The 54,597-nt window shown below is 62.8% G+C and carries 65 protein-coding genes and 1 tRNA gene (2 of these 66 cut by a window edge); 13 read left to right on the top strand and 53 right to left on the bottom strand.

From position 1 onward, the window contains the following. Together QU595_RS08035 and QU595_RS08030 are read right to left on the bottom strand one after the other, a co-directional pair. A protein-coding gene (locus QU595_RS08035; RefSeq protein ID WP_315920506.1) for an HlyD family secretion protein crosses the window boundary here: on the bottom strand, positions 1-366 show its 5' end (the start). The gene continues 849 nt to the left of window position 1, outside the view; only the first 366 of its 1,215 coding nucleotides appear in the window; it begins with the start codon at positions 364-366; its stop codon lies beyond the left edge, outside the window. Then, positions 363-842, bottom strand: coding sequence for a MarR family transcriptional regulator (locus QU595_RS08030; RefSeq protein ID WP_315920765.1), 480 nt, complete (start codon positions 840-842; stop codon positions 363-365). Before QU595_RS08030 ends, QU595_RS08035 begins: the two co-directional genes overlap by 4 nt. A gap of 334 nt (positions 843-1,176) precedes the next feature. On the opposite strand from QU595_RS08030, the gene groES reads away from it, so the two are divergent. The 3 genes from groES (at position 1,177) to QU595_RS08015 (ending at position 3,667) form a co-directional block, all read left to right on the top strand. Continuing rightward, positions 1,177-1,473 carry a co-chaperone GroES gene (gene groES / locus QU595_RS08025; RefSeq protein ID WP_315920504.1) on the top strand — a complete coding sequence of 99 codons (297 nt, stop codon included), beginning with the start codon at positions 1,177-1,179 and terminating at the stop codon, positions 1,471-1,473. Between the two features lie 61 nt (positions 1,474-1,534). After that, positions 1,535-3,178, top strand: a complete 1,644-nt coding sequence (gene groL, locus QU595_RS08020; RefSeq protein ID WP_315920502.1) for a chaperonin GroEL — start codon at positions 1,535-1,537, stop codon at positions 3,176-3,178. 309 nt (positions 3,179-3,487) lie between these two features. After that, entirely contained in the window at positions 3,488-3,667 is a 180-nt protein-coding gene (locus QU595_RS08015) for a CsbD family protein (protein ID WP_315920500.1), read from the top strand. A gap of 49 nt (positions 3,668-3,716) precedes the next feature. On the opposite strand, the gene QU595_RS08010 is transcribed toward QU595_RS08015, so the two are convergent. After that, on the bottom strand, positions 3,717-4,841 hold the full coding sequence (locus tag QU595_RS08010) for a metallophosphoesterase (RefSeq protein ID WP_315920498.1): 1,125 nt from the start codon (positions 4,839-4,841) through the stop codon (positions 3,717-3,719). Between the two features lie 153 nt (positions 4,842-4,994). Between QU595_RS08010 and fumC the strand changes: the two genes are divergently transcribed. Further along, positions 4,995-6,392 carry a class II fumarate hydratase gene (fumC, locus tag QU595_RS08005; RefSeq protein ID WP_315920496.1) on the top strand — a complete coding sequence of 466 codons (1,398 nt, stop codon included), beginning with the start codon at positions 4,995-4,997 and terminating at the stop codon, positions 6,390-6,392. A 100-nt stretch (positions 6,393-6,492) separates the two neighbouring features. Further along, entirely contained in the window at positions 6,493-6,915 is a 423-nt protein-coding gene (locus QU595_RS08000; RefSeq protein WP_315920494.1) for a DoxX family protein, read from the top strand. 69 nt (positions 6,916-6,984) lie between these two features. Here the strand turns inward: QU595_RS08000 and ppx are convergent, their stop codons facing one another. Together ppx and QU595_RS07990 are read right to left on the bottom strand one after the other, a co-directional pair. Further along, positions 6,985-8,517, bottom strand: a complete 1,533-nt coding sequence (ppx, locus tag QU595_RS07995) for an exopolyphosphatase (RefSeq protein WP_315920492.1) — start codon at positions 8,515-8,517, stop codon at positions 6,985-6,987. Continuing rightward, positions 8,517-10,718 (bottom strand): RNA degradosome polyphosphate kinase, encoded by a 2,202-nt coding sequence (locus QU595_RS07990; protein ID WP_315920490.1) that lies wholly within the window; start codon positions 10,716-10,718, stop codon positions 8,517-8,519. Before QU595_RS07990 ends, ppx begins: the two co-directional genes overlap by 1 nt. Before the next feature lie 152 nt (positions 10,719-10,870). Here QU595_RS07990 and QU595_RS07985 point away from each other — a divergent pair, with 152 nt between their 5' ends. Together QU595_RS07985 and QU595_RS07980 are read left to right on the top strand one after the other, a co-directional pair. Next, positions 10,871-11,116, top strand: a complete 246-nt coding sequence (locus QU595_RS07985) for a zinc-finger domain-containing protein (protein ID WP_315920488.1) — start codon at positions 10,871-10,873, stop codon at positions 11,114-11,116. A 26-nt stretch (positions 11,117-11,142) separates the two neighbouring features. Further along, positions 11,143-12,369, top strand: a complete 1,227-nt coding sequence (locus QU595_RS07980) for an FAD-dependent monooxygenase (RefSeq protein ID WP_315920486.1) — start codon at positions 11,143-11,145, stop codon at positions 12,367-12,369. A gap of 57 nt (positions 12,370-12,426) precedes the next feature. On the opposite strand, the gene QU595_RS07975 is transcribed toward QU595_RS07980, so the two are convergent. The 4 genes from QU595_RS07975 to QU595_RS07960 all read right to left on the bottom strand — a co-directional run bounded on the left by QU595_RS07975 (position 12,427) and on the right by QU595_RS07960 (position 16,695). Continuing rightward, the gene (locus QU595_RS07975) at positions 12,427-13,230 is read right to left on the bottom strand and encodes an amino acid ABC transporter ATP-binding protein (RefSeq protein ID WP_315920484.1); all 804 of its coding nucleotides are present in this window, start codon (positions 13,228-13,230) and stop codon (positions 12,427-12,429) included. Positions 13,231-13,248: 18 nt separating this feature from the next. Beyond that, the gene (locus QU595_RS07970) at positions 13,249-14,406 is read right to left on the bottom strand and encodes an amino acid ABC transporter permease (protein WP_315920482.1); all 1,158 of its coding nucleotides are present in this window, start codon (positions 14,404-14,406) and stop codon (positions 13,249-13,251) included. 9 nt (positions 14,407-14,415) lie between these two features. Further along, positions 14,416-15,603: an amino acid ABC transporter permease gene (locus QU595_RS07965; RefSeq protein WP_315920480.1), complete on the bottom strand. Its 1,188-nt coding sequence runs from the start codon at positions 15,601-15,603 to the stop codon at positions 14,416-14,418. A gap of 63 nt (positions 15,604-15,666) precedes the next feature. Next, a complete protein-coding gene (locus QU595_RS07960; protein ID WP_315920478.1) occupies positions 15,667-16,695 on the bottom strand; it encodes an amino acid ABC transporter substrate-binding protein in 1,029 nt (342 codons plus the stop codon). Between the two features lie 394 nt (positions 16,696-17,089). Between QU595_RS07960 and QU595_RS07955 the strand changes: the two genes are divergently transcribed. Further along, positions 17,090-18,259 (top strand): cystathionine beta-lyase, encoded by a 1,170-nt coding sequence (locus tag QU595_RS07955; RefSeq protein WP_315920476.1) that lies wholly within the window; start codon positions 17,090-17,092, stop codon positions 18,257-18,259. 129 nt (positions 18,260-18,388) lie between these two features. Here QU595_RS07955 and QU595_RS07950 read toward each other — a convergent pair. From QU595_RS07950 to QU595_RS07925, 6 genes are all read right to left on the bottom strand, one after another. Continuing rightward, positions 18,389-18,465, bottom strand: a tRNA-Arg gene (locus QU595_RS07950). Between the two features lie 26 nt (positions 18,466-18,491). Next, positions 18,492-18,797 carry an ETC complex I subunit gene (locus QU595_RS07945; protein WP_315920474.1) on the bottom strand — a complete coding sequence of 102 codons (306 nt, stop codon included), beginning with the start codon at positions 18,795-18,797 and terminating at the stop codon, positions 18,492-18,494. Between the two features lie 509 nt (positions 18,798-19,306). After that, positions 19,307-19,636: a hypothetical protein gene (locus tag QU595_RS07940; protein ID WP_315920472.1), complete on the bottom strand. Its 330-nt coding sequence runs from the start codon at positions 19,634-19,636 to the stop codon at positions 19,307-19,309. Positions 19,637-19,675: 39 nt separating this feature from the next. Next, entirely contained in the window at positions 19,676-19,846 is a 171-nt protein-coding gene (locus QU595_RS07935; RefSeq protein WP_315920470.1) for a hypothetical protein, read from the bottom strand. Between the two features lie 23 nt (positions 19,847-19,869). Continuing rightward, the gene (locus tag QU595_RS07930) at positions 19,870-20,169 is read right to left on the bottom strand and encodes a cell wall anchor protein (protein WP_315920468.1); all 300 of its coding nucleotides are present in this window, start codon (positions 20,167-20,169) and stop codon (positions 19,870-19,872) included. Positions 20,170-20,220: 51 nt separating this feature from the next. Beyond that, on the bottom strand, positions 20,221-20,943 hold the full coding sequence (locus QU595_RS07925) for a peptidoglycan-binding protein (protein ID WP_315920466.1): 723 nt from the start codon (positions 20,941-20,943) through the stop codon (positions 20,221-20,223). Between the two features lie 256 nt (positions 20,944-21,199). On the opposite strand from QU595_RS07925, the gene QU595_RS07920 reads away from it, so the two are divergent. The 4 genes from QU595_RS07920 (at position 21,200) to QU595_RS07905 (ending at position 25,416) form a co-directional block, all read left to right on the top strand. Continuing rightward, positions 21,200-22,480, top strand: coding sequence for a lipopolysaccharide biosynthesis protein (locus QU595_RS07920; protein WP_315920464.1), 1,281 nt, complete (start codon positions 21,200-21,202; stop codon positions 22,478-22,480). Further along, positions 22,467-23,696, top strand: coding sequence for an NAD(P)-binding protein (locus tag QU595_RS07915; RefSeq protein ID WP_315920462.1), 1,230 nt, complete (start codon positions 22,467-22,469; stop codon positions 23,694-23,696). The genes QU595_RS07920 and QU595_RS07915 overlap by 14 nt, the downstream gene beginning before the upstream one ends. A gap of 377 nt (positions 23,697-24,073) precedes the next feature. Further along, positions 24,074-25,003, top strand: coding sequence for a hypothetical protein (locus QU595_RS07910; protein ID WP_315920460.1), 930 nt, complete (start codon positions 24,074-24,076; stop codon positions 25,001-25,003). Further along, on the top strand, positions 25,003-25,416 hold the full coding sequence (locus QU595_RS07905) for a hypothetical protein (protein ID WP_315920458.1): 414 nt from the start codon (positions 25,003-25,005) through the stop codon (positions 25,414-25,416). Before QU595_RS07910 ends, QU595_RS07905 begins: the two co-directional genes overlap by 1 nt. Here QU595_RS07905 and QU595_RS07900 read toward each other — a convergent pair. The 6 genes from QU595_RS07900 to QU595_RS07875 are packed head-to-tail and all read right to left on the bottom strand — an operon-like array spanning position 25,373 to position 33,988. Next, positions 25,373-28,057, bottom strand: coding sequence for a hypothetical protein (locus QU595_RS07900; RefSeq protein ID WP_315920456.1), 2,685 nt, complete (start codon positions 28,055-28,057; stop codon positions 25,373-25,375). The genes QU595_RS07905 and QU595_RS07900 overlap by 44 nt on opposite strands. Positions 28,058-28,085: 28 nt before the next feature. After that, on the bottom strand, positions 28,086-30,221 hold the full coding sequence (locus QU595_RS07895; protein WP_315920454.1) for a phage tail protein: 2,136 nt from the start codon (positions 30,219-30,221) through the stop codon (positions 28,086-28,088). Positions 30,222-30,223: 2 nt separating this feature from the next. Next, positions 30,224-30,637 (bottom strand): DUF6950 family protein, encoded by a 414-nt coding sequence (locus QU595_RS07890; RefSeq protein ID WP_315920452.1) that lies wholly within the window; start codon positions 30,635-30,637, stop codon positions 30,224-30,226. After that, positions 30,637-31,212 (bottom strand): transcriptional regulator, encoded by a 576-nt coding sequence (locus QU595_RS07885; protein ID WP_315920450.1) that lies wholly within the window; start codon positions 31,210-31,212, stop codon positions 30,637-30,639. The genes QU595_RS07890 and QU595_RS07885 overlap by 1 nt, the downstream gene beginning before the upstream one ends. Before the next feature lie 2 nt (positions 31,213-31,214). Continuing rightward, positions 31,215-31,937, bottom strand: a complete 723-nt coding sequence (locus QU595_RS07880; protein WP_315920448.1) for a hypothetical protein — start codon at positions 31,935-31,937, stop codon at positions 31,215-31,217. Between the two features lie 2 nt (positions 31,938-31,939). Further along, on the bottom strand, positions 31,940-33,988 hold the full coding sequence (locus QU595_RS07875) for a hypothetical protein (protein WP_315920446.1): 2,049 nt from the start codon (positions 33,986-33,988) through the stop codon (positions 31,940-31,942). Here QU595_RS07875 and QU595_RS07870 point away from each other — a divergent pair. Then, entirely contained in the window at positions 33,987-34,454 is a 468-nt protein-coding gene (locus tag QU595_RS07870; protein WP_315920444.1) for a hypothetical protein, read from the top strand. The genes QU595_RS07875 and QU595_RS07870 overlap by 2 nt on opposite strands. 7 nt (positions 34,455-34,461) lie before the next feature. Here QU595_RS07870 and QU595_RS07865 read toward each other — a convergent pair whose 3' ends face one another. The 32 genes from QU595_RS07865 to QU595_RS07710 form a co-directional block, all read right to left on the bottom strand. After that, on the bottom strand, positions 34,462-34,707 hold the full coding sequence (locus QU595_RS07865) for a hypothetical protein (RefSeq protein WP_315920442.1): 246 nt from the start codon (positions 34,705-34,707) through the stop codon (positions 34,462-34,464). Positions 34,708-34,757: 50 nt separating this feature from the next. Next, a complete protein-coding gene (locus QU595_RS07860; protein WP_315920440.1) occupies positions 34,758-35,105 on the bottom strand; it encodes a hypothetical protein in 348 nt (115 codons plus the stop codon). A gap of 9 nt (positions 35,106-35,114) precedes the next feature. Further along, entirely contained in the window at positions 35,115-35,810 is a 696-nt protein-coding gene (locus tag QU595_RS07855) for a phage tail tube protein (RefSeq protein WP_315920438.1), read from the bottom strand. A gap of 2 nt (positions 35,811-35,812) precedes the next feature. After that, positions 35,813-36,181: a DUF3168 domain-containing protein gene (locus tag QU595_RS07850; protein ID WP_315920436.1), complete on the bottom strand. Its 369-nt coding sequence runs from the start codon at positions 36,179-36,181 to the stop codon at positions 35,813-35,815. A gap of 2 nt (positions 36,182-36,183) precedes the next feature. Next, positions 36,184-36,639 carry an HK97-gp10 family putative phage morphogenesis protein gene (locus QU595_RS07845; protein ID WP_315920435.1) on the bottom strand — a complete coding sequence of 152 codons (456 nt, stop codon included), beginning with the start codon at positions 36,637-36,639 and terminating at the stop codon, positions 36,184-36,186. Beyond that, positions 36,629-36,961, bottom strand: a complete 333-nt coding sequence (locus QU595_RS07840) for a phage head closure protein (RefSeq protein ID WP_315920434.1) — start codon at positions 36,959-36,961, stop codon at positions 36,629-36,631. The genes QU595_RS07845 and QU595_RS07840 overlap by 11 nt, the downstream gene beginning before the upstream one ends. After that, the gene (locus tag QU595_RS07835; protein ID WP_315920433.1) at positions 36,961-37,554 is read right to left on the bottom strand and encodes a head-tail connector protein; all 594 of its coding nucleotides are present in this window, start codon (positions 37,552-37,554) and stop codon (positions 36,961-36,963) included. The genes QU595_RS07840 and QU595_RS07835 overlap by 1 nt, the downstream gene beginning before the upstream one ends. Next, the gene (locus tag QU595_RS07830; RefSeq protein WP_315920431.1) at positions 37,554-37,715 is read right to left on the bottom strand and encodes a hypothetical protein; all 162 of its coding nucleotides are present in this window, start codon (positions 37,713-37,715) and stop codon (positions 37,554-37,556) included. Before QU595_RS07830 ends, QU595_RS07835 begins: the two co-directional genes overlap by 1 nt. 54 nt (positions 37,716-37,769) lie before the next feature. Next, positions 37,770-39,083 (bottom strand): phage major capsid protein, encoded by a 1,314-nt coding sequence (locus QU595_RS07825; RefSeq protein ID WP_315920429.1) that lies wholly within the window; start codon positions 39,081-39,083, stop codon positions 37,770-37,772. Between the two features lie 9 nt (positions 39,084-39,092). Beyond that, positions 39,093-39,947, bottom strand: coding sequence for a head maturation protease, ClpP-related (locus tag QU595_RS07820; protein WP_315920427.1), 855 nt, complete (start codon positions 39,945-39,947; stop codon positions 39,093-39,095). Further along, positions 39,944-41,203: a phage portal protein gene (locus tag QU595_RS07815; RefSeq protein ID WP_315920425.1), complete on the bottom strand. Its 1,260-nt coding sequence runs from the start codon at positions 41,201-41,203 to the stop codon at positions 39,944-39,946. The genes QU595_RS07820 and QU595_RS07815 overlap by 4 nt, the downstream gene beginning before the upstream one ends. A 13-nt stretch (positions 41,204-41,216) precedes the next feature. Further along, entirely contained in the window at positions 41,217-42,956 is a 1,740-nt protein-coding gene (locus tag QU595_RS07810; RefSeq protein ID WP_315920424.1) for a terminase large subunit, read from the bottom strand. Positions 42,957-42,959: 3 nt separating this feature from the next. Further along, positions 42,960-43,565: a phage terminase small subunit P27 family gene (locus tag QU595_RS07805; protein ID WP_315920422.1), complete on the bottom strand. Its 606-nt coding sequence runs from the start codon at positions 43,563-43,565 to the stop codon at positions 42,960-42,962. A 134-nt stretch (positions 43,566-43,699) separates the two neighbouring features. After that, on the bottom strand, positions 43,700-44,104 hold the full coding sequence (locus QU595_RS07800) for an HNH endonuclease (protein ID WP_315920420.1): 405 nt from the start codon (positions 44,102-44,104) through the stop codon (positions 43,700-43,702). A 125-nt stretch (positions 44,105-44,229) separates the two neighbouring features. Then, the gene (locus tag QU595_RS07795) at positions 44,230-44,853 is read right to left on the bottom strand and encodes a transcription termination/antitermination protein NusG (RefSeq protein ID WP_315920418.1); all 624 of its coding nucleotides are present in this window, start codon (positions 44,851-44,853) and stop codon (positions 44,230-44,232) included. Beyond that, entirely contained in the window at positions 44,850-46,064 is a 1,215-nt protein-coding gene (locus tag QU595_RS07790) for a helix-turn-helix domain-containing protein (RefSeq protein ID WP_315920416.1), read from the bottom strand. Before QU595_RS07790 ends, QU595_RS07795 begins: the two co-directional genes overlap by 4 nt. Continuing rightward, positions 46,061-46,534 carry a hypothetical protein gene (locus QU595_RS07785; RefSeq protein ID WP_315920414.1) on the bottom strand — a complete coding sequence of 158 codons (474 nt, stop codon included), beginning with the start codon at positions 46,532-46,534 and terminating at the stop codon, positions 46,061-46,063. Before QU595_RS07785 ends, QU595_RS07790 begins: the two co-directional genes overlap by 4 nt. Continuing rightward, the gene (locus QU595_RS07780) at positions 46,531-47,055 is read right to left on the bottom strand and encodes a hypothetical protein (protein ID WP_315920412.1); all 525 of its coding nucleotides are present in this window, start codon (positions 47,053-47,055) and stop codon (positions 46,531-46,533) included. Before QU595_RS07780 ends, QU595_RS07785 begins: the two co-directional genes overlap by 4 nt. Next, a complete protein-coding gene (locus QU595_RS07775; protein ID WP_315920410.1) occupies positions 47,052-47,672 on the bottom strand; it encodes a hypothetical protein in 621 nt (206 codons plus the stop codon). The genes QU595_RS07780 and QU595_RS07775 overlap by 4 nt, the downstream gene beginning before the upstream one ends. After that, a complete protein-coding gene (locus QU595_RS07770) occupies positions 47,669-48,250 on the bottom strand; it encodes a helix-turn-helix domain-containing protein (protein WP_315920408.1) in 582 nt (193 codons plus the stop codon). Before QU595_RS07770 ends, QU595_RS07775 begins: the two co-directional genes overlap by 4 nt. Continuing rightward, positions 48,247-48,492: a hypothetical protein gene (locus QU595_RS07765; protein ID WP_315920406.1), complete on the bottom strand. Its 246-nt coding sequence runs from the start codon at positions 48,490-48,492 to the stop codon at positions 48,247-48,249. The genes QU595_RS07770 and QU595_RS07765 overlap by 4 nt, the downstream gene beginning before the upstream one ends. Next, positions 48,489-48,977, bottom strand: a complete 489-nt coding sequence (locus tag QU595_RS07760) for a hypothetical protein (protein ID WP_315920404.1) — start codon at positions 48,975-48,977, stop codon at positions 48,489-48,491. Before QU595_RS07760 ends, QU595_RS07765 begins: the two co-directional genes overlap by 4 nt. Next, entirely contained in the window at positions 48,962-49,411 is a 450-nt protein-coding gene (locus tag QU595_RS07755; protein ID WP_315920402.1) for a hypothetical protein, read from the bottom strand. The genes QU595_RS07760 and QU595_RS07755 overlap by 16 nt, the downstream gene beginning before the upstream one ends. A gap of 8 nt (positions 49,412-49,419) precedes the next feature. After that, positions 49,420-50,538: a hypothetical protein gene (locus QU595_RS07750; protein WP_315920400.1), complete on the bottom strand. Its 1,119-nt coding sequence runs from the start codon at positions 50,536-50,538 to the stop codon at positions 49,420-49,422. After that, positions 50,535-51,692: an MT-A70 family methyltransferase gene (locus tag QU595_RS07745; RefSeq protein ID WP_315920398.1), complete on the bottom strand. Its 1,158-nt coding sequence runs from the start codon at positions 51,690-51,692 to the stop codon at positions 50,535-50,537. Before QU595_RS07745 ends, QU595_RS07750 begins: the two co-directional genes overlap by 4 nt. Then, positions 51,692-52,021 carry a DUF2312 domain-containing protein gene (locus QU595_RS07740; protein ID WP_315920396.1) on the bottom strand — a complete coding sequence of 110 codons (330 nt, stop codon included), beginning with the start codon at positions 52,019-52,021 and terminating at the stop codon, positions 51,692-51,694. The genes QU595_RS07745 and QU595_RS07740 overlap by 1 nt, the downstream gene beginning before the upstream one ends. Next, positions 52,021-52,824, bottom strand: coding sequence for a DUF6551 family protein (locus QU595_RS07735; RefSeq protein ID WP_315920394.1), 804 nt, complete (start codon positions 52,822-52,824; stop codon positions 52,021-52,023). Before QU595_RS07735 ends, QU595_RS07740 begins: the two co-directional genes overlap by 1 nt. Then, complete coding sequence (locus QU595_RS07730; RefSeq protein WP_315920392.1) at positions 52,821-53,168, bottom strand: winged helix-turn-helix domain-containing protein; 348 nt, start codon at positions 53,166-53,168, stop codon at positions 52,821-52,823. Before QU595_RS07730 ends, QU595_RS07735 begins: the two co-directional genes overlap by 4 nt. Then, entirely contained in the window at positions 53,168-53,410 is a 243-nt protein-coding gene (locus QU595_RS07725; protein WP_315920390.1) for a hypothetical protein, read from the bottom strand. Before QU595_RS07725 ends, QU595_RS07730 begins: the two co-directional genes overlap by 1 nt. Beyond that, positions 53,407-53,892, bottom strand: coding sequence for a hypothetical protein (locus QU595_RS07720; RefSeq protein WP_315920388.1), 486 nt, complete (start codon positions 53,890-53,892; stop codon positions 53,407-53,409). The genes QU595_RS07725 and QU595_RS07720 overlap by 4 nt, the downstream gene beginning before the upstream one ends. A 125-nt stretch (positions 53,893-54,017) precedes the next feature. Further along, positions 54,018-54,236, bottom strand: a complete 219-nt coding sequence (locus QU595_RS07715) for a hypothetical protein (protein ID WP_315920386.1) — start codon at positions 54,234-54,236, stop codon at positions 54,018-54,020. A gap of 326 nt (positions 54,237-54,562) precedes the next feature. Then, positions 54,563-54,597 carry the 3' end of a helix-turn-helix transcriptional regulator gene (locus QU595_RS07710; RefSeq protein ID WP_315920384.1) on the bottom strand. It continues 166 nt past the right edge of the window, so the window shows 35 of its 201 coding nt (coding positions 167-201); the start codon falls outside the window, past its right edge; it ends in the stop codon at positions 54,563-54,565.

Here is a 54,597-nt window from a genome sequence, read left to right as displayed (position 1 = left end):
CTCCGGATCGATCACGAAGAGCACGTCGCCCTTCTTGACGATCTGGTTGTCGTTGACATCCACCTGGACGATGCGGCCGGCCGTATCGGCCGCGATCGAGACCTTGGCCTGCCTCAGATTGGCGTTGTCCGTCTCTTCGTAGCGGCCGCCGGTGACCCAGAAATAGCCGCCGCCAACCACGAGCAGGAGCGGCAGCGCCAGCATCAGCGCGAAACGACCTTTCCGGCTCTTCTTCTTTTTGGGTTGCGGAGGAACGTCCTGGGGAGGCGCGGCAGCCGCCACCGGAGCGGGCGCAGGCTGCTGCGCGGGCGCCTCCATTTCGAGCTTTTCCGCCTTTTCCTCGTCTATCTTCGATACCGCATTCATGATGTTACGCCTTCAGGAACCTTTTGACGCTCGACCGGCTGCGTTTCGCAGTCAGAAAGATTGTCGATGACGGTGGACAGTCCCGCGACCAGCGCGAGGCGAGCTTCCATTGACATGCCGGCCAGCGCTTCCTCGTAGACCTCGCCCGCCAAGCTTTTGATGTGGGCGTAGGCCTCCCGCGCCTTCGCGGTCGGATAAATGGTGCGGACCCTGCGGTCCGTCGCGTCGGTGCGGCGCTCGATCCAGCCGCCCTCCTGCATGCGGTCGATCAGGCGCGAAACGCTGATCGGCTCGATTTCGAGGAGCTCGGCCAGCCGGGCCTGGGCCACCCCCTCCTCCTTCGCCACGCGAACCAGCAGGCGCCATTGCGCTGCGGAGAGGCCAAGCCCGCTGGCGCGCATCTCGAAGCGCTTGCGCATGAGCCGCGCCGCGTCGTGGATCAGAAATCCAAGCCTATCCAAACCATCGGAAACCATGAGCGACATATATAATAAGCGTGCTTATTATTCAATATGCCGACAAGAAAGGTGATCTGCCGAAAATGCATGGCAGCCATGCGGATACGGCAGACCTGCACCAAAAGCCGTTCTCGCAAATAAGCGTTTGGGAATATCGCCAGACGCTCCGGTCGCCCCGCCGGGGAAGCGTCAAAATGCGCGATAATGCGCGAACGCGTGCGCGCGCTTCTTGACACCAATGTGGGGTCGGACTATCTCACCGGCAACGTTGGCACTCACCCTCATAGAGTGCTAACGGGTCCGGTCACGCCGGACGGAGGAATTGTTTCTCATCATTGACCGAGGAAATCAAATGGCAAAGTCGAAGTTCCGCCCGCTTCATGACCGCGTGGTCGTTCGCCGGGTCGAATCCGAAGAGAAGACCGCCGGCGGGATCATCATCCCCGACACCGCCAAGGAGAAGCCGCAGGAAGGCGAGATCATCGCCGTCGGTTCCGGCGCCCGCGACGAGAGCGGCAAGCTGGTCCCGCTGGACGTCAAGGCCGGCGACCGCGTCCTCTTCGGCAAGTGGTCGGGCACGGAAGTCCGGCTCAATGGCGAAGACCTTCTGATCATGAAGGAATCCGACATCATGGGCGTCATCGGCTGATCGGCCGCCTGTTCCCATCATCTGATCCCTCGGGCCGCGCGCCCTTACCAGGAGCTTAAATATGGCTGCCAAAGAAGTAAAATTCTCCCGTGACGCACGCGAGCGCATGCTGCGCGGCGTCAACATCCTCGCCGACGCGGTGAAGGTGACGCTCGGCCCGAAGGGCCGCAACGTCGTCATCGACAAGTCGTTCGGCGCCCCGCGCATCACCAAGGACGGCGTCACCGTCGCCAAGGAGATCGAACTGGAAGACAAGTTCGAGAACATGGGCGCGCAGATGGTGCGTGAGGTCGCTTCCAAGACTAACGACATCGCCGGTGACGGCACCACCACCGCGACCGTGCTGGCCCAGGCCATCGTGCAGGAAGGCGCCAAGGCCGTCGCCGCCGGCATGAACCCGATGGACCTGAAGCGCGGCATCGACACCGCCGTGGCCGAAGTCGTCGCCGATCTCGGCAAGAAGGCCAAGAAGATCAAGACCTCCGAGGAAGTCGCGCAGGTCGGCACCATCTCGGCCAACGGCGACGAGTCGGTCGGCAAGATGATCGCCGAGGCGATGCAGAAGGTCGGCAACGAGGGCGTCATCACCGTCGAGGAAGCCAAGACCGCCGACACCGAGCTGGAAGTCGTCGAAGGCATGCAGTTCGATCGCGGCTACCTGTCGCCCTACTTCATCACCAACCCGGACAAGATGGTCGCCGAGCTTGAGGATGCCTACATCCTCCTCCACGAGAAGAAGCTCTCCAACCTCCAGGCGATGCTGCCCGTGCTCGAGGCCGTCGTGCAGACCTCCAAGCCGCTCCTCATCATCTCCGAGGACGTCGAGGGCGAGGCTCTGGCCACGCTGGTCGTCAACAAGCTGCGTGGCGGCCTGAAGATCGCCGCCGTCAAGGCTCCGGGCTTCGGCGACCGCCGCAAGGCCATGCTGGAGGACATCGCCATCCTCACCGGTGGCCAGGTCATCTCCGAAGATCTCGGCATCAAGCTCGAGAACGTGACGGTCAACATGCTCGGCAAGGCCAAGCGTGTCCGCATCGAGAAGGAGAACACCACGATCGTCGACGGCGCCGGCAAGAAGGCCGAGATCCAGGGCCGCGTTGCCCAGATCAAGCAGCAGATCGAGGAGACCACCTCCGACTACGACCGTGAGAAGCTGCAGGAGCGTCTCGCCAAGCTGGCCGGCGGCGTTGCCGTCATCCGCGTCGGTGGCGCGACCGAGATCGAGGTCAAGGAGAAGAAGGACCGCGTTGACGACGCCCTGAACGCGACCCGCGCGGCCGTCGAGGAAGGCATCGTTCCGGGCGGCGGCGTCGCCCTGCTGCGCGCCACCCAGGCGATCAAGGCCACCGGCGGCAATGCCGACCAGGCCGCCGGCATCAACATCGTGCGCCGCGCGCTGCAGGCTCCGGCCCGCCAGATCGCGACCAACGCCGGTGCCGAGGCTTCGATCGTTGCCGGCAAGATCCTCGAGAACAAGGCGCCGAACTACGGCTACAACGCCCAGACCGGCGAGTATGGCGACCTGATCCAGCTCGGCATCGTCGACCCGGTCAAGGTCGTTCGCGCCGCCCTGCAGGACGCCGCTTCGGTTGCCGGCCTGCTGGTCACCACCGAGGCCATGATCGCCGAGGCTCCGAAGAAGGACGCCCCGATGCCGGCAATGCCCGGCGGCGGCATGGGCGGCATGGGCGGCATGGACTTCTAAGTCCGGCCCAGCACCGAAATCGAGAAGGGCGGCAGCGATGCCGCCCTTTTTTCTGGCTCGTCACCGCAAGTATGACGCCATCCGGCGCAACCACCGCCTGAAGGTCACGTTTAAGGTCGGTCAGGCGATCTCCGGAGCAATCCAAGGAACGCTGCAATGCAAGGCGCCTCCCGAGCGATAAAGGCTCGGGAGGCGTTTTTTCTTCCTGAAAATAGACCGTTGGACCTGAAAATTGAACCTGTCCGACATCGGGAACCGTTTCGTCCCCGCCTCGTTTTCCTCTGCCAAGACAAACCCAGGAGATGCGCAATGGTGAACAAGGACCAGGTTTCCGGCGTTGCCAAACAGGTCAAGGGCTCCGTGAAGGAGGCTGTCGGAAAGGCCACCGGAAACAGAAGCACCGAAGCCAGGGGCAAGGTCGAGAAGGCCGCCGGGAAGGTGCAGAAGACCTACGGCGACGCGAAGGAAAAGATCAAGGACGCGCTCTGATCCGTGCCGTGAAATCGCGTTAGGAAAGGGCGGCTGGAGCCGCCCTTTTTCATGTGCGGATGGGTTTGCTGAAAGCGTTGGAGAACACGACGCCTCCGTTGTCGTCCACTGCCTCCCCCAGCACCACGTCCATCGCTTCCGACGTTACCCTTGCAAGCGCGAAGCCGCCCATAAAGGCGGCCTTCGGCTTGAAGAGGTCGAGCCCGTCGCGGTTGTAGATCATCGGCGTTTCGTGCTGATGCCCATGGAAGATGCCGACGACGTTGTAACCGCTCAGCGTCTCCAGCAAGGCCTCCCGGTCGGTCTCCGACCACCAATGCGGCTTGCCGGCGCCTTCGTCGTCGAAGGTGGATTTGGCCGGATCCCATTTTTCGATCGAAAAGACGTCCCAGCCATAGTGCTGGAACACCACGACCGGGCGGCCGTCGGACGCGAAGGCGGCAAGGTTCTGCTTCAGCCATGGCAGGCCGCTCGGAGCGTTATGGCCTGTGTCGCCGGCGAAACGATGCGTCTGGACAAGATGCAGCCCGCCCCAGTCCCAGGAATAGCAATCGGAATCGAGGTCATAGTCGCTGACCGGCACGGCCGGCTTGAAGAACACGCCGGGGCGGTGGTTGACCTCGACATAGTCGCGCATCTCGCGGCGATACCAATCGAGATGCGGCGCAGGGCCGTTCTGGTCGAGGTCGTGGTTTCCCAGCCCGACATAGACGGGGAAATGCACCCGGTCCGGCCCCATGCCCTGCTGGTAGCGCTGGCTGAACTGCAGAAGCTGCGTGCCTTCGCTGGGCTGGGTAACCTGCCCGCCGCCGTCGTCGGTCATGTCGCCGCCGACGACGATGCCGAGCGGGGTGCCGATGCGGCTGCCGGCGGACCGCAAGGTGGTGGAGACGCCGCCGATTTCCGCCGGCCATTGCTTGTCCGCGATGCCGTTGAGCGCGGCGACGTGGCGCAGGAGGTTCGCATCCGTCTTGCCTTGCTGCTGGCAGCGCGGACTAGGGCCGCTCCTCATCCGGCAGGCATGAATGTCGGACACGAACAGGAACGTCGCATCTATCGGCGGAACCGCAGCCCGCGCCGAAGTCGATCGCGGCAGGGCAAAGAGCGCCGCCATGCCGGCGGTCCGCGCCAGGACCGCGCGGCGTGAAAGGGGAATCTGCAAACGATCTTTCATGGCCTCCATTTGAGCACGGGCCGGCGCACAGCGTCCAGTTTCCACGTCCGTCGCGGAGCTGAACCGATTTGCATCCGCCCTGCCCTCAATCTTCGCTTGAAGCCCCTTGGGCAAAGCGATACGCCGTTGCCGAAATCAGGATGGAGACGGCTCGTGAGCGCGCAAAAGACCAGAACCGAAACGGACACGTTCGGCCCGATCGAGGTGCAGGCGGATCGCTATTGGGGCGCGCAGGCGCAGCGTTCGCTTGGCAACTTCAAGATCGGCTGGGAAAAGCAGCCGCTGTCGGTCGTTCGTGCGCTGGGCATCGTCAAGCGCGCGGCCGCGGAGGCCAATATGGAACTCGGCCGGCTCGACCCGAAGATCGGCGCGGCAATCGTGCAGGCCGCGCAGGAAGTCATCGACGGCAAGCTCGACGACCATTTCCCGCTGGTGGTGTGGCAGACCGGCTCGGGCACCCAGTCCAACATGAACGCCAACGAGGTGATCTCCAACCGCGCGATCGAGCTGCTCGGCGGCGAGATGGGCTCCAAGAAGCCGGTCCATCCCAACGATCACGTCAATATGAGCCAATCGTCGAACGACACTTATCCGACGGCCATGCACATCGCCTGCGCCGAGCGGATCGTGCACGACCTGTTGCCGGCGCTGAAGCATCTGCACGCCGCGCTTGACGCCAAGGCGAAGGCATTCGACCACATCGTCAAGATCGGCCGCACGCACACCCAGGACGCGACGCCGCTCACCCTCGGCCAGGAATTCTCGGGCTACACCGCGCAGGTCGCCTCCTCCATCAAGCGCATCGAGCTGACCCTGCCCGGCCTGTGCGAGCTGGCGCAGGGCGGCACCGCCGTCGGCACCGGCCTCAACGCCCCGGTCGGCTTTGCCGAAAAGGTGGCGGAGCGCATCGCCGCCATCACCGGCATCCCCTTCACTTCGGCGCCGAACAAGTTCGAGGCGCTGGCCGCGCACGACTCCATGGTGTTCTCGCACGGCGCCATCAACGCAACCGCTGCGGCGCTGTTCAAGATCGCCAACGACATCCGTTTCCTCGGCTCGGGGCCTCGTTCGGGCCTTGGGGAACTGGCGCTGCCGGAGAACGAACCCGGCTCCTCGATCATGCCGGGCAAGGTCAATCCTACCCAGTGCGAGGCGATGACGCAGGTCTGCGTGCAGGTGTTCGGCAACAACACGGCGCTGACCTTCGCCGGCAGCCAGGGCCACTTCGAGCTGAACGTCTACAATCCCCTGATGGCCTACAACTTCCTGCAATCGGTGCAGTTGCTGTCGGATGCTTCCGTATCGTTCACCGACAACTGCGTGGTCGGCATCGAGGCGCGCGAGGACAACATCAAGGCGGCGCTGGAGCGTTCGCTGATGCTGGTCACCGCGCTCGCGCCCACCATCGGCTACGACAACGCCGCCAAGATCGCCAAGACCGCGCATAAGAACGGCACCACGCTGCGCGAAGAAGCGGTGGGCGGCGGCTATGTCAGCGACGCCGATTTCGACCGTCTCGTGCGGCCGGAGGACATGACCCGTCCGGGTTGATCGACGCCATAAATGTGAACGATCCGTCGACTGATTTGCATCTTCGGTGAACGACGGGAACGGTGTATATAAGCGACATCGCAACTTCTGGAGAGAATGCATGTCCACTCCCGTTTCCGCCGGTTCCGGCGCAGCCACCAATGCCCCGGTCGTCGTGCTGGCCGGGCGCGTTCTTCTGTCGATCCTGTTCATCATCGCCGGCTTCGGCAAACTGACCTCCATCGGCGCCACCGCCGGCTTTTTCGGCAGCCTCGGGCTTCCGCTGCCGACAGTGACAGCGATCGTCGTCGGGCTCGTCGAGCTTCTGGGCGGCCTGGCCATCCTGGTCGGCTTCAAGACCCGCATCGCCGCGATCGTACTCGCCATCTTCACGGTCGGCGCCACCGCCGTTGCGCATCTCGACTTTTCGCAGGCCGGCAACGCCCTGATGCTGCAAAAGAACCTCGGCCTGATCGGCGGCTTCCTGCTGCTGGCCGTGCTGGGCGCCGGTCCGCTGTCCATCGACGGCCGTCTCGGCGACTGATCCTCCCAAGAACCGGAAAAGGGCGCGAACATCGCGCCCTTTTTCTTTTCCGGCCAGGGCAGGAACGTTCTACTTGGCCGATACGCTGGGGCCGCCCTCGACCGCCAGCACAAGGCGGCGCCCGGTTATCTTGGCCAGTTGCGACAATCGTCCTGCGGGCCTTTCCCCATAGAGTCCGGCGAGATCGGACGGGATGACCAGCGCCAGCCTGTCGGCGCCGAATTTTTCCCAACGCAGGCGCGGCATCACGCCGGGCATGGCCGCCGTCAGCAGATAGACGACGCGCATCATGGCGGCCAGTATGCGGGCCCGCTCGAGATTGCGCGGTCCCGCCAACGCCCTCAGTTCCGACACCGATTCGTTGAAGACGCCTTCGTGGCGAAACAGATTGGTGAGCGCCAGATAGGCGCGGCCCGGATGGTCGACCCCGATGAAGGAAGCGTGGGCAATGATGTTGAGCGACTGCGTGCCGCGATATTCAGGATGCGCGCGCCAGCCGATGTCGGCCAGAAGACAGGCCGCCTTGCGATAACGCGCCTCGTCTTCGGTTTCGTCGACACCGAGCGCGGCGAACGCCTTGCCCGTCCACTCGACGAGTTCCTGCGCATGGGTGACCGAACGCGAGCGCAGCCGGGCAAGCTCCTCCGCCGCGGAGATCAGCGGATCGGCCTTCTGCTGTTCGGAATCGAGGAGAGAATAAAGAAAGCCCTCGCGCACGCCGAAGCCGGAGACGATGATCCTGGACGGCCGCATGGCGCTGAGGATTTCCTGCAGCACGACGGCGCCGTAGGGCAGCAGCGAACGGCGGTTCTTCGATACGCCTTCGATGCCCTTGACCTTCTCCACCTCGCCTTTCGCCACCTGCTTCAGGAACGCGACGGCGCTTTCGATCCCGATCTCGTAATGGTGCATGACACCGAGCGGGTAGCCGGTCATTTCCATGTGAAGGCGCGCGAGATTTCGCCAGGTGCCGCCCACCGCATAGAAGGGCCGGCCCTTGCCGCGCTCCAGCAGCTTGGCGCGCGACACTTCCTTACGGGCGATGGCGGCGGCTTGGGCGAGCGAGTTCTTCGCCATATCCTGAAGCCGAAGGCCGCCGAGCGGCAGGGTGATGCCGTCGCCGATCGCACTGCCATCGACGTCGATCAGCTCCAGGCTGCCGCCGCCGAGGTCCCCCACAATGCCGTTGGCCGGGCAGAAAGACGAGATGACGCCGAGCGCGGAATAATGCGCTTCCTGCCGTCCCGACAGCACCTGGATGGGCGTCCGCAGCACCTTTTCGGCGCGATGGATGAAGTCCGGCCCGTTTTCGGCCTCGCGTGCCGCGGCGGTTGCCAGCACGTAGATCTGCTCCGCCCCCGCCTGGTCCGAGAGCGCGCGGAAGCGGCGGAATTCCTCCATCGAACGCGTGACGGCCTCGGAGTCGAGCCTGCCGGTGGAGACGATGCCGCGCCCCAGGCCGGCGAGCATCTTCTCGTTGAACAATACGGTCGGCGAGCGCACCAACCCTTCATAGACCACGAGACGGATCGAGTTGGAGCCGATGTCCACGATCGACAGCGGCTTGCGGTCCTGCAACCGCCCCTGGGAGCCTGCTGGCATCAACCGGCCGCTGCGCTGTGCTTCTTGCGACGCATGAACTGCGCGATGCGCTTCGGCGCGTGCGATTTCAGCGCATCACCCCGTCCGGACAGGCTCGGATTGGTCATGAAATATTCCTGCGCATTGAACGGCTCTTCCCCCTCCTCCAGCACTACCCGGCGCGAGGTCCCGTCCGCCAATACTTCGAAACTTTGCTGGTTGTCCACAATGTTGCCGAGCATGATCTGGTCGAGCACCTGCGCATGCACGGTCGGATTGGTGATCGGCACCATGGTTTCCACGCGGCGGTCGAGATTGCGCGGCATCATGTCGGCGGAGCTGATGTAGACGATAGCCTCGTCGGAAGGCAGGCCGTGACCGTTGCCGAAGCAATAGATGCGGCTGTGCTCGAGGAAGCGGCCGACGATCGATTTGACGCGGATGTTCTCCGACAGGCCCGGAACCTGCGGCCTCAGGCAGCATATGCCGCGCACCACCAGGTCGATGTCCACGCCGGCCCGGCTGGCCTCGTAAAGCGCATCGATCACGGTGGGATCGACCAGTGAATTCATCTTCATCCAGATGCGCGCCGGCCGACCGTTGCGCGCATGCTCGATCTCTTCGGCAATGTGGCCGAGAATGCGGCTGCGAAGCGTATAGGGCGAAAGCGCGATGCACATTTCGCCGGTCGGCTCGGCATAGCCGGTGATGAAGTTGAATATCTGCGAAACGTCGCGCGCGATGCGCGGATCGCAGGTGAAGAAGGACAGGTCCGTATAGATGCGGGCCGTGATCGGGTGGTAGTTGCCGGTGCCCAGGTGCACGTAGTTGCGCAGCCGGCCGTCTTCGCGCCGCACCACCAGCGACATCTTGGCGTGCGTCTTCAGTTCGAGGAAGCCGAACACCACCTGCACGCCGGCCCGTTCGAGGTCGCGCGCCCATCGTATATTGGCTTCCTCGTCGAAGCGGGCCTTCAGCTCCACCAATGCCGTCACCGACTTGCCGGCCTCGGCGGCATCCACCAGCGCGCGCACGATCGGGCTGTCGTTCGAGGTGCGGTAAAGCGTCTGCTTGATCGCCACGATCTCGGGATCGGCCGCGGCCTGGCGCAGGAACTGCACCACGACGTCGAACGACTCGTAAGGATGGTGGACGACAATGTCCTTCTCCCGGATCGCCGCGAAGCAATCGCCGTTGTGTTCGCGGATACGCTCTGGGAAACGCGGGTTGTAGGGCGTGAACTTGAGGTCGTCGCGCGCCACCGCCACGATCTCGGATATCTGGCTGAGCGCCAGCGGCCCCGACAGAACGCTGATGCGGCTGGAGGAAACACCCAGCTCGCCAGCCACGAAATCGCGCAGTTCTTCCGGCATCGACATGTCGAACTCGATGCGGATGACCGACCCCCTGCGGCGGCGCTTCAGCGCCGTCTCGAACAGCCGCACCAGGTCTTCCGATTCCTCCTCGACCTCGATATCGCTGTCGCGGATGATGCGGAAGGTACCCGAGCCCTTCACCTCATATCCGGGAAAGAGCTTGCCGATATAGAGGCCGACCACTTCCTCCAGCGGGATGAAGCGCACCGTGTCCTTGCGGTCCGGCAGGCGCACGAACCGCTTCAGCGCCTGCGGCAGGCGCAGCAGCGCGCTCATCATCTCTCCGTCCTTGCGATGGCGCAGTTGCAGCGCGATCGAAAAGCCGAGGTTCGGAATGAACGGGAACGGGTGCGCCGGATCGATCGACAAGGGCGTGAGGACCGGGAAGATCTGCTCCTGGAAATGCTCCTCCAGCCAGATCCGCTCGTCCTTGGTCAACTGATCGCCGGTGATGCTGGCGATGCCTTCGGCATTGAGCAGAACCCGCAGATCGACCAGGCTCTTCTGCTGGTCTTCCTGCAGCCGCTCCACCTCGCGCAGCAATTGTTCGAGCTGCTGTTCGGGCGTGCGGCCATCGGGGCTGCGTAGCTTGATGCCCTGCCGCACCTGCCCGGCAAGGCCGGCGACCCGCACCATGAAGAATTCGTCGAGATTGTCGGCCGAAATGGACAGGAAGCGCACCCGCTCCAGAAGCGGATGGTTGGGATTATGCGATTCTTCCAGCACGCGCCGGTTGAATTGAAGCCAGGAGAACTCCCTGTTCACGAAACGATCGGGATTGCCCGCCACAGAGCCCGCATCCTCGACGGCCGTGAATTCAGCCTGCACCGGCTTCAGTTCGGTCATGTCCTTCCTTCTCTCTCCGGTTTCGTGCCGTTTATCCGGCTCAACTTATCCTCTGGCACGGTTTTGCGACAGTTTCATTTCATCGATCTTGCAAAGCGGCGGCATATGCTTCAAACGCAAGCTACCGAACGAAAGCGAGACGGGAGACAGACATGGCCGGCGGGTCCATTCCCCATTTCCAGAACGACGCGGGTCATGCGGCGATCGACATCGGCGTGAAGGAATTCATGTGCGTGGGAGCCAACCCGCCGCAGGACCATCCGCATGTCTATTTGGACATGGGCTCGGAGGACGAAAAAGTCTGTCCGTATTGCTCCACGCTCTATCGCTATTCGCCGCAGCTCTCCGCAACGGAAACGGTTCCGGCAGGCTGCCTCTACATCGTCCGCGCAGCCTGAACGGCTGAGCCGATCCAAGCCGGAAGATGAACGCGCAGAACCATCCGGTGCTGGTCGCCGGCGCGGGCGTCGCCGGCCTCACGGCAGCCCTGGCTTTTGCCACGCGCGGATTTCCGGTGCGCGTGTTCGAGCAGGCGCCGCGCCTCGAAACCGTCGGCGCCGGGCTCCAGCTTTCGCCGAACGCCACCCATATCCTGCAACGGCTCGGCGTTCTCGAATCCTTGCGGCAAAGGGTGGTCCGGCCCGAGGCGGTGGTTTTGAAAAGCGCCGCCTCCCTGAAGGAACTGGCCCGCGTTCCTCTCGGTGCAGCAGCCGAGAAAAGGTGGCATGCGCCCTATCTGGTCGCGCACCGGGCGGACCTCCAGCGGTCCCTGCTGGAGCGTGTCGAGGCGCATCCGGCCATCGAACTTGCGCTCGATGCGAAGGTAAGCGGCGTCGGCACGGACGGACAAGGCGTCAGCCTGTCGGTAACGACCGGAGGCGAAACGCGGCAAGTGCCCGGATGGCTGCTGGTTGGCGCAGACGGGGTCTGGTCGACGGTCAGAAAGGCCGCCGACTTCAAGACAGGCAGCCGGTTCAGCGGCGAACTCGCATGGCGCACCACCGTGCCGTTGACGAAAACGTTCGGCGCTTCTTTCGGAGCGCTGGGCGCGCCGGACTGCGTCACCGCCTTCCTGCACGCCGGCTTCCATATGATCGCCTATCCCGTCAGCGGCGGCGAGGCGTTGAACCTCGTGGCCTTCACCAAAGGCGAACGTATCGCCGAGGGCTGGTCCGGAAATGCCGATCCCGAAATCCTGGCACGCGCGACGCGCGGCACGGCGCCGGCCCTCGGCCGTCTCATCGCCGGCGCGGAGTCCTGGCTGGCCTGGCCGCTGCATACGGTCGATCAGGAGCCGTCCTGGATCGCGCGAGGCCGCGTCGCCCTGATCGGTGACGCCGCACACGCCATGACGCCCTTCGCCGCCCAGGGTGCGGCCATGGCCATCGAGGATGCCGACACGCTGGCGCATTTCGCTGGCGCTTCGCCCGCCACCGATCCAGCGGCCGCACTTGCCGCATGGGAGCGGTCGCGCAAGCCCCGCGTGGCCAAGGTCGCGCGGCGCGGCGCGCTCAACCACCTCGCCTGGCATGCGGCCGGACCGGTTGCCCTGGCGCGCGATCTTTTCCTCAAGGTGCGGTCGCCCGCAAGCCTGGCTGCCGATCTCGACTGGCTCTATGGCTGGCGTGCGCCCGAAGACGGTAAGCGATAGAGCCGAGACGCGGCCCCTAGCCCGCATGGCTTGGGCGCTGCCGAACCCGCCAACCCGTCAGTGCAGGATCTGGCTCAGGAACAGCTTGGTCCGCTCGTGCCGCGGGTGATCGAAGAACTCGGCCGGCGTGTTCTGTTCCACGATCTGTCCCGCGTCCATGAAGATCACCCGGTTGGCCACCTTGCGGGCGAAGCCCATCTCGTGGGTCACGCACAGCATGGTCATGCCCTCCTCGGCAAGGCCGACCATGGTCTCCAGCACTTCCTTGATCATCTCCGGGTCGAGCGCGGAGGTGGGCTCGTCGAACAGCATGATGCGCGGGTTCATGCACAGCGAGCGCGCGATGGCCACGCGCTGTTGCTGGCCGCCGGACAATTGTCCCGGATATTTATTGGCTTGCTCGGGGATCTTGACGCGCTTGAGGAAGTGCATGGCGGTTTCCTCCGCCTGCTTCTTCGGGATCTTGCGCACCCAGATCGGGGCTAGCGTGCAGTTCTCCAGGATGGTCAGGTGCGGGAACAGGTTGAAGTGCTGGAACACCATGCCGACCTCGCGACGCACCTCGTCGATCTTCTTCAGGTCGTTGGTCAGTTCCTTGCCGTCGACGATGATCTTGCCCTTCTGGTGTTCCTCCAGCCGGTTGATGCATCGGATCATGGTCGATTTGCCGGATCCGGACGGTCCGCAGATGACGATGCGCTCGCCGCGCATCACCTTCAGATTGATGTCCTTCAGCACATGGAATTCGCCATACCATTTGTGCATGCCGATGATTTCGATGGCGACGTCCGTATCGGACACCTGCATCTTGCCGGTATTGACCTTGATCTCTTCGGCGCTGACGGCGTTTTCGGTGGCCATGAGCGTTTCCCCTTTTGCTTATCTTTTATAACCGGTGTCGAGCCGGCGTTCCATGAACATCGAGTAGCGGGACATGCCGAAGCAGAACAGCCAGAAGACGAGCGCCGCGAAGACGAGGCCGGAAGCCGGCGTCTGGGGCGAGGCCCATGCCGCGTCCGAAAAGTTCTGCCGCACCACGCCGAGCAGATCGAACATGGAAATGATGTAGACCAGGCTGGTGTCCTTGAACATGCCGATGAAGGTGTTGACGATGCCCGGGATCACCAGCTTCAGCGCCTGCGGCAGGATGATGAAATACATCATCTGCCAATAGCCGAGGCCGAGCGATTCCGCGCCCTCGTACTGCCCTTTCGGGATCGCCTGCAGGCCGCCGCGCACCACCTCCGCCATATACGCCGCGGCAAACAGCGACACCCCGATCAGCGCGCGCAGGAACTTGTCGAAGGTGACGCCGGCCGGCAGGAACAGGGGCAGCATGACGCTGGCCATGAACAGCACGGTGACCAGCGGGATGCCGCGGACCGTCTCGATGAAGATCACGCACAGCATCTTGATGATCGGCATCTTCGAGCGCCGGCCGAGCGCCAGGAGGATGCCGAGCGGCAACGACACGGCGATGCCGACGAAGGAGAGCGAAAGCGTCACCAGCAGGCCGCCCCAGAGCGCGGTCTCGACATGCGGCAGGCCGAACATGCCGCCGACCAGCAGAATGAAGGCCACCACCGGAAAGACGAGGAAGAACAGGACGGCGTTGAGGCCCTTGCGTGGCACCCTCGGGATCAGCAGCGGCACCAGGAGCGCGACGAACAGGACGGCGACGAGGATCGGCCGCCAACGCTCCTCGATCGGGTAGCGGCCGAACATGAACTGCCCGAACTTGGCCTGCACGAAGGCCCAGCAGGCGCCGGACCAGCCGTCCGGCTGCGTGCCGCCCTGCGCCACCGTGGCGCAGAAGGTGCGGTCGGTGCCCGTCCATTGCGCCTGCACGAAGGCCCAGTCGAACAGCGGCGGCACGATCAGGACGACCAGGACGATCCCGAGAATGGTGAGGATCGAGTCGCCGACCGACGCGAACATGTTCTTGCGCAACCATGCGCCGGCACCTGCTTCACTGCGCGGCGCCTGTTCGGCCAGGGCCATTTCGGTGCGGACCCAGGACATGTCGTGTTCCTGCATGACCGCCTCCTATCTCTCCACCAGCGCCATCTTGGCGTTGAACCAGTTCATGATCGCCGAGGTGATCAGGCTCAGGGCCAGGTAGACCAGCATCATGATGACGACGCATTCGATGGCCTGCCCGGTCTGGTTGAGCACGGTGCCGGTCGTCGCCGTCAGGTCCGGATAGCCGATGGCGATCGCCAGCGACGAGTTCTTGGTCAGGTTGAGATACTGGCTGGTCAGGGGCGGGATGACGATGCGCAACGCCTGCGGAACCACCACGAGCCGCAGGATCGGACCGGACCGCAATCCCAACGCTGCCGCGGCTTCCGTCTGGCCGCGGCTGACGCCGCGTATGCCTGCCCGCACGATCTCCGCGATGAAGGCGGCGGTGTAGAAGGACAGCGCCAGATAGAGCGACAGGAACTCGGGCTTGACCTGGAAGCCGCCCGTCAGGTTGAAGGTCGACTTTTTCGGCAAATCGAAGCTCAGCGGAAAACCGGCAGCCACGAAGGCCAGCAACGGCAGGCCGACGATCAGCGCCGCGCAGGTCCAGAACACCGGAAACTGCTGCCCGGTCGCCATCTGCCGCTGCCTGGCCCGCCGCGCGACAAACCAGGACATGGCGATGGCCAGCAGCAGCGCGACGCCGACCAGCCATATGCTGTCACCCCATACGGCGCGGGGGAAATAGAAGCCCCGGCTGTTCAGCCAGGATCCGAACGGCAGCGCTATGCTCTCGCGCGGCAGGGGCAGCACCGAAAGCACGCCGAAATACCAGAAGAAGATGACCAGCAGCGGCGGGATGTTGCGGAATATCTCGACATAGACCGTGCAGATCTTGGCGATGAGCCAGTTTCCGGACAGCCGTCCGATGCCGACGATGAAGCCGATGATGGTGGCGGTAACGATGCCGGCGATCGCGACGATCGCCGTGTTGAGCAGTCCGACGATTATGGCCCGGCCATAGGTGGAATCGGACGAATATTCGATCAGGCTCGTGCTGATGTCGAAGCCCGCGCGCCCTTTCAGGAAGCCGAAGCCCGAGGCGATGTGCAGGCGGTGCAGATTGTCGATTGCGTTATTGGCAATCCACCAGACGGCCGCCACGAGCGCGACGACGACCACGACCTGAACGGCGATGCCGCGAACCTTGGGGTCGTTCACGTAGGAACTGCGGCGGGTGTCCTCGCGAAGGATTTCCTGCGATGCCATGGAACCTCCCCTGATTGAGAAGACCGGAAGGCGGCAAACCCGCCTCCCGGCCGCAATTCTCTATCAGCGGATCGGCATCGCGTATTGGAGGCCGCCCTTCGTCCACAGTGCGTTCAGGCCGCGCGCGATCTTGAGCGGGCTGCCGGAGCCGACATTGCGCTCGAACATCTCGCCGTAATTACCGACGGCCTTGACGATGTTGACCACCCAATCGTTGGACACGCCGAGGTCGGTGCCGATCTTGGTATCGGCCTCGGTGCCGAGAACGCGCTTGATCTCCGGATTGGGCGAGTTCTTCATCTCCTCCACATTCGCCTGGGTGATGCCGAGTTCCTCGGCCTGCAGCAGGGCGTAGTAGGTCCAGCGCACGATGTGGAACCACTGGTCGTCACCCTGGCGCACGGCCGGGCCAAGCGGCTCCTTCGAGATGATCTCGGGCAGCACGACATGGTCGTTCGGCGAGGAAAGCGTCAGGCGGATGCCGTAAAGGCCGGACTGGTCGGTGGTGTAGACGTCGCAACGGCCGGAATCATAGGCCGCGTTGACCTCTTCCAGCTTCTCGAACACGACGGGATTGTACTCCATCTTGTTCGACTTGAAGTAGTCGGCGAGGTTCAGCTCGGTGGTCGTGCCGGACTGCACGCAAACCGCGGCGCCGGAAAGCTGGAGCGCGGAGTTCACGCCCGGCAGCTTCTTGGCGTTGATCATGAAGCCCTGGCCGTCATAATAGGTGACGCCCGCGAAATTCAGCCCGAGCGCGGTATCGCGGTTGATCGTCCAGGTGGTGTTGCGCGACAGGATGTCGATCTCGCCCGACTGAAGCGCGGTGAAGCGCTCCTTGGCGCTGAGCGGCGTGAACTTGACCTTGTTGCCGTCGCCGAACACCGCAGCCGCCACGGCGCGGCAGAAATCGGCATCGAGCCCCTTCCACTCACCCTTGTCGTCCGGTGCGGAAAAGCCGGCGAGGCCGGTCGAGACACCGCACTGGATGAAACCCTTGGCCTTGACGTCGGCGAGCGTGTTTGCCGACGCAGCCGAGGCCATCAAACCAAATGCCGCCGCCCCCAGAATACCAATGGCAATATTTTTCATGACCCACGGACCCTTTTCTGTTGTTCAGGCAAAATCCTGATTCTTTGTTCTCTCGTGAATGCAGCCCGTTCCAGCCCACTTCCGGAACGCGGCCCAATAGCCGCGGCGAGACTGCCTCCCATTCACGCTTTGCATCGAAGGCGATTATTCAAGTGAGGTCAAGGAAAATGACCCATCCGAAAGCCGTTTGAAACCAAAGCGCGGCAGGGGTCTGCTTTTATGGAAAGTCCATCCCGACAAACGTCGTACAGGGAGCACAAACCGGCGATACCGAGGAGGCTTGCGGGCCCGGTTCGGCGCTGGTCCAGCGCAACAGGTGGCGTTGGCGCCCCGCGCGCGATTGCACAGCCGCAACCGACGCACTATCCCATGGTCTCCCGAGGAGAGCGAGATTATGACGAAGAACGACAAACGGCAGGGCATCAACACGCAACTCGCGCATGCCGGGCACGACCCGCACGGCTATTTCGGTTTCGTGAACCCGCCGGTCGTGCACGCCTCGACGGTGCTCTATCCCGACGCGAATACCCTGAGCACGCGCGGGCAGAAATACACTTACGGCACGCGTGGTACGCCCACGACGGACGCTCTGGCTGAAGCCATCGACGCGCTCGAGGGCTCGGCCGGCACGATCTGCGTCCCGTCCGGCCTCGCCGCCGTAACGGTTCCCCTGCTCACCTTCGCTTCGGCCGGCGACCACATATTGATCACCGACTCCGTCTATCACCCGACCCGGCATTTCGCGGACACGATGCTCAGGCGCATGGGCGTCGAGGTCGAATATTACGATCCGCATATCGGCGGCGGCATTGCAGCCCTGATCAGGCCGAACACCAGCATCGTCTTCACCGAGTCGCCCGCTTCGAACACGTTCGAGGTGCAGGACATACCCGCCATCGCCAAGGCGGCCCATGCAGCCGGCGCGGTGGTCATGATGGACAACACCTGGGCGACGCCGCTCTACCTCAAGCCGCTCGACTTTGGCGTCGACATTTCCATCCACGCGGCGACCAAATATCCCGGCGGCCACTCTGACGTATTGCTGGGCACGGTTTCGGCCAACGAGGCCTATTGGGAAAGGCTGTATGAAGGGTTCGTCACGCTGGGCTGCTGCGCCGGTCCGGACGACGTCTACCAGGTGTTGCGCGGCCTGCGCACCATGGGCGTGCGGCTGGAGCACCACCGCAAGAGCGCGCTGGAAATCGCCGCGTGGCTGGAGGGCCAGCCGGGCGTGGCGCGGGTGCTGCACCCGGCCCTGCCCAGCCACCCGGACCATAATTTATGGAAGCGCGATTTCACCGGCTCCAGCGGCATCTTTTCCATCGTGCTGAACGGCGGCGGGCAGAAGCAGGCGCATGCCTTCCTCGACGCGCTGGAGATTTTCGGGCTCGGCTATTCCTGGGGCGGTTACGAAAGCCTTGCCGTTCCCGTTTTCCTGGGCGACCGCGTGATCGCGAAGGGCCCCTATGCCGGACCGCTGATCCGCCTGCAGATCGGCCTGGAAGACGTGGAGGACCTCAAGATCGATATCGCACATGGCCTAACGGCCGCCGCGGAAGCCTGAGCCGGCGGGTGGGTCCATTGCCTTTCGCCATTGCTGGATGGGTCCGGCAATGGCGGGTTCCGGGTTGGAACCGAAAGCGCTCGCCGGCTGGAACGCTTCTCAGGATTTTCCGCTAATTCCTTGAATTTATGGCGATCCCGGCAGGATTCGAACCTGCGACCATCGGCTTAGAAGGCCGGTGCTCTATCCAGCTGAGCTACGGGACCGTTTGGAAAAGGACTGTCGATACCGGTCAGTGCGTCCAGGGCGTGCGGCGGTCATAGCGGAAATTATCCGAATAGGAAATCTGAAGCCGCTTGACCGGCTTCGGTTCCTCGATCCGGTAGGCGATGCGGTGCTTTTCCGCATAGGCGACTGCTTCTTCGCGCGTGTCGAAGGTCAGTCGGATCTGGCTCTTCATGTCGCCCGACGACGTGTAGCCCATCAACGGGTCAATCTTGCGCGGCTGCTCGGGATCGAACTCCAGAACCCAATAGCCGGTCTTGGCCTTGCCGGATTGCATGGCCGTCTTGGCTGGGCTGAAAATTCGCGCGGACATATGGACCTCGTTCCTGCAAAGCGCGGTGGGCATCCACCGTTTCGCCTTGTGCTTACTGTGCAATGCAGCCGACGGCAAGACCGGCCGCTTTTGCACTTGCTTTGGCCCGGCGAACTCTCTAGGGCATGTTCCCGAAAGTCGAAACCGGTTTCGGGCAGCAACATGCCCCTGACCGATTGTTTGGCCGCATTTGTGCGACGCGGGGCGTTTCCACCTTGCCGCAAATGCTCCAGGCAACGGCACGGTCCGGAGTGTAGCGCAGCCTGGTAGCGCACCTGATTTGGGAAGAGACACGCCAGGCCGACAATCCCTTTAAGGATCAATTTGCTACAGGCATCACGTAACCTACCCGTGGCATTTTTCGTGGGATTTTTGGCAGCGGCTCCAGCACAGTGACGCAGGTCATGGGTCGAGAGCGATTGAAATACAAAAGCCCGCCCCATTTCTGGAGCGGGCTTGTTGCTGAGACACGCACGGCGACGTGCGCGAGCGACGGCTAGCACGATTCGCTACGAACTCGGCGCATCCCCTTTGACTCGCCGCACGATGGCGTCGAACAGAAGATCGCTCAGCCACATCGCTACCGTGCCGATCAGGAACGCCATCGCGTAGACGGCCGATCCGTCGTCTGGCATGGGCGGCCACTCATAAAAGCGCACGATATGGACGGCCCACGGCGTGAGATAGCCCGCGGCGAGCGTGCCACAGATCGGGGAAAGGAAAACCTCGCGCACCTTGAACCTCTTTCGAGAGAGTGATCGGAGGAGCCCGCCCGCTGCGCCGGCGCCCAGGATCGCGGGATCGAGGCCGATAGTGACGAAGAAGTCATGCAAGTTCATATCGGCCTCAAAGGCTGATGAAAGTGTTTGGCGGTGGCGTCAGCTCGGCTTGTTCGCCGGGAACGCGTATGTCGCGACGGCCGAGAGCAGCACGACGATGGCACCCTGGATTTCAGTCGTCGCCCATTCCTCCGGCAACAGTCCGCGCGCGACCAGAAGGCCGGCAACGCCGCCGACGATCGAGCCGATGAGTTTGCTGTAGTTGCCCATGATCAGGTCTCCTTTCGGGTTTGTCAGTGGGCCGCAGCCGAGATGGTGAGGTAGGCGGCGAAAGCTGCGGTGAGGATGCTCGAAGTGGTTTGCTTGTCCGGATCGGCGCAGACCGGATGCAGGGATGCCCAGGCGGCGTCAGCCCTTCGCTGCGTTTTCTCGGATACACGGTCGGCCGCGAGGGCGAGCACGTAGAGATCGTGGGCCTGCGTGGCCGCGCCGCAGATTGCCGGCAGGCTCTTTTGCAGGTCGGCATCGAGTTTGGTGGATTGGCAGCCGGCGAGCGCAAGCATCGCCGCCGCCACAAAGAGCAGCATGCGCATTGAGATATGTCCTTTCAGGGATAAACCGGCAGCCGGCCGGCGCGGGATTGGTCAGAGCAGCGCCTTTGTCGCGGCTCTAAATAGGTCGCCGCAGGCGGTTGCGCCGAGCACGGTTGGATCGAAGGCAAGTCGGGAAATGTCCCACTTGCCGCGCTGGGCTATCCCGAGCGTCCCCTGGACCTCGGCATGGGAAAGCACCGTCTTCGGTGTCACGACGATGCCATAGCGCTTGCAGAGCGCCGCCAACACCTTGGGCAGCGTTCCCCATTGCTTGCGCGTCATTGGAGCGCTGCCGACCGCGAATGGGTTTTCCACGGCGCTCGCCATGCAGCACAGCGAGACGCCGACCGAGCCGCTGTTGCAGTTCAGCGTATGCGCGGCGTAGCCCTTGCGCGTTGGCGCCTGATTTAGGTCGATTGACGGGGTGCCGCGCACCAGCTTGCCGTCATCCTCGATCATGATGTGGTAGTGCGAGCGGTCGAGGCCGGACGCCTTATGCGCACCGGCCGTCCAGTGAACGATGATGCGCTGCATCTTGGCCGCCGGCATCCAGTCGGCCGGCACAATGCCGCTGGGAGCCGCATCCTGTGGCGGCGTTGTCCCGAACAGTGCCGCCGATGTAATCGGCCCGACGATGCCATCAGCCGCAAGCCCGCGGGCGCGCTGAAACTGCTTGATCGCCTCGGCGGTCTTCGGGCCGGGAACGCCGTCGAGCGGGCCAGGCTGGAAGCCAAGCTCCGCAAGCCGGCGCTGGATTTCCAGCGTCGTTGCCATGGTAGTTCCTTTCGATCTCAGGTGAATCCGGCTACTCTGCCGCCATGAACCCAAGGCTCACAGCGCTGGCAGTCTGTATGGCCGTCATGGCCGTGGTGATATGGTTCGGGATCGTGCCGGCGGTTATGCCGGGACGGCGGGGTTAGATCTATGGCAACTGAGTTGGCCTCGCGCGGCGTGAGGCGGCGGACATCATTGGCCGTTGTCAGAGCCACATTGCATTGACTCTGTTCAATGGTCCAGCTACGCGCGCGCTATGAAATCTCTTATCGCTGGCATCCGCGCGAAGGTCACGGCGACGTCGTTCCGTCGCAACATCTTTTTGCTGGTTCGGGCGAATGCAGTTACGCAGATGGCGACTTTGCTTGCTACGCCGATACTGACTAGATTGCTGCCACCCGAGGCGTTCGGGATGGCGGGTATCTTTATCGCATACGGCGGATTGGTTTGTGCATTTGCTTCATTGCGTTTCGAGTGGAGTATCCCGAGTGCAAGGGATGAAGACGAAGTTCGTTCACTTGTGACCATGTCATTTTTATCTTCGATCTTTGTATCGACTGCATTGTTTGTTCTATTGATGGTCCCGGATCGGGTTAGGCCGTTCGCGTTCATCTATTCGAAGCCAATTCCGTTCGCCCCGCTCATTCCGTTTTTTGTATTCTGCACCAGTGCCACCGCAATACTGACGGCGGTTCATGTACGAAGCAGAAACATGAGTCCTGTCTCGCGATCAAGATACTGGCAGAGCGGCGTGCTGCTTGCCGGCAATTTAACTTCAGGAGTCGCGAATTTTAACGCTTTAGGCTTGATTTTGAGCAATATTCTTGCCTCTACCATTTCAGCAATATCTCTGTTTGAAAAAGCGCAGATTTCCGAGTTATTCGGAAAGGTTTCAAGATCAACAGCAAAGGCCTATCTGTCGGAGGCCTCTGCTTCGACAACGGTAAGCGTTGTCAACACAACCTTCACTAGTTGCCTCCCATTGCTTCTGGCGCTGCGATATTCTGCACAAGAAATTGGAATATACTTTGTTGCCATGCGGTTGATAAATTCACCGGCCGCTCTTTTATCTGGCGGCATATCGTCGAGCTTTTGGGGAGAAGCCGCAGAACTCGCAAAGAGTGACCCGACCAAACTGCGGAAACTCTACCTCAAAACCATCAAAACGCTTGCACTATTCTCATTACCTTTGTTTTCTGCAGCGTTAGCCGCGACGATCGTTCTGCCTCACATTTTGGGAAAGCGCGATTGGGCAGATGTCGGAGTAATAGCCGCGGCATGCATGCCTCAGGTAGCTGCCGGCTTTATATTTTCCTCAACTAATCACCTAATCGTCTACGGAAGGCAGGGATATCAGGTGTTTTCTGATCTGATTGCGATATGCGCAAGCATGCTAGCCTTCTATTTCGCTACCACCATGGATGCCTCTTTCCCTATGACTATTTTAGTCATGTCCGCGGCCAGCATACTTGGCTACACAATTCGTTTCTTGCTGCATTTGAAAGCTAATACAGAGGCCATTAATGTCAGAATTTGATTTCGACTGTGCAATCGTCGGATCGAGCCCACTACTTATGATGTTAGCCCTTAAACTTCAGAAAAGCGGTAAATCGGTGGTGCTCTTTGAGGCTGAGCAAAACTTTGGCGGCGCGTGGCAAAACGAGCACGTTGAAGGCATAGGTCTCGTAGAATGCGCCTGTCACCTTCTCGAATGGTATGCTGGTGGCTACGAATTGCTTGCTAGGCTTTCTGGCTGCAAATTTGTGGCCTCGGACCCACAGCCAGTCCGCATATATCGAGACGGAACCGTTGAACCATATACGTCGCGAAACAAGATCGCGGCCGCCCTATATCATGAACTTCGCGGCTTCGCGACATCGCTTGTCCGTCTGCTGTTTTCGAAGGGTCGGACATGGTCTGACCGGGTAAAGACGGTTGAGAGCAAACGTAACAGCCTATTGTTTTATCTACGCTTTCGACTTCGGGGCGCGAAGCAATTTGATGCGATTCAAAGGCCGGCCTTGGGTTTTACGCACTTCGTCGACAACCTGGCGAATAAAGTGTCCAGCAGCGGCATAAGGGTGATCAATGCAAAGGTTGACAGCGTGTCAGACGAAGAAGACTCGGCTGTTCTTGGCTATTCTGATCAGAAAGTTCGCGTCAAAAAGATTTTTCTAGGTGAGTCATCGATTATCGATGACATGCGCAATCAATCCGACGTGGCAAAAGAGCCATACCATCATCTAGTCGTCGGCGTACCCGCCAACAGTGTAGAGATACGAAGCGATTATATACATTTGCCTGATGACCAACTGTTCCATCGGATTACCTACCTTCGTGACATAGACAACGATGACAATAGAACGGAGGCTCTTTTCCTCGTGCAGCTAAGAGATCAAACGGCTGGTGAAAATCAAGATGCGATCAGAGATCTCTTTTTACGCTGTAGAATCATCATTTCAAATATGACCTATGTTCAGGTGCACAAAACTTTTACGAAATCCTATTTCGGCCGCGCCTCATCGGTTCTTTATTTGGATTCCTTACGGTCAGTCAGATATGTCCGAACTATTGGCGACTTGGCGCGAAATGTAGTGATCGAGCCAGAATTCCGCGAACATGCAGCAAAGCAGCCGCGGAAGCTGGTGCTAAGCCCCAAAACGGTAGGCCTTATGGTTGGATCCGCAATCATGGCCGGGGCAGCCTACATAATTGGCATCACGCCAGATCTCATTGCTGATATTTTACCTTAGCCTCAGGGCTTGCTTGTGACCTCGCAGGACGAAACGGACGTCCGGGCTTTCATTCTGGGTCGGCCGATGCTCTATTGCGAACCATGTCAGATTTCGAAGACAACGCGCCATCGCCCTCACCCGCTCAATGGGTTATCTTTGCCATGGTGCTGGGGGCGGTGCTGGCAGTGGCGCTATTCGGCTAAGCGTTGAAGATGCACTAGAACGCCGAGAGGATCCGAAAATGGATATGCTGCGGGGTATTTTGGACGCCGGCGTAGTATCCGTTCCCATCGCTGCGCCGACTGTCGGCTTATTGATTTATTTCCTGATCATTCTCCTGCGGGCCTCAAGGGACTGAGCTTGATTTCTGAACTGGCTGTGACTATTCGCTCCCAATGAGCCAGCGCGTCCAGAGCCCCCAGGCTGTCAATCACGACAGGTCAATTGCACCCTTCCGCTTTCTGCCGCTTATCTACGCTTCCGCTTGCATCTATGCCAGCGTGCAGGTCGTCGCCGCTGGTGATAACTCACTCTACAAGTACGCTCACGCCGCGTTTGTCGTCGCGTTTTTGATATTGTTTCCATTCAAGAGATTTTTTGACGGGCTGTGGCGGCCACTGGCTCGTTTCGGCTCATCAATATCAATATTTGTTTTCATTTTGTATTTTCTTTGCATGGCCTTGTTTTATCCAGATACGGAAGTTTCAAGCGACCAATTGGCGCAGATACTTACCAGAATTATCCCCGGATTAATGATCGGGTATGCGACGTTCGGAGGGTATGCAGATCGTAAGGCCGCGCCATATTGGCGACCGTCAATGCCTCGCAAGTCGGCAGACGGTCTTGCCATAATCATCTATTTAAGCGTCATTGCCTCCGCTTATTCGACTCTAGTCCCCATGCTTCGAGGGGATGTATTCCTTGTTCACGCCAAGCCCGAGAATCTGACGTATCAGATATTTGGGATTTACATTAACATCGCGCAAATTTGCTTCTTGGCTGCGATAGAACCATACACCGCAGCAAATAATAGAAAGCGTGTCGCAGCCATATGGACAATAGCGCTATGTGCCTCAACAGCCGCGTCGTTCTTCTTGGCGCAGATGGTCGGTTCGAACGGCGGCGCGGTTCTTTCGGTGGCGATTGGCGCGATGCTCGTCATTTATCGCGCCTTCGCCACCCTCCGCATCAGACGCGCTAAAGGCGCTGCTTTTGTGATGGTGGTGATAGCAACTGCAACTATCTGGCTGTGCTGGGAGACCATACAGAGGGTTCCGCCGATGCGCTTACTCGGATATCACGAAATAGACCTCGGGGATGGATAGTGGCTGACCAGGACACAGGCGTTGCGGCGAAGAGCATTTTCTCGAGACTAGACATCCTCGTCTCGGACGGGATAGATCAATTGAGTGTCAACCCAGTCTGGGGCGACTTGGGAGTTGATCGGGTAACCGATCATCCGGGTAAATATATTCATTCGATAATTGCGGTGCAGACCCATTTGGGGATGATCGGCTCCTTTCTTCTTTTTGGCGCGCTTTTCGGGATGCTGATCCGTCTTTATGGGCGGAATGGCAACACGCTTCTGAAGCTCGTCACCATTCCTATCCTTCTCTACGCGGTCGGCGGTGCTTTTTTTACATGGATGCCGCTTTGGGTAGTCATCGGAGGTATGTACAGCCTTAAGCGAACGCCTATGCGCCGTGCCGCGTCAGCGATGCCCGCCAGCCGGCCGTAAGCTGGACCGACGCCGCGTAGGCTACGTAGGAATTCGTGTTCGATCGCAGCGTGAACCCGGTCGCGGTGATCGCACGAGCAAACCCGACCGGGAAATTCGCGCCGGAATTGAGCGTGGGCGGATCGTTGACCTGGGCAAAAACCCTCGGCGATTCGGGATACGGATAGCGAAAGGTGATGGCGCTCTCGGCCGTTGCGCCGGTGCCGCTGGGAAAGCCCGCCGTGCCCTCTTGCGGCTCGTAATCGCACGCCAGCGGCGCCGGCATGGTGCGGTCGTATTTGGCCAAGGCCACCCCTGAGCGCGCGCGCTTGATGTTGCGCACCGCCAGGCGGCGCGGCGCGATAGGCGTCAAATTGAGCCCGTCCGCATAGAGGATGTTCTGGCGCGTTGCGTTGATGTCCGGATCATCGACGCCGGAGATATCGACTGAGACGCGGTAGGTCGTGTTTTGCGTCAGCAGCGCGACGATGTTTTCCGCGCGCTGGTTGTTGCCGCGAATGGTGACGCCCCTGATCTCGTACGTCTTGTCCTCGAACAGCTTGGTGTGCGTCTGCGACGTGGCGAGATGGATAATGCCGCTGCGGAATGTTGGGGTGGCGATCGAGCCGTTGACCCAATATTCGTTGTCAAGCAGGCGGGTGACGCCGCCGATCTGATGGCTGGCCTGGTAGCAGAATTCCCAGCCCGGGAGGTTGTAGAGCTTGCACCGCTCGATCGTCAGGCCGAGGCAGCCGTCATTGACCGCGGTTTCGGCCACGCAGTCCACCATCGAGCAATCCTCGCCGATGGCGTGGTAGTCCCAGCCGAAGGTGGCTGCGCCAGGCGTGAGATCGAAGGACCGTGCTGAGCAGCGGTCGAAGCGAATGTCGCGGAACGGCACCGAGCCGTCCACGTTTCCGTGAGTGATCGCATGTCGGGCGGCGATGAAATGGCTGTCCTCGATGACGCCGCGCTGCGCCGAGTAGATGCCAAGGCCATAATCCCCACCGAAATCCACGATCCCATCCTCGCCGCCCCGGCAGAAGGCCAGTTTGAAATCGAAGGAACGGCCGATGGAGTGGGTGTTGTAGCTGACGCGCTCTGCCGAAACGCGGCTGAACAAAAAGTCTGTCGCGATGTCGGTGGCGATGCCATAGGTCGCAACCGCGCGGGAGCCGTTGCCGATGATGTGCAGCCCATCGAGATCGCCAGTCCACGGCAAATATTTGGAGACGACGACGTTGGCGGCGAGATAATCGGCATAGAGGCCGCGGTCGAGCCACACGGTGGTCGCGTCCGGAGCGACCATCACCCTGGCGAGTTCGCCGGCACGATAATAGACGCGTTCTATGCTCCAGCTTGAATCGGTTGGGTTGTAGATCTCGATGACATCGCCGGACTTCATGCCGTGCGGCGTTGCAAAGGGGACGATGAACTGGCCCTTGGACACATTCGCAGCAAGGTTCGGGATGCCGACCTTTGCGCCGCGGCAGGCGACATGCGTGTTGTTTTGGCCCACATACATTGGCACCAACGCGCCGTTGGCCACACCGGTGAAATCCAGACGAACGCCGCGGAGATGCCAGCGGTTTCCGGTGGGCAGATCGACGCCGGCCGACATCTGGTAGGTGCCGGGCGGAGCGAAAATATCGATGCCTTTCAGGTTAAGAAGGCGCACATAGGCGATCATCCGCTCGAAGGCCGCGCCGTCGGTGGCCGGTGTTCCCGTGCCCCCGCCGAACATGGCGACATGGGGCCTGTCGGTTGCCAGCTCATACCAGTTTCCAGCGCCGTCTTGCACCTTGCCGGTATGTGTCGGCTCAACGGCAACCTTTTTGTAAACAGCTGCGCCCCCGTCGCCTGCAGCACCGTAACCCGCAAGACTGATGAAGGCAGGTGGAACGGCAGGATTGAACAGCGCAGCGGCGCTCTTGTCCTTGAACGCCCACTGCGGCGCGCTGGCAACAGCAGCGGCGGCATCGGCCGCGGCTTGGGCGGCTGCCTGCGCATCGAGGAGCAGCGCCTCCACGGCCGCTTCAATGGCCGAGGCATCGCCATAGCTGAACAGCCGGTAATTGCCGGCGCCGTCCATCTGGATCAGCGCAGACATGCCGGCTTTGACATAGGCAGCAGGAATCGGATCAGCCGTGTTCGTCACCAGCGGCCGGGGTAGCTCGCCGTTGATCGAGACGGTCATGCCGCCCGGCCCATTCGCGGCGACAAAATTGACGGTTATCAACGCGGAGTAGGCGGTTTGGCTGAATTGCACATCGGACGTGGCCCGCACAGCGTTGGGAGTGCCGCCGCCGGTGTTAATGGCATGCACGAGGGTTCGCTGGAGATTTCCGGCGCGACGCCAGCCAGCCGGCGCGATGCTCCAATAGTATTCTCCAGTGTTGGCGACAGTCCCGCCCGCGACGGGATCGGTGTGGGTTCCGGCATCGGGGCCAAAGACGACCGCCGGCTGGCCAGGCCTCGTCCCCGTGATCGCAGCAAGCCCAGCCCAGGTCGATTGATCGACCCGACCTGCCGCTGCACCGTCAGCTCCACGCTCGACTTCGGTGCCCCACAAAATCGCGTCGCCCATATCAGGGCTGCGCAAGGAGCCATCGGCGGCAGTAGGCGCAAATACTTGAACGGCCCGCTTCGTAAAGACGGTCATTGCGTTCTCCAGATTTGGATGATGGCAGTCAGATGCTGTAGCTGGCGACCGGGCCGGCGGTGCCGTTCGAGTTGTAAGCCGTCGCCTCGAAGAGATGCGAACCGGCATCGTCAACTGTGAATTGCACGGTATAGGTCTGGCCGGGGCGTCCTTCCGAGGAGATGATGACGCCCAAATCCGAGCCGGTAACAATGAGCGAAACGGCGTTCATCGAAGCGACCGAGGCCGTGACCGTGTAGCGCGGAGGGAAATCTATGGTCTTGCCAACTATCAATTCAGGTTTCGCCGGCGCGGTGTTGTCGATCGCCATCGGATCGACGGTCAACACATCCGAGAAATAAGACCCGTCGTCGTCATCGTTGAAGAACCTGACCTTGAAGTCCGTCTTCTTTCCGACCGGATTCGCCACCTTGTAGCCGTACCAGTCACTGCCGCCCTTATAGGTGGTCATGCGCTGATACGGATCCGGCTCTCCGGCCGTGTAGGCGCGGAACACGGCATCCGCGACCGTGCCACCAGTGACCCCGGCAAATTTCAGGCGGGTCTCGTAAGCCCCGCCTGGATACTGAACCACGGCGGCCGCGGACGGACTTGCCGGCGTGTCCAGCGCGCTATCATAAGCCATGTCCGGCACGACAGGCGGAGGCTCCACCTCCATCGTGGCCGGGTTCCAGGGCGGCAGATCGGGCCAGACCACGAAGGGGATTTCCACCGTTCCCTCGTCGTCATTCACGCGAGGCGTTCCGATAGCGCAGGTCTCCGTCACACCGATGTCCGGCAGCGGGATCCCGGCAACGGTCTTGCCCCACGCGGCCAGCCCGACGAAATTGAACTTCGCCACGCCGGCATCGGCGCGGGCCAAGGCGAACAGGCGGCGGGCGATGCGCTGCGCCTGGCTGGCCGACGGGCAGAACGGCAGATCGATGTCCATGATCTGTTCGCCAACGCGATCGATTTCGGACTGGATGTGCGCCCATTCAATGCCGGTGAGGTCAATTTCGGTCATCTCGTAGTTGCGCTCAGGTGCGTAGTATTTTACCCGGCAGATGTTCGGCCGCTCCACGCTCTCGGGACCGGAGCGCCACTGAAGTTCGATCAGGTGCTTCTCGGGAAAGACGATCTCCGGTTCGCGCCAGTCATCGATAAGGCGGATGGTGAAGCTGTTGTCGTCGGATGGCACGATCTCGGCGCCGATCGACTTCAGCACCTGGTCCATGACGTCGCCGCGCGGCGTTTCCGAAGGCCACATGCCCCAGCAGCGCGAACGGACTTCCGTTCCGGCCTTGGTCGCGACGATCGCATCCCCTCGGGTGGCCTCCGCAGCTATGCCCGCATAGTCGAAATCCGACACCTTCAGGGACGGATAAGAACGCAGGATGTGGGCGGCGCAGAGCGGGCCGTTATCGCGGTAAGCCCATGTCGCCTCATTCGTCGCCGATTGCCCGGACCGCGGGTCATAAACCGGTTCGGAACGCTGTACGCGCTCATAGTCCGGCGCGCCGGACTGGTAGAGCTTCAGGAACTTGTCCGAGGTGATGCCGGGAGAAATATACTTCACCAGCGATTGCGCGATGCCGCGCACACGGTGCGCGGGTGTCCATAGGTCCGGAAAATCGGCGAGCAGCTCGGGCCATGCGGTCTCCGTACCGTCGCCGATCTTCGCCTTGACATAGGCCCATGAACTTCCGTTCGACCTGGCCCATGGCGGCGAAGAAACCGAGCCGTCGCTTTCGACCGTGATTTCCCGGCCGCCGAAGAAATGCTGCTCGACGGCCGTCACCTTGCCACGCGTATGACAGACAAGCCTATAGCGGTTGACGCCGCCGGCCGTATTGCCGAACGCTTTCAAGCCGCCTACGCGCACCCGACCGACGGCACGGATTTCCGAACTGTCGCCGGTTTCGAAAGTTGACTTGAAATTGCCCGGATCGATCTTCGGCGCGCGGCCGAGAACCGATTGCAGCAACGATGCTCCGACGAGGGCTGCGCCGATCACGAAATTGCCGATCGCGGCGGCCGAGACCGCCGGCAGAATACCGCCAGCACCCACCGACAACAGCGACGATATGACGAAGCTGCCGATGGATACGGGATCGGCGAAGGCGTGCGCCGTGAGCGCCGGCAGGCAAACCCCTGCCAGCGCCAGAACCTTGAAAGGCTTCATGGCTATTCCGAGAGATTCCAGACTTTGACGATGTTGCGCGACCGGGGCCGCAGAAGCGCCGTCCCATTGTCCGCGCGCCATAGGGCAACGCCATCCTGGGCGAAGATCACCCCGACGGGCCCGAACGAGGCGGTGTCGACGATGCCGATGTCGCCTAGCGCAGCGGCGTAGTCCGGCTTCGAGAAGATACCGATGGTGGAGAGCGACCGCCCCCAGAGCACGTCGAGGCCGCCGGCCTCGTCGATCAGGGCATGCGCCTGTTCCAGGCTGGAATAGCCGGCCAAGAACGGCGGCTTATCGCCCGTGACCTTCTCCACCCATGACGCCGCCCATGACGTGCAGTCGCTTTCGCCCCACACGACGGGCTTTCCCTCGACGGCCTCGATATGGGCCTGAAGCATTGCGGCAAGATCCATCACTTGCTCCAGTTTTCCGTGACCTTCACGCCGACGAAATCAAGACCGGCATCGCCGGGGAAGCGGCGGCGCTGGTCCGCTGGCGTCCATTTGCCGCCCACCGCATAATTCTGACTCGACCAGATGCTTTCGAGCGTGATCGAGACCGTGCGAACGCCGATCCCCTGCCAATGCAGCGACGGACTGGTGATCTTGCCGGGAAAGAGCCGTTTCAATCCGATCAGGACCTCGCCGGTCTCTCCGTCGAACGCGGCCCAGTAGAGATCGCCGCGGCGGCCCTCGATCTGCCTGGCGGTCGCATGAACCGACTTGAAGAATTCCTTGTTCGCGCCGGACAACGTGATGTTGACGGCGACGGCCTGGCCGAAGCGAGGCTCCTCGACATTGTCCATCGAGACCATCTGGCCGCCGATCGGATCGGTAACGCCGCGCCATTCGTGCCCGCCGAGCATGACACGGCCGGTGCCGCTGTGCAGGCGGGAAATGCCGGCCGGCAGGTCAAGCTCAAGAAACCATGCGCGCGCCACATGGGGCCGGGCGAGCCGGTCGAAATCGGCTTCTGAAAAGATTGGCATGATCAGTCCGCGAAATAGTCCCGCACGTCGTAGTCGAGCGTCTCGACCAGAGTGACGGAGAGAGCGTCCGCGACCACTAGTCCGCGACCGGCGCTGGCGGCGTCCTCACTTTCGAGCCGTAGCGCAAGCACCGGAGCAAGCGTCGCGAAATCATCGGGCGTGACAGCTTTCCGCAAAGTCGGCCAGATGCGGTAATATCCGCGCTCATAGACTTGCGTCACCTGATACATGCCGAAGTGAAAGGGAAAGAATCCGACGTAGTCGCCCACATCGAGGCGGTGGCCCCACCACAATTCTGACAGGCGGATTTCGGTATCGCCAAGGTCCGCGCCCGACGCGACGGGCACGATCGGCCGAGAGGTCTTCCAGTTCTCACCATTCGACCACGGCATCCCGTTCGACCAGGGTTTTCCCGTAGCAATCTCGAAATCCGGGGATTTGACGCCCGCCTCCTGAAATCTCATCGTATCTGGATCGAAAAACGTCCACCGGGTTGCGTTCGCCCCGCCATGCAACGCGGTCACCCAGCCGCGATAGCGTCGGAACAGCCCCTCGTGCATGGCTGGGAACGACAGGCGCCAACGCCATAGCCCGAACGGAGACGCGAAGGTTTGCGTGAAGTTGCCGATCGACTGGGTTGCGCCGCCGCTTACCGTGCGAGGTCCGGCCAGCGGCTCGATTGACGTCGTGCCCAGCCCTACCGGAGGCGACAGGAGGCGCGCCATCGTCAGCCTCGCGTCTTTCTGTACTGACGCACATCCATGCGATGGTCGACCATGCGAGCGAAATTGCGATCACGTTGTTCGAGGCCCTTCTCAAGCCGCGCAATCGCTGCCTGGTCGGCACCACGCGCATCGATGTTGTAGACTGGCGCATAAACGCCCCGTCCGCCTTCCTCCTGTCCCGGCTTGGTGATGCTGACGCGTTCGTTCGGCGACGCGCGAAACGCAACAAGCTGGCTATCGATGCCGCCGGAGCCACCAACCTGAAACGAGCCGCCGGAGGCGAATCCGAGCAGCGAGCCGAATAGACCTTGGACGATACCCCCTCCGAATAGTCCCTTTCCGCCCTGTGCGACGTTCATCGAATTCGCGTATTTGAGCAGGGCCTGACCGACCTGCATGATTGCATCCTTCCAGGTCAGCGTCTTGTTGATCAGGCCCTCGAAGATCGAGCCGAACCCCTGGCCGAGCGTTTCCTTGGCGGTCTCCATGGCGCGGGCGACCCTGTCTATGCCCTCCTTGGCCTGCTTGAGCTTGCTGGCCTTGCCCTTCTTTCCCTTGCCGCCACCGCCGCCCATATCGTCGAGTTCATCATTCACGCTGCCGAGCGCATTGGAAAAGTTCTGCGCTGCGGGCGTGGCTCCGGAAAAAGCCTTGCCGAGATCGCCGAGCGGATCACTGGCGAGGATGCCCTTGACCTCGGCCACATGCGCGGCGTTTGCCTTGGCCAGATCGGATGCCGCCGGATTCGCCAGTTCCTTAAGTGAAAAGCCTCCGCCGATCTCCTTCATCGGGCTCATACCGATGGAAGTCAGTGCCCCGTTTACTTTTTTGATTAGCCAGTCGATTCCGGTCGACGCTTTTTCCAGAAGGCCGTTGATAGCGCGGATGGCGGCGTTGACGCCGCCGACGACAGCAGCCCCCATGATGGTTCCGAAATTGTTCCAGATAAAGGTGACGTCCGAGAACGCCGCGCGGAAGGAATTGATGATGAGGTTTCCAGCGTCCTTGGCGATGCCGACGACATCGATGCCGATCGCCTTCTGGATCTCGTCGCGGAAGTAATAGGCGGCCGTGACCGCCGTCGTGATCGCGATCACGAGGGCACCAAGTGGATTTGCCGCGATGGCGGCCGTGAGGGCGCGAACTGCGCCCACCATGCCGACGAGAATCGCTTCCGCCAGGGCTTCGGCATAGCCGATCAGCACCGGCGACAGCATGATCGCCAGCGATCCCCCCGCGACTGCCGCATATTCGGCGAGCGTCGGCAGGTAGTCCAGCAAGCTGATTGTCCATTTGACGAAACCGACCATCGCGTCGGATGCCGCTGCGAGCGCCGGGGCCAACGCCGAGGTGAGACCGACGACCAGGCCGCCGAGCGCGGCACTCATGCGCGACATGTTGTCGTTAAACCGCTCGGCATTGGCCGCCATGCCGGAACTGATCTCGATGCCGAGCGCTTTGGCCTCAGCCATCGTGGCGTTCAAGGCAGCAGATCCGGCGTTGAGCAGCGGAATCATGTCGGCACCAGATTTGCCCATGAGCTTCATGGCCAGAGCCGTTTTCTGCGCGCCGTCCGGCATCTTGGCGAACTTGTCGCTGATCTCGGCCATCACCTGGCTAGTGGACTTGATCTGACCGTTGGCGTCGCGAACGGAAATGCCGATGGCGCCGAACGCCTGGGTGCCCTTCTTGCCGCCCGCCGCGGCATCGGCCATGTTCTTGGCGAGGATGCTGACGCTCCCCTTCAGCCCCTCCATCGAGACGCCAGCCAGATCCGCCGCATATTTCAGCTTCGACAACTCCTCGACCGGAATACCGATCTTGGAAGCCATCTTCGACATGTCGTCGGCTTCCTTGAGGGTATTGCGCACACCCAGCGCTATGGCGCCAAGGGCCGCAGCGGCAGCAGCAGCGGCCGCGACAAACGTAGTCTTCAGCGCCGAAGCAAACGCATCCGCGCTAGAACGCGCCTGTTTAAGTCCTTCTGAAAACTGAGCGGAATCGATACCGAGATTGACGCGCAGCGCGCCGATGACTGCATTGCCTGCCATGAGCCTTTACCTTGTGAAAGATGCCGCGCTATCGTCGAGTGAACTTTGGACGGAGGGCGATATGAGAATATTGATTGTTGCGACTATCAGCGTGATGCCGGGATTTGCCATCGCGGCCAGCTGCGACGGCTCATCGGACGTGCTAACGGTGGAGAACTGGAACATCGCGAAGGTCGAAGGTCCATTGTCCGGAATTGACATTACGCTGAGCGTCAAAAGTCACGCCAAGCAAGCTTTTCGCATGATCGATGGCAACTACACTTTCGAAGATGTGCTCGGGCGGCGTATATCGGGGTTTCAGATAAACCCCGATTTAACGGCTAAGCCGGGCGAAATCGTTTCCACCACAACCGGTTACATGGGCACAGAAATGGATCGTGTACCGAAGATGGATAGAAGCGATGTCGTAGTGACCACTTGCACAAACGCCATCGTCTATTCGGACGGAACCAAAGAGCAGTTCTGATAGCCGACTAGTGCTTCGTTACAGCCGCCGTCCATCTATGAGCGATGGCGATCTGTTCCTCGACCGTCTGCCGGCGCGCCCGTTTCTGCGGCGCGTCGTGCATCATGTCCTTAAGCTTCGGCAGTTTCTTAGACCGGGCCAGGGCTTCTACGTGCCATGCCAGCCACGCCCGGTCGTTCTGGCCGCGCCGCACGCGGCCCGCTTCGCCTTCGAGGATGACGGCGATTTCGCGCAGCGTGAGCCGCCAGAACAATTCGTAAGGCTGGCCGGCTTCGACCCATGTGCGGACCAGCGACGGCCAGTCTAGGCCGCCGCCTTCGGAGGGCGCGCAGCACCTTCCTTCTGCTCCGGCATCGCAGCCTGGAACGCCTCGCCGATCAGCCGGCCGGCTTCCTGCATGCCGATGTCGTCGATAACGGCGCCGGCCTGCTTGATGGTCACGTCTTCATGCTGCTCGCGCAGTGCGCCCCAGAAGACGGTACGCATGAGCTTGATGGTGACCCGCTTCTGGTCGCCCATGAGTTCCCCGACTTCGGAAAAGGTCTTGCCGGTGGCGTCCTCAATCTCGCACATGGCGTTCGTGCCAAGCTTTAGCGTCCACGACTGCCCGAGAGCATCAAAAGCAACTTCGCCGCGTTCCCTGTTTGCCATGGTCTATCCTCACGCGACGACGTCGGCAGTGGCGACGCTGGCGGCGGTCGCCGTGCCAGCCGCATTGGAGCCGGTCACGCTGACGGTGATCGCCTTGCCGACGTCGCCCGCGACTGGGACATACGTCTTGTCGGTGGCGCCGGCAATGTTCGCGGCGCCGGCCTTCCACTGATAGGCGAAGCTGGGCGATCCTGTCCACGTGCCCTCCCAGGCCGTCAGCGTCTCCCCGACCTTTGCCAGACCGGAAACGGCCGGCAGCACGGTATTGGCCGGCGCGGCGGCAGGCGTCGAGACGGTCGAGCCGGTGACCTTCCACGTCACAGTGGCGGTCATCTTGTCGTCGGTCGGAACGGCCGGCTCGTAGCCGGACACCCAAGCCGAAAAGACCCATGTCACGGCGTTCGGGAAGGTGACGCGGCACTTCACGCGGGTGCCGGCGATCTTCAGCGCCGAAATCTTGAGATCGGACGGCGATCCGGGCACGAAGTTCATTTCGAACGGGGCCTCGCCCGGATCGATCAGGCCGGGGATGAACTCGCGCGTGCGGTTCGGTGACTGCATGTGCGTCGCGTCGATCTGGTCGAGCTTGTCGTTGGGCGGCGTGATCGTGTTGACTTCGGCGATCTCGGTCCACGTCGCACCATTGTCTTCCGAGATATGGAAGAACGAGCCGTAGCCGATCGAGGCCTGGGTTTCTCCAGCCATGGTCAAATCTCCTTGTGGTGTACCATGATGTCGAGCGACGTCCGGAAAAGCTGGTTGACCTCTCCCGCATCGCTCGTCGGGAGGTCGCGTTCGTTGTCGATGAAAATGGCCTGTATCGCGCCGCCGCGGTAACCGGAGAGTATCCCGTTGACTGACTTCGCTGTGCTCTTGGCGCCCGCATAAGTCGAAGCATAACAGTCGATCTGCACCCGGCTCTCGACCAGCCCGGATGCACCCCGCATGTGGTAGTCGCGGATGCCGGTGATGCGCTGCATCACCACGTATGGCGGCATCGTGCCCTGCGGCGCGTGCAGCCAATAGCGATTGCCGCCCGCAACGGAAGCGAGCAGGCCCGTCAGCAGCGCTTCCATGTTTACTTGCCCTTCGCGGCTTTCTTCGCTAGGCGCTGCGCGGCCTTCATGATCTCGGCGCCGAGCTCGTTCTTGATGATGTCCAGCACCTGGCCCTGGTTGGCGTCCCATGCCGGGCGCATATACGGTTCGGCGGTCTGATGCTCGTTGCCGAACTCCGCCTGCGTCGCCTGCGCCAATCCGCCGGCACCAACGAACATCTCCACCGATGCCTTGTCGTCGCGGAACATCTTGCGGTGCAGCCGCGCCTGCCGCTTTGTCAGCTTGGTTCCGGTGCTGATCGAGATTTGCAGCGCTCCGGTCAGAACCGGAACTTTGGCCTTGGCGTCTGAAATAAGCGGCTCCGCAGCCTTCTTCAGCGTACGGCGCAGCACCGCCTTGCCGGTGGCTTTTGGAAGGTGGCCGAGCGCGGCATCGAGGTCGCGCAAGCCGTCGACGGTGACGGTCCTATTTGCCATCGTCATTCCTCGCTATGGCGTCGATCTCGGTGACGACGCGCCGGCCGATCTCGCGCGGCGGCGCGACGATCTCGTATTCGCGACCCTCGTAGAGCAGCCGATCTGTCACGCTGACATCGGCCCGGTAGCGGATACGGAACGTCATCACCGACGTGCCGTTGACCTGCGCCGCCGCGAACCGCTCCGAGCCGCGTTCCGGACGTTGCTGCGCCCAGATCGTCGCGATGTCCGCCCAATCCACGATCGGCTCGTTGTACTCATTGCGGCCGGTTTCCGTCAGACGGCGGATCGTCAGCCGGCGGTCGAGCTTGCCGGCACGCATCAGATGCCGATCCTGCGATAGGGTGCGAGCAGAGCATGGGCGGCCACGCTGCCCGGCAACCCGGCCACGCTGACGCCGATGGCGGTTTCCTCGCGGTTTTCATACCAGGCGCCGACGAACAAGAGGATCGCCTGCTTGACACTCTGCGGCACCGTGCTTCGCGCCGGAACGACCGGCGGTCCATCGTCCTGCGGGATCGTCGCATACCCCGCCCGGTAGGTGACGGTTATCGCGCCGCCGATACCGCTGTCGACCGTCACGAACGACCGACCGCCGCCATCGGTGCTGAGCGAATAGCTCGCCGGATCGACCGGCGTTCCGTCAGCCGTCACGCTGATGACATCGATCACCGGCCCAAGCGGCAACTGAAGGCGCGAGGTGCCCGCCTCGAAATCCTGCCGCCAGGTCTGTTCGACAAGGCAGCGGCCGAGAAGGCCCGTCCAGCCGTCTAGGTGATCGACGGCCGCCCTGATCAAGCCCTCTACCAGCGAATCCTCCAGCGTGGCGTCCGGATCGACGCGCAGATGCACCTTCGCCTCGGCGAGCGAGACAGGCAGGATTTCCGGCGCGGTGACGCGGACGGGCGCGAGCATCAGCCAGCGGCCTTGCTTTTAGGCGCGGGCTTCTGCTCTTCCACGGCTCCGGCTGCCTTTGCCGCGTCCAGCAGTTCAGGCGGACATTCGTCCCCGGCCTTGAAATCGGTCGGGAATACCTCGCCGCGGCGCGCGCCGCGAAACGCTTTGACGAACTTCATGGTAGCGTTCTCCAGTGGGAGGATGGCGGGCGGCCGAAGCCGCCCGCCGGCACATCAGGGCGTCGGCACGCCGATGCGGTGGTAACGCATCCATTCCGGATTCCAGAGGCCGCCGCCGACGCGCTTGCGCGTGTAGAACAGGACATACGGCTTGTTGGTGTAGGGATCGCGCAGCACGGACATACCGACGCGATCGAAGATGCGGTACGCCTGTGCCATGTTGCCGAACAGCACAGGGATGGTGCCGGCGGCGACATCCGGCAGACCCGACAGCTCGTTGATCGGCTGGCCGAGCACCTGCGCGGGCTGCCCCGCCTGGAACGGCGGCTGCCACAGGAAATTCCCCTGCCCGTCCTTCATCTTGCGGATGATGGCGTGGGTCTTGCGGTTGGCGAATAGCGCCGCGCCCTGCGAACGATCTTCCGGCAGGTCGTAGATCAGATCGACCAGGCCGTCCGGCTTCAGCGTATTGGCGTCTCCGGACAGAACTTCCGCGATCGGACCGAGCGGGTGGCGCTGTGCAGCCGGCAAGGCAGCTTCGGTATCGGCATCATAGCGCAAGATGCCCTTCGGCTTGTTCACGCCGTCCCCGTTGATGAAGGCGGCGCCCTCCTGATAGGCGAATTCGATGTTGACCTCGCCGGCCAGCCAGGACGCCATGTCGATTTCCGAGTCTTCGAGAATGCGTTCGGTCGCCGCGGGCATCGCATAGATTTCGCCGAAGGCGAACGCATAGGTCGCCAGGACAGAACCATTGGTTTCCGGCCGTGCGGCCTTCTCGCCGACCCACGCGGATGTCGTGCCGTGCAGATTATAGAGCTTGGTGAAGCCCTGACCGGTGACGGACTGGACCGAAGCGTATCGACGCATGGGCGAGATTTCGACGCGCGCATCCGTGATGGTGCGGTCCCATTCGACCGGCGCCGTATAGCCGCCCTTGGAATCGTCGCCGACTTCGTAGGCGGCGGTAATCTCGCCGGCCTTCATCGCCGCCTTGACCTGGCTCTCACCGTCGCCCGTGCGGAACCAGCCTTCGAACGTTGCCTGATACTCGCGATCGGCCTCCGAAAGGCCGTCGTCGTCACCGCCGCCATTGACCGACAGGCCTGCCAGCCTGGCGTTCAGCTTGTCGATCTCAGCCTGGTACCTGGCGTTCGTTTCCGAGATGGAGGCATTGATCCTTTCCAGCTTCTCGGTCGTCACCACATCGTCGAAGCGCTTGGCAACTTCCTTGTCCTTTTCGGACATCGACGCCTTGAACTCGGCGAAGCTGGTGTTCAGGTCGGCAATCAGACCGGCGAGATCGCCGCCATCGGCGCGGATAGCGACCGTACCGCGCAGCCGGCGCGGATTGATATGCTTGCTCATTTTTATCTCCTATGAGCGGATGGTGGAAAGCAACTGCCTCATGGCAGCCTGCACACGGCCGTCAGCATCGCGCTTGACGTTTCCGGCGGCATCGCGCGCGCCGGTCTTGAGCGAGGCGACGAGGCTCTTGGCCTCCGCGCTCGACATTCCATTGGCCATCAGGGCGCGCTCGGCGACGCGCTCGGGCGGGAGCACCTTGGCAACGCTGGCGCCGATCTTGACGGATCCTGCCGCGAGCTTGCGATCGGCGAGACCGCGCTCCATCGCTGCCTTGGCGTTGAACATGCTGCCCTTGCCGCGCCCCTTATCCATCCAGCCAGCAGCTTCCGGCTGTTCGACGCCAGCCCGAGCGGCATAGATCTCGGCCATGGCGCCATCCACTTCGGCGAGCAGTTCGGCCGCGTCCTTGGCATCGTACTCATTACCCATGACGAGGGCGGACGCCTTATGGACCATGATGAACGAGCCGTCCGCCATGGCGATCTCGTCACCGGACATGGCGATGACAGACGCCGCGGAACCGGCCATTGCCAGCACGTTTACCGTCACCTTGGCGGGATGGGCGCGCAGCAGATTGTAGATCGCAAGGCCGGACAGGAAATTGCCGCCCGGAGAATTGATGTTGACCACGACGTCGCGGCGGCCGATCGAGGCGAGCGCGCCACTGATGCGGCGTTCGCTGTTGTCGACGTCAGCAAACGGATCGCGTCCGATCTGGCCGTAGATCGAGATGACGTTGCCGTCATCGGCCGCCGCGGCGCGGACATCGGCGTTGAACGCGGCCATCGCCTCGTCCGGCGGGTCGAACTGCAAAAGGTCGGTATGCTGAAATGCCCTGATCTCAGGGAGCTGGCGAAGGCTCATGGCCTGTTCTCCTGTTGTCCGGGTCTGGCCGGAAGCTGACCGGGCTTCGCCTTTCCGAGTTCCTGAAGTGCGCGAACCTCATCTACCGCCATCCACGGTTGGTGACCGCCGGAACCGAGCGCCTTGGCGAAGAATTCGGCCTGGTCCTTCATCGAGCCGCGCAAAAGCGCGCCCTCGTTGAACTTGGCGTAGAAACGACCCTTTTCCTCATCCACAAGCACCGAACGGGCGATGGCCTGCTCCCAGGCGGTGAACCATGGGGCCAGCCCGTAGCGCACGAAGAGCTGGCCGAGCACATCAATGCCGGAGCCCCAGGAGGTATCGTCGACCATCAGCAGAGGGCGAGGCACCCCGAACACCCGGCCGATTTCCTCGATCTGGTGCTTGCGCGTTTCCAGATGCTGGCTATCGCGCCCCGTCTGGGCGAACGGCGTGGCGTCCATTTCCTCTTCGAGGATCAGCCACTTGTGCGCGTTGTCGGCGCTTTCGCGTTCCGCCATGCTGGTCTTCAACCGCTCATAGGCTTCCGGCGACAACTTGTTCTTGTGTTTCAGCGCGCCGCCGACGAGCATGCCGTTCCGAAACAGCCGAGCCGCGGCCTTTTCCGTCTGTAGGGCCAAGCCGATGGCCTCGGCCGCCTGTTTCACCAGCGACATGCCGCGCAGGCCGTCAGTGGACAGGCCCCGCAAGTGCAGGATTTCGTCAGCCTTGAAGACCCGCTTGGGTCCTTTGGGCGGCTGGTAGTGATACTCGACCGTCCAGTCGTCGTTCTGCTTGATGGTCACCATGCCGTACGGCAGCGGCACCAGTCTGATGGGGCGCCCCATAGAACGCACGATCAGCGCGAAAGCATCGCCGTCGACCAGCGCACGCAGCTGCAACAACGCTTTGAAGTCGAATGGCGACTGCCAGTCGTTTGGCTGCATGGCAAGCAACTTGTAGAGCGGATGGCTCTCCGCCTTCAGCTGCTCGTCGCCTGTTTCGAACAGGTGCAAAGGCAACATGCCGATGGTGTAGGAGACCAGAGAGACACATCGAAAAACCGTCGTGTTCTTCAGCGCCTTCGCTACGGTGACATTCGCGCCACTCTCCGTCATGGAAACGGCGCGCATCAGATCTGCCAGGCGTTCGCCGTCGACCGTAAAATGGTTCTCCGGCATCGATGCCGTTGCCAAGGGGACGATCGGCACGGCAGCCGCCGGCCGCGCGCGCGGGCGCTCAACGGAAGGCGAGAAAAGTCGATCGATAAAGCCCATTCAATCGTCCCGCCTATACCATGAGGATGCCGCGTTCTTCGTAGACAGACGGGCCACCGTCCCCGGTGTCCTGCATCGCGATCCCCAGCGCCATGACTGTCGCCACTATCCCGTCGATGCGTTCGGTCGACTTGTTCTTCGCCGGCTTGATGTTGTCCGCCGGGTCGGGCCCCTCGACCGCCGCGACCTGGGCATGACGGTGAAGGACAGGATGGCCGCCGTGATGGAAACCGTTCGCCAGCACCAGGCGCTCCAGCTCCTTCGACGGCGCCGACATCGAGGCGTAGCCCTGGCCGAAGCGCACGACGGGCAGGCCTTCCTGCTCCAGCTTCACTGCCGTTTCGGTCGCGTTCCAACGGTCGATGGCGATGCCGCCCTCATGGGCCTCCCGGTTCTGGTTGCCGACATGGGCGATCCGGAACCGCTCGGCGTCGCGATAGATTTGCTCCTGGATGAAGGCATAATCGACGACGTTGCCCGGCGTCGCCGTGATCGCCCCTTCCCGCACCCAGCGGTCGTATGGCAGCTTGTCGCGCCGGCAGTGTTCCTTGATCAGGTCGGCCGGCTTGTAGAACCGGGCGAGCAGCGCCGGTATCTCAAGCCCGTCCTGCACCGGAAACCACCACACCAGCGCCGACAGGTCGGTTGTCGAGGACAGGTCGAGCCCGCCGAAGCATCGCTTGTGCGCCAGACGCTGTTCGAGATCCTTCCAGCCGACAGGGCCTGTGCAGTGCACCCAGCCGTATTTCTTGCCTTCGTCGTCGACGCCCTCGATCGGCAACCAGCGGACCGCCTGCTCGGTCCAGATGTTGAGGTGATAGTTCTTGAAGTGGTTTTCGAGGCGGGGAAGCTGCCGGGCGCGACGGGCGTTGGTCCGCATCGTCTCCAGCTTCTTCGACACGCCGAGGTTCGGGTTGGCCTTGCGCCAGACCTTTTCGTCCTGCCAGTCGTCGTCCACATCGGCGGCATAGACGACGACAAGGGTTTCGGGATCCTCCAGCGTGCCATCGCGGATCTTGAGGCACTCATCCCAGACTTCCTCGCCGTACGTACCCTTTTTGCCGGCGGTCGAGATCAGGAATTCGAGCGGCTGGGCGCGGGCATCCTCGGAATCATGCACGAACTGGTAGAGATCGCCCGACTTCCATTCGTGGATCTCGTCGCCGACGAGCCCGGAGGTATTCAGCCCGTGCTTGCCTTCCGCCTTTCCCGACAGCGGTTTGAACGCGGCATTGAGCGCCGGGCAGTAGATCGACGATTTCAGCGGCACCAAGTCTTCGGTAAGCGTGGCGGAGCGCGACACCATCGTGGTGGCCTGGCCGAAAACGATGCGTGCCTGTTCCTCATGCGCGGCGATCGCATAGACCTCGCCGCCAAGCTCGCCGTCGCCCAGAAGGATCAGCAGGGCGATGCCGGCGGCCAGTTCGGTCTTGCCGTTCTTTCGTGGCACCCAAACGTAGCAACGACGATAACGCCGCGTTCCGTCCGCCCGTTTCCAGCCGAACAGCGGGCGGACGATGTCGTTCTCTTCCCAAGGCTCCAGCGTAAACGGACGTCCAGCCCATTCGCCCTTGGTGAAGCACAGATGTTCCGGGAAGAAGGCGACCGCTCTGTCGGCAGCCGTCTCGTCAAACCAGAACTCTCCTTCCACCCAGCAGCCGCGCTTCGCGTTCCATATGGCTACCGCGCCGACGCCGCCGGGGCGCGTGCGCGGTCCCTTTCGGTGCGCCGCCCGTCCAACCTTGACCGGCATGGCCTATTGCAGGAATCCGACCGCGGACTTCGGCCTTGCAGACGCCGCGTCAGGCGCCTTCTTTCCCGGTGCAGATTTTTCCGCTGGTTTCCCTTGGTTTCCGAAAAGATCAGGCAGGCCACCGGCCATCGCTGCCGCGCGCGCGGCGAAGATGCGCTGGCGTTCGGCCGGATTGAGCCCGAAGTTGGCTTCCGCCGCGGTGAGCTGTCGCTCCAGCCGATCGGCGATCAGATATGCAGGATGCGCCCGCTTCAGCACGGAACGGCGCTCACTCTCGCCAGCGCCGTATGTCTCGGTCTCGTAAACCTCACCCTCGTTGTCGAGGATCTGCTGCATCTTAAACCAGCGGGCAAAGTTCTGGCAGTAGCGGGCGAACGTCTCCGCATCGGTCTGGCTGAGCAGATTCATCCCAATCAGCCGCGGCGCGATCCGCTCCCACACCGCGCGCCCTTCCTTCTTCAGCCAGGAAGGCGCCTCGACGCGCTTCGCCTTCGCCGATCCGTCATCGGCGGATTCGGCCTCGACGGGATCCTTGCCGATTGGACGACGTGACGAACCCTTCTGCTCTTTGATCGCCGCCGGGGCCGGCTTCGGGCCTCTACGTCCCATGATCGGATATCCTTCCCGGCGCCAGTCGGTCAGCCCAAGAAAAAACTTTCGTCGAAACTCGCGCGCACAAAAAAGTAGTTAGGCCGCCGGTCAGGAAGCGAGGCGCTTCAGACTTTGGACGCCCCCCTCCCACCTCAGATCGACGGGTCGAGGTCGCGGGTGACACGCATCGCGACCGCGCTGCTGAGATGCAGGTCGGCGGCTTCGATCTCGCCGCGCTGCCACATCAGTTCGAGACGTTGCTTGACTACATCATGGTGCCAGCCGCATGCCGACTGCCAATTGTCACGATGCCAGAACAGGCGGCTGTCACCCTTATGCGGAACGACGTGATCGACAACCTCTGTCGCCGTAACGCGTCCGACCGCCTCGCATCCGACACACAATGGATGCGACCGGCGATATCCGATGGACGCCTTCGTCCACCTATGGTCATAACCGCGCTCGCTTGCCGATCCACGACGCCGGTCATAGTCGCGAGACTGTTCCTGCCGTGTCGGCATGCCGCGCGGCCGGAAGGTTCCAGGCATCGTCGGCATGATCTGGTCTTTCGGGAATGCTTCCGCACTGGCCCTGAGTCGGTCGCCATCGTTGGCGTTGACAGGGCAGGTACGAGGCGTCGTTCTCAAATGGCGACCTTGCTTCTCGACCTTGGATGGATTCGCTATGACAGCTTTTCGAGATCGTCAATACCGCATCGCGTCGACATCTCGCGTCCGAACAGCACGGTGCTGATCAAAGCCTCGCGTTTCTCGGCATCGATCTCTATGACGGTGCCACGCAATTCCGCCATCGTACCGACAGGATGCAATACGGTATCACCGAGCATGAGGCCTGTTACCTGCTCGACCGGGCAAGATGACGATTCTTCCAGCATCGCCATGATGTTAGCCATCTCGGCATTGAGCACCGGCACGGGGGTTTCTCCATTACCGAGCAGGCAGTCTACACCATCGAAACTCATGATCCCAAGCCATGCGCTGGAGGCGATCACGGTGCGCACGAACACGTAATTTCCGATCGCTGGGATTTCCACAGAATATCGACGCTGAGAGCGCGGGTGTCGCTTCCAGATGCGCCTGGTCGGACAGACAGCCTCGATTCCAGCGGTCCGAAGGTCGGCTGCAACCGAATCGGCAGACCAGTTCGTGCGCGCCACATACCATGCCATCTGGCCGTCGCGAGCAGCCGCTTCTCCGCGCAGCCAGTTCACGAGTTCGGCCTTCGCACGGGCACGCCGCAGAGCCGCTACCTCACGCTCGCTTATTTCCGGCCGCACCGCCATCATTCCGCCGCCTCATGGACATGCCCGCCATGCGAGCGCACCGCTGCTTCGAAGTCGCTCAGTCGTTCCGGCCCGCCAGCCGGGAAATACACAACGCGCATCGCGCCGGGGTCCGGTATCCACGGCCAACCCCTTGCCTCGTGCAGATCGCGCCAGGCGCAGTAGACGCCCGATCCGACAGGCACCGCCTCCATATGCGATTTGAGCATTTCCGCCCGCTCGACACCGACGCTCACGCCCTTTCGATCCGATGCCCGATCATGCATGCGGTTGACCGCTGGCCAGCCGTATGCCGCCTGCCTGGTCAGCCTTGCGCGCCGGCCGGCATCGTCGTCGCGGGCAAGCTGCTCTGCCATGAACGCGCTGGGCTTTGGTCCTTCCGCCGGAGTCTCGGTTAGGATCACCTGCATGCGCAGGCCGCTCCATACCGGCCCGAAGGCGGGCGCATCCACGAAAGCGGGCTTTTCCTCGACCGGCTCGTCGACGTCCTGAAACAGCTTCTGGCCGAAATACGTCGAGGGCGCCGCCACATGATCCTTCCGCTGCGCCTTGAGCAGCGCCAGCCAATGCGGAAATTTTCGCTCCGCTTCCTCGCGCTCTTCCGGCGTCAGGCCGGCGAAGGCCCGTAGGCCTGTGTCCCTCGGCATGCCTTTCTGCCCCGGCCACTGCCGCACCATGCGCCAGAAGGCTGCCTCGATCTTTTTCCGATCATCCTCCCCTCTCTCGCGCGCTTGCGCGCCGGGTTGAGAGGTTAAGGGCGGTTCTATGGGAGGTTCTTCCTTATAGGCCCGGAACTGGTTGCCGGTAGGATGCGCCTGGTTGCCGGTAGGTTCGGCGTCTGGTTGCCGGTAGGTCCTACCGGCAGAATTTGCCGGTAGGTCATCGGTTTCATCGCCTTCCTTCAGGCGCCGGCAGCGCTCCGCGCCATCGGTCACGCTGCGGTCTAGCCTGAGCATGATATGGTCGGCCGCGCGCGCGCCGCTCGGCCGCTGCTGGCGCTGCCGCTCGACCAGTCCCCAATCCTCGAGCCGCTGGAGCCACTCGCGCGCCGTGCGTTCGGAAACCTCGGCCGCCTCGGCAAGATCGGACTGGCTGGCCCAGCCCTTGATCAGCCCGTCAGGGTCCGCATAGTCGGCGAGGCACATCAGGATCGACTTGGCCGAAGGCGAGCCAAGCCGTTGATCCTTCGCCCAGGCGGAGGCTTTCCAACTCATGACGGCACCCGCTCAAGAATGTGCAGGCCCTTCTTGGTCAGGCCGGCGAAGCGCCAGCCATCCTTGTAGAAGCAGAAGCCCCAGACCGGTTTGCCGCGCACCATTGTCGGCATGACGGCGCGCGGATCGACGAATGTGAACAACCTGTCCCGACCGAAGCGCGCCTCAGCACACGCGCGCGCAGAAGATAGCATCTCGCTCGCCAGATCCCCGCTTTCCCGGCGGTAGATCACGCACTCGACACCGCGTTGCCCATCGAAACGATACTTCTCGCGCCGCCATGCGCAAATCGCGCTGGCATCGGCCATCATCAGCACGAGCTTTTCGCCGGGACCGATGAAAAGCTTCGGCTTGCGGTCGTCCGCATAGCGGCGACGAGAATAGTGGCGGTCGAAAATCGCCCTGACGGTATCGTTACCGTCGAGCACCTCAATCCAGCCTTCACCTATCAGGAACGGCTGCACGTTCACCGCCCTGCCCTCCGCCATGCGTCGTATTCGGAGCGCAGCCCCATCCAGCGATCGACCGCCGCGCCGCCGTCGTTGAGTTCCGCGCGCGAGGTCACGCCGAGCAAGCCGCGCACCTTCTGCGCCACGCGCTCGTCGGTGAGCGGGCGTCCAAGGCCGTGCTGCTGCTCCAGGAAAACCCTGAAAGCCGGCTCGGCGCACTTCATGGCGCATTCGGCCGCATAGTCCTTCGGCTCGCGCTGCGGCGGGCGGGCAGATTGGGCGGGGGGCTTTATACGCGCGATGGCGCGGTCGACCAGCCCAACCAGGAAGCGCAGATCGGCCGGCGCATCGCAGATGGTCGCGATTTCGTCCGCCGTCGCGCCCGGTGCGAACCGCGCGATCGGCAGCAACTCGCCCATGGGCCCACGCGCCTCGACAAAGCTATCGCTGCCGTCCGCGACCAGCGACCAGTCGCCCGGCGCGATGGCGACGAGGCGCGAGCGGATGCGCGACAGGCGCATGGATTCTGCGGAGGGCGTCATTCCGCCACCTCCAGTAGATCATCAGCAAGGCCGCCCCACTGGTCTGCCATGGCGTCAGCCATGCCGGAAAAGAACCGGCTGCGTTCATGACCACGCGCGGCGCCCGGAGGCATGCGCCAGACGCGATTCCATGCCTTCCATTCGTCCGAGCCGCGCTCCGGCTCGGGCAGTCGATTTGTTTCGACGAGCTGCGGCGCCGGAAGGTCGGCCGGCATTCGTGCCCGCGCGAGATCGTGCATCTCCGGATTCTCGACCGCCACGCGCGCTATTGGCGCTCGCCAGCAGGCAACAAACAGATCGACGCCGTTTTCGAACTCGGCGATCATGCTTTCCCACGACCGGCCACGCGGCAGCTTCTTCGGCGGAGTCATCTTCCCCGGCCCGGATAGCCACCTGCGACCGGATCGGCAAAGCCGGGTGCATGGCGGATGCGCGACAACGAGCAAATCCCACCCATCGCCGAGATGGTCGCGCACGTCGCCGACGATATGGCGGTTGCTGCCATCCTCGGCAGGTAACAGATCGCACGACCAGGCATCGTGGCCCCGCGCGGCAAAGGCACGGCGAACGACGCCGGAAAACTCGCACCCGACGAGAACGCGCAGAGCCCGGGTCATCGCTGCCCTCCCCGATAGACGCCGGCCTTGCGCAGCGCGTGCACAACCGTGGTGCGTTCGCGGTTTCCGAACTGGAGGCCGATCTGCGAAGGCGACAGATCCGGGCGTTTCAGATACGCCTCCACCATCGCCATTTTCCGGGCCTCGGCGATGAATCTGACGCGAGACGGCCCGACGATATCGAGCGGGCTGACATTGTGGCGGCGCGCGACGTCGCGGATGATCTCCTGCACCGTCACCATGTCCGGCGGCAATGGGTCCCCCTCCACGGCAGCGGAGACGATGGCGCTGGCCTCATGGCGGGCATCGGAAACGATCTTCGCCGCGTCGCCGGAGGCAGCGTCCACGATCTGGCGGGCCTGCCGCTGCGCTTCGCGAAGGATGGCCGCGGCGGCGCGGCGCGCTTCAGCAAGGATCGCCTCGGCCTTGATCTCGGCGCGGCTGCGGCTTTCCGTGGCGTCGCGGAACTTCGGCAGCGCCGCATGCGGCGCGCCCTTTTGCCGGGCAACCAGCGCCGGAGAACGCATGTCCAGACGCGGCAATCCGCGATCGAGTTGGCGCAGGGCAGCCTCGCTCATGGCTCAACCCCCATGCGCGCCAGCGCGGCATCGTTGCCGGCGATGCGACGGTTGAGCGAATAGACCAGCCCGGCACGAAGATCGGCGAGATAGGCTGCGGACAGCACGATTTCGGATTGGCCGCCGCCCTGCCCGACCAGTAACCGCAGCGGCTCCCTGGCAGCGAGCCGGTCGCGCATGGCGATGTTTTCGGCGCGGGCCTCGACCATGGCGAGCGCGCCTTTCAGGTCCGCGCTTCTCACCGGTCGAACTCCCCGCAGCCGCGCCCGATCTCGCCGGGATTCTCAGGCTTGGTGAAATCCTTCCAGTGCACCCAGCCGCGCGGACAGTGGAAACCCCACGTGCGCAGCATCGGCCCGGTCAGGAACAGCGTCCAGCACGGCCCATCGACCAATTCAATGCGATGCGCGGCGCGCGCTCCCCGGAATTTCCACATGCCGGCGTATCGCTCGACACGCACGTTGATGCCGCCAGCGGCGATCGTGTGCTCAACATAGCGGCCACGCAGCAGGATCGACAGGTTCCGCCAGGGATGATCATGCAGCGCTCGATCGTCGTCGGAGCGCATGAAATGGTGGAGATAGATATTGAAGAAGCGGTTGCGCGGGATCAGCCACCAACGCCGCATGTATGGGTCGGCGTCACCGCCGATGACGACGTCGGGCGGCCGCTTTTGCGACAAGGCGATAAGGCGCGGCGCAAGCCGCAGAATCAGGCGGTCGAGCATGTGTCGGCTCCTGCTGTTTCAGTGCTTTTCCCGTGAAACTTTTCGCGCGGGGCCTTGAAGGCCGGGCGCGGTCGCTTGCGCGGCGGCGGTGCGCCGGTCGGCGCGCGGTAGAAGCGGCGGGCGTCCAGGCCGGCCCAGTCACAGATGGCGAACACCTTCTGGACGGCGATGTCCTGTCCGGCCATGACGCGCGAGAGGTCGGGCGACGTGACGCCGATCTCCGCCGCAAGCACGCGCCAGCCGCGCCCGTCATATTCCAGCATCGGGCGCAGCCTGCGGGCGAGCGCCGCCATGTCGTAGGCGGCGAGCGTGCCTGAGCGGACGGGCCGCGCCGCCCTCGCCCTCTCCACGCGGTCATCGTGGCGGATGCGGCTCTCCAGCGCCCGCCGCAAGCTGGCCATCGCCTTGGCGATATCGTCGGGACCAGACGGCATGGCGCTGATCAAACCCGCATCGGCATCTGAACGATGCGCAGGTTGTCGTCGTCGCATGTGATGAGGCATGGCGCGGAGGCGAGAGGATTCTCGCCGCCCGGATCGACCGCGAATGTCACGCGGTCACCGCGAAACGCAGAAAGAAGCGAAACCAGGTAATCGACATTGTAGCCCGCTTCGAAGGCGCGGGCCGCTTTGCCGTCCAGGGTCAGTTTCTCGATGGCCGCGCGGGTGTCGCATGTGCCGGCGAGCGAGAGCGTCAGATCGCTGCCGTCCCCCGTCAGCTTTACCCCGCGATACCTTCCCGGCGTGAAGGCGCGCATGCGCTGGAGCGCGCGCAGCATCGTTGCGCGGTCGATCGAAAACACCGGCTTCGGATCGCGCGGAACAACGCGGTAGATGTCCGGGAACGTTCCGTCGATCAGCTTGGCTGAAAGCCTGGCTCCGGCAAAATCGAACCGGACGTGGGGCCGCGCCTTGTCATTGCCCGGCTCGACGCCGCCGAACACGCACCGTTCGGGTTCGCGCTTGCCTGCACACAGCCAATGGACCGCGGCGCGCGGAATGATCGCGCCCGCCGCTCCCTCTGGCATGACGTCGAGCGGCATGATCGCCAGGCGATGCCCGTCCGTCGCCGCCAGGACGGGACCATTCGGCCCCGCGATCAACGCGACACCGTTGAGGTAGTATCGCGTTTCTTCGGTCGATATGGCGAGACGGACGCGCTGCATTGCCGCGACGAGTCCAAGATTGCCGGTTTCAGTTGCCGGGCCTTCGATTGCGCTGAAATCGGGATAGTCGGCGACAGCACACGACGACATGCGGTATTCGGAGCCGTTGAAGGTGACCGAGGCGAGCCGATCGCCCTCGGAAATGGTCACCTCCTGGTCGCTGTCCACGCAGCCCGCCAGCGCATTGATCGCGAAATAGTCGATCGCCGCCGCGCCCTTCATCCTGCCGATGGTGGGCATCGAGACGGATAGCTCCATGTCGAGATCCGTGCCGGTCATGCGGCCATCGGCAAGGCGCACCATGCCGAGCACAGGAATAGTGTTGTGCTGCTGGATGATGCCGCGAAACAGGCGAAGGCTCGCCCGCAGGTGGCCTGCGGTCGTCTGCATTCTCATGACAATTGCTCCTCAGGTTGATCGCTGCGAGCCTCGAAGCCCCACACATCCCAGCCGGGACGGGGCTTGCGGCAGAACAGTTCGATTTTCGCAATGCCGGGATAGAGGCGCTCGATTTGCTCGGCAAAGCGCGCCGGCTTGGCCGAATGGGCGCCCTTGCGCTCGCTGTAGACCGTTGCCGGCTGGCTTCCCGGCAGCGGCGCCACGGCGTCACCGCGCTTGCCGATCAGCAGGATTTCATGCTGGTCGCGCCCCCAATAGCCGGTGCCGGCCACCTGCTTGTCCCAGATCCAGTGGTGGACGTAGGTGAAGCCCCAGGCCTGCAACACACGCAAACCATCGAGCAGCATCGGGTTGGTCGCCCACAGGAACAGCACCGCATCCTTTGCCGCGACGCCGCCCAGTTCGGCGAGAAGGCCGGCAATCTTCTCTGTCGGCATGGTCGGATAGTGGTTTTCCGCGCTCTTCTCGCGGCCGGTCACTTCGGAGCGGACGCCGAAGCGCCATGGCGGATCCGCATAAACGACCGGATAGAGCCGCTCGACCTTGCCGGGCGCCGTCGGCTGGCCGCGCTCGGCCACCATGTCCATATGCGCCAGGCGCACGGAATGGCTGACCTTCTGCTTTTCGGCGCGGATGACCTTTGCGCCCTTCATGTATTCGCCGACGTTCGGCTGGTCTGGAACGAAGGCGGTCTTGATCGGCTTGCGCGCAGGCTGGACGATGCCGTCCTTGCCCTCGACCACCTCATGGTGGGGAATTTCCCCACCATCGACGAGCTTTCGGCGCACCGACGCGACGGTCTTGTGATCGACGCCGACCATGGCCGCGATGGCGCGCGACGAGATCGAGGGCGTGTCGCGCAACTGGTCGGCGATCACCGCCTGTTTCTGCGCAGTGCTCAGGTGCCGGCGCGACACGTTGAGTTCGCGCGCCAGCTTGCGCTTGTCGATCTCGGACAGGCCCTTGCGCACGAAGCGCGGCCAATCGACGAGGCCGAGACTTTCGCAGATGGCGACGCGGTTATGCCCGTCAATGATCTCGCCGGCTTCGTCATATTCCACTGGCACCAGCACGCCGTGCTCTATGATCGAGCGTTCGAGCGCCTGGTATTCGTCTGCGGAAAGCGGCGGCAGGAGCTGGTATTTGGACATCACGCCATCCCCAGCGCAGCCTTGTAGAGGTCGAGGATCGCCTCCTCTTCCTCCCGCTCGGCCTGGTCCTTCTTGCGCAGCCGGACCAGCGCGCGAATGGCCTTACAGTCGAAGCCCATGACCTTCGCCTCGGCGAAGATTTCCTTGCGGTCGTCGGAGATTGCGGCGGCTTCTTCATCGACACGTTCAATGCGCTCGATGAAGGCGCGAAGCTGCCCGGCCGCCACCGTCTGCGGTCCGCTGGCTTCCTCGGCGTCGGGGCGGAGCTTTGCGCCCGGCCGCTCACGTGCGGGACCGCGCGGCGAATAGGGATCGTATTCGTCGGCCATCAGCGCGCCTCCCCGATATAGATGAAGTTGGTGCGCCGGCCTTTGTTGTAGAGTTCGGCGATCGCCTTGGTCAGCGCCGTCTCGGCCGAGCCGCCGGAAAGCTTGCGAAACGCCTCGGCATGCGCTGTCAGCTTGGCCAGGCTTTGCGGCCTGATCGCCGAGACGAGATCTGCATCGGTGACGGCTTTTTCGTTGGCGCGGATGATGCGCGCCAGAGCCGTGATCAGCGTTCCGCGCAACGATTTCGCATCGTCTGGCCATGCGGCGCGGATGACGAGCAGCGCTCTTCTGGTCGCGCCTGCGCCGTATCGCTTCAGGCAGCGGTCAATGGCGCCGATGGAATTCGTCAGGTTCGGCCGATAGTGGCCCTGCGCAGGAACGACGTCGCAGCCTGCGGATTGCAGGACTTTCGAGATTGCCTCGGCATTGTCGTCACCCGCGGTGAGGCCAGCCCAGTACTGCTCGACCGACGTCACCGCCATACGATCGCGATTGATGGCGAGGAAGCTTTCGGCTTCGCCGGCAAGGTCCTTGTGATTGACGACGACGGCCGGCACCTGTTCGATATCGGGATGCAGGCACGCCGCTTTCCAGCGGTGCTGGCCCTCCACGACGCTGAAACGGCCGTTGGACTGGCGCGAAAGCACGACCGCGCCGAACTTCGCCCAGGAAAAGCGTCGCAAGATTTTGTCGACGAGATGCGCCTTGATCTCGCGCTGGTAGTTTCCATCCACGTCGATCTGGTCGACGCCGATCCATTCCAGTGCCGGCCGTTCGCCGAGCTCGCGATTGATCTCGCTCATGTCGCCTCCGTCGAGGCGCACGGCAAGAGCCGATATCCACGCCCCCAAACCGTGTCGATGTTGATGCCCAACGGCTTGAGCTTCTTGCGAAGCTTGCAGACCCAGACATCGATGATCTTGATCTCCGGCTCTTCATCGCACCGGAGCTGATAGAGATCGGCGAGGAGCTGCTCCCTCGACCGAATGCGCGGCGATGCCATCTGCAACGCGGTCAGCACCGCATGCTCCTGTTGCGTGAGCGTCGCGAAGGCCCCGCCGCGCACGACGAACCCCGCATCGTCGATGCGCAGATCGCCATCGAGCGGAAGCGGCTGGCCGCAGCACGGACAGGGAGTGTCGCCCATCACCCCAGCCTTTCCAGCACGCGCGGCGCGGCGCGCTCGGCCTCGGTGCCGCGCCCGCGCGAGACAAGACGATGAAACCGGCAGTAGGAGCCGCCGGAGAAACCCGGCAGCCATTCGCCCGGCGCGATCTCGACGGCGCAGAAGCGGGTTTCAGCGCCCTGCCCGTCGAGCGGAAACCGGCACTGGTGGCTTTTCAGGTCGGCCAGCACCAGGCCGCCCGAATTGCAGGCCGGCGCGCTCATCCGCGAACCACCTTCAGCGGCTCGTGCGCCTGCACGCCGGCAAGCGTGTGATCGATATCGGCGGTGATGGTCGCGATCTTGCGCGAGATCCCACGCAGCCGTGTCGCTTCCGCATCGGTCACGACGCCGTCCGCCTTGGCCTTCACCGTCTCCACGACGAGGTGGCCGGCTTCCTCGACCAGGTGCGCGACCTGCTCCGGCAGATTGTCTACCGCAGCACCGGCGTCTTCGTCGTCGGAAAGGCTGCGGCCGTTGAATTCCGCCATGATCGCGGTGACGATCGGGCGGTGGCAGTCGCGCTCCAGCACCAGGGCGACGTTGATCGGCATGAGGTCGCGATCGATTCCGCCGTTCCAGCGCCCGACCTGCCCTTTCGAATAGCCGGTCTTTTCCATCACGCGCGGGATGCCGCCGCAGGCGTCGATCAGGTCGCGCTGGGCCGCCATCAGGCGCAGGTGCCAGCGTGTGGTGAATTCGTCCATGATGCCTTCCTCGAACGCAAAAAGCCGTCCCGCGACGGGAAAAACCGCCGTCGATTCCCGTGGTGGGACGGTTCGGAAAATGGTCAGTATGCGGGCGTCAGATCAGCCCGGAGGCTCGAATGTGCTCATGGTCCGCCGCCTCGAAACCGGTTTGCCGCGCGTCGCGCGAACTCCGGCAGATCGGCCAGATCGCCGATCTCGCCCGCGTCGCGCATGATGAGCGGATGAATGCCGATGGCCTCGCCGGCCGCTGCAATCAGCATGGATACGATGTCGCGCTGCGGACGGCCCTCATGGGCGGAGATCAGCGACAGGATGAAGGCCGAGGCTTCGGAAAGCGCCACGGCCGAACTGGACGCCGGGATTTTATCGGACGCGCTCCCGGCGGGCGCGCTCTCGCAGACCGGAGAAAGGGGACGGTCGCCGATTGGAGAATCATGCAGGACCGCGCCGGCAACAACAGGGGGCGGCGCCGGCCGGCGCGGTCCTTGCCTGTCCGCCCAACTGTCCGGACAGGATTCGGTGTAATGACAAAAGGCCGCCGAGGCCGGGAGGGAGGCAGCCTCGGCGGCAGGCGCGCGGTCAACCGCGCGGGAGGATGGGGAAACGCCCCAGGCGCTAGCAATGCGGGCGACGCGGTCGGAAAGAATCGTTCTGGAGGGATGCGAGGTCATGCCGCCTCCCCTGCGCGGTTGTCTGTCACGC

It is taken from the genome of Mesorhizobium sp. SP-1A, from assembly GCF_032460275.1.
Taxonomy (GTDB): domain Bacteria; phylum Pseudomonadota; class Alphaproteobacteria; order Rhizobiales; family Rhizobiaceae; genus Mesorhizobium.
Note: the sequence above shows the minus strand (reverse complement) of the source record. Positions and strands in the feature narration are given on the sequence as shown.

Coding starts and splice junctions, on each gene's coding strand:
- QU595_RS07870 (WP_315920444.1), top strand. CDS start 33,987: ATGAGCCTTTACCTTGTGAAAGATGCCGCGCTATCGTCGAGTGAACTT.
- QU595_RS07915 (WP_315920462.1), top strand. CDS start 22,467: ATGTCAGAATTTGATTTCGACTGTGCAATCGTCGGATCGAGCCCACTA.
- QU595_RS07885 (WP_315920450.1), bottom strand. CDS start 31,212: ATGCCAATCTTTTCAGAAGCCGATTTCGACCGGCTCGCCCGGCCCCAT.
- QU595_RS07960 (WP_315920478.1), bottom strand. CDS start 16,695: ATGAAAAATATTGCCATTGGTATTCTGGGGGCGGCGGCATTTGGTTTG.
- QU595_RS07745 (WP_315920398.1), bottom strand. CDS start 51,692: ATGTCCAAATACCAGCTCCTGCCGCCGCTTTCCGCAGACGAATACCAG.
- QU595_RS07920 (WP_315920464.1), top strand. CDS start 21,200: ATGAAATCTCTTATCGCTGGCATCCGCGCGAAGGTCACGGCGACGTCG.
- QU595_RS07850 (WP_315920436.1), bottom strand. CDS start 36,181: ATGGAAGCGCTGCTGACGGGCCTGCTCGCTTCCGTTGCGGGCGGCAAT.
- QU595_RS07810 (WP_315920424.1), bottom strand. CDS start 42,956: ATGCCGGTCAAGGTTGGACGGGCGGCGCACCGAAAGGGACCGCGCACG.
- QU595_RS07755 (WP_315920402.1), bottom strand. CDS start 49,411: ATGCCGTCTGGTCCCGACGATATCGCCAAGGCGATGGCCAGCTTGCGG.
- ppx (WP_315920492.1), bottom strand. CDS start 8,517: ATGCCAGCAGGCTCCCAGGGGCGGTTGCAGGACCGCAAGCCGCTGTCG.
- QU595_RS07800 (WP_315920420.1), bottom strand. CDS start 44,104: ATGCCGACGATGCCTGGAACCTTCCGGCCGCGCGGCATGCCGACACGG.
- QU595_RS07735 (WP_315920394.1), bottom strand. CDS start 52,824: ATGAGCGAGATCAATCGCGAGCTCGGCGAACGGCCGGCACTGGAATGG.
- QU595_RS07975 (WP_315920484.1), bottom strand. CDS start 13,230: ATGGCCACCGAAAACGCCGTCAGCGCCGAAGAGATCAAGGTCAATACC.
- QU595_RS07830 (WP_315920431.1), bottom strand. CDS start 37,715: ATGAAGTTCGTCAAAGCGTTTCGCGGCGCGCGCCGCGGCGAGGTATTC.
- QU595_RS07895 (WP_315920454.1), bottom strand. CDS start 30,221: ATGAAGCCTTTCAAGGTTCTGGCGCTGGCAGGGGTTTGCCTGCCGGCG.
- QU595_RS07855 (WP_315920438.1), bottom strand. CDS start 35,810: ATGGCTGGAGAAACCCAGGCCTCGATCGGCTACGGCTCGTTCTTCCAT.
- QU595_RS07840 (WP_315920434.1), bottom strand. CDS start 36,961: ATGCGTGCCGGCAAGCTCGACCGCCGGCTGACGATCCGCCGTCTGACG.
- QU595_RS07890 (WP_315920452.1), bottom strand. CDS start 30,637: ATGGATCTTGCCGCAATGCTTCAGGCCCATATCGAGGCCGTCGAGGGA.
- QU595_RS07970 (WP_315920482.1), bottom strand. CDS start 14,406: ATGCAGGAACACGACATGTCCTGGGTCCGCACCGAAATGGCCCTGGCC.
- QU595_RS08000 (WP_315920494.1), top strand. CDS start 6,493: ATGTCCACTCCCGTTTCCGCCGGTTCCGGCGCAGCCACCAATGCCCCG.
- QU595_RS07875 (WP_315920446.1), bottom strand. CDS start 33,988: ATGGCAGGCAATGCAGTCATCGGCGCGCTGCGCGTCAATCTCGGTATC.
- QU595_RS07815 (WP_315920425.1), bottom strand. CDS start 41,203: ATGGGCTTTATCGATCGACTTTTCTCGCCTTCCGTTGAGCGCCCGCGC.
- QU595_RS07955 (WP_315920476.1), top strand. CDS start 17,090: ATGACGAAGAACGACAAACGGCAGGGCATCAACACGCAACTCGCGCAT.
- QU595_RS07835 (WP_315920433.1), bottom strand. CDS start 37,554: ATGCTCGCGCCCGTCCGCGTCACCGCGCCGGAAATCCTGCCTGTCTCG.
- QU595_RS07775 (WP_315920410.1), bottom strand. CDS start 47,672: ATGACCCGGGCTCTGCGCGTTCTCGTCGGGTGCGAGTTTTCCGGCGTC.
- QU595_RS07935 (WP_315920470.1), bottom strand. CDS start 19,846: ATGGGCAACTACAGCAAACTCATCGGCTCGATCGTCGGCGGCGTTGCC.
- QU595_RS08015 (WP_315920500.1), top strand. CDS start 3,488: ATGGTGAACAAGGACCAGGTTTCCGGCGTTGCCAAACAGGTCAAGGGC.
- groES (WP_315920504.1), top strand. CDS start 1,177: ATGGCAAAGTCGAAGTTCCGCCCGCTTCATGACCGCGTGGTCGTTCGC.
- QU595_RS07845 (WP_315920435.1), bottom strand. CDS start 36,639: ATGGCAAATAGGACCGTCACCGTCGACGGCTTGCGCGACCTCGATGCC.
- QU595_RS07930 (WP_315920468.1), bottom strand. CDS start 20,169: ATGCGCATGCTGCTCTTTGTGGCGGCGGCGATGCTTGCGCTCGCCGGC.
- QU595_RS07940 (WP_315920472.1), bottom strand. CDS start 19,636: ATGAACTTGCATGACTTCTTCGTCACTATCGGCCTCGATCCCGCGATC.
- QU595_RS07945 (WP_315920474.1), bottom strand. CDS start 18,797: ATGTCCGCGCGAATTTTCAGCCCAGCCAAGACGGCCATGCAATCCGGC.
- QU595_RS07780 (WP_315920412.1), bottom strand. CDS start 47,055: ATGACGCCCTCCGCAGAATCCATGCGCCTGTCGCGCATCCGCTCGCGC.
- QU595_RS07860 (WP_315920440.1), bottom strand. CDS start 35,105: ATGGCAAACAGGGAACGCGGCGAAGTTGCTTTTGATGCTCTCGGGCAG.
- QU595_RS08010 (WP_315920498.1), bottom strand. CDS start 4,841: ATGAAAGATCGTTTGCAGATTCCCCTTTCACGCCGCGCGGTCCTGGCG.
- QU595_RS07795 (WP_315920418.1), bottom strand. CDS start 44,853: ATGATGGCGGTGCGGCCGGAAATAAGCGAGCGTGAGGTAGCGGCTCTG.
- QU595_RS07790 (WP_315920416.1), bottom strand. CDS start 46,064: ATGAGTTGGAAAGCCTCCGCCTGGGCGAAGGATCAACGGCTTGGCTCG.
- QU595_RS07985 (WP_315920488.1), top strand. CDS start 10,871: ATGGCCGGCGGGTCCATTCCCCATTTCCAGAACGACGCGGGTCATGCG.
- QU595_RS07720 (WP_315920388.1), bottom strand. CDS start 53,892: ATGGACGAATTCACCACACGCTGGCACCTGCGCCTGATGGCGGCCCAG.
- QU595_RS08030 (WP_315920765.1), bottom strand. CDS start 842: ATGGTTTCCGATGGTTTGGATAGGCTTGGATTTCTGATCCACGACGCG.
- QU595_RS07880 (WP_315920448.1), bottom strand. CDS start 31,937: ATGGCGCGCCTCCTGTCGCCTCCGGTAGGGCTGGGCACGACGTCAATC.
- QU595_RS07770 (WP_315920408.1), bottom strand. CDS start 48,250: ATGAGCGAGGCTGCCCTGCGCCAACTCGATCGCGGATTGCCGCGTCTG.
- QU595_RS07730 (WP_315920392.1), bottom strand. CDS start 53,168: ATGGGCGACACTCCCTGTCCGTGCTGCGGCCAGCCGCTTCCGCTCGAT.
- QU595_RS07900 (WP_315920456.1), bottom strand. CDS start 28,057: ATGACCGTCTTTACGAAGCGGGCCGTTCAAGTATTTGCGCCTACTGCC.
- QU595_RS07910 (WP_315920460.1), top strand. CDS start 24,074: ATGAGCCAGCGCGTCCAGAGCCCCCAGGCTGTCAATCACGACAGGTCA.
- QU595_RS07925 (WP_315920466.1), bottom strand. CDS start 20,943: ATGGCAACGACGCTGGAAATCCAGCGCCGGCTTGCGGAGCTTGGCTTC.
- QU595_RS07805 (WP_315920422.1), bottom strand. CDS start 43,565: ATGGGACGTAGAGGCCCGAAGCCGGCCCCGGCGGCGATCAAAGAGCAG.
- QU595_RS07750 (WP_315920400.1), bottom strand. CDS start 50,538: ATGAGAATGCAGACGACCGCAGGCCACCTGCGGGCGAGCCTTCGCCTG.
- QU595_RS07980 (WP_315920486.1), top strand. CDS start 11,143: ATGAACGCGCAGAACCATCCGGTGCTGGTCGCCGGCGCGGGCGTCGCC.
- QU595_RS07965 (WP_315920480.1), bottom strand. CDS start 15,603: ATGGCATCGCAGGAAATCCTTCGCGAGGACACCCGCCGCAGTTCCTAC.
- QU595_RS07990 (WP_315920490.1), bottom strand. CDS start 10,718: ATGACCGAACTGAAGCCGGTGCAGGCTGAATTCACGGCCGTCGAGGAT.
- QU595_RS07725 (WP_315920390.1), bottom strand. CDS start 53,410: ATGAGCGCGCCGGCCTGCAATTCGGGCGGCCTGGTGCTGGCCGACCTG.
- groL (WP_315920502.1), top strand. CDS start 1,535: ATGGCTGCCAAAGAAGTAAAATTCTCCCGTGACGCACGCGAGCGCATG.
- QU595_RS07820 (WP_315920427.1), bottom strand. CDS start 39,947: ATGAGCCTTCGCCAGCTCCCTGAGATCAGGGCATTTCAGCATACCGAC.
- QU595_RS07760 (WP_315920404.1), bottom strand. CDS start 48,977: ATGCTCGACCGCCTGATTCTGCGGCTTGCGCCGCGCCTTATCGCCTTG.
- QU595_RS07825 (WP_315920429.1), bottom strand. CDS start 39,083: ATGAGCAAGCATATCAATCCGCGCCGGCTGCGCGGTACGGTCGCTATC.
- QU595_RS07740 (WP_315920396.1), bottom strand. CDS start 52,021: ATGGCCGACGAATACGATCCCTATTCGCCGCGCGGTCCCGCACGTGAG.